Below are 55,331 nucleotides of genomic sequence, written 5' to 3' on the forward strand. Positions count from 1 at the left end.
ACCCCGTGCCGGCGCCGGGCCTCGGCCCCGGGCGCGCGCAGCAGAACCGGGCCGTCGAGGATGTCCGCGCCGTAGCGCTGGCGGACCCGGTCGCCGAGCCCGCCGGCGGGGATGGTCTCCCCGGAGAATGAACCCGCGGCCGCGCAGAGCAGGCCGAGGCCGAAGATCGCGCCGCGATGGGTGTTCACGCCCCCGGTCGCCGCGCGCATCGCCGCCTCCGCCGCGATCCCGATGCGCCGAAGCTCGGGCATCGTCGTACCCTGGGCGCCGGCGGCGGCGAGGTCGGCGAGGTAGGGCTCGATCGCCGCCGTGCTCGCCGCGAAGGTGGCGGCGTCCATGTCGGCATGGCTGCCGCTGTCGATGCGGCTGACGAGGCCGGGCTTCGGGTAGGTGTCGAGTTCGCGCCGCAGGGCCGAGGCCGCGGCCGCCGCGATGCGCCTGGCGCGCTCGGCGTCCCGCAGGGGCAGGCTCGGGGCTCGGGAACGGGCGGCTGTCGTCATGGCCTCTCGGATGCGGCGACGGGTTCGGGACGGAAGACCGCCGGTGCCGCTCCATATCGCCGCCGCGCCCGCATCCGGCAACCGGCGCGGCGAAACACGCGGATGAACCTTGGCCCCGGCCGATGGTTGCCGGTCCGATCCTGTCCCGCCTTCTGAGGTACCCCGCGATGCCCGACTCGAACAGAACCCCGGATGCCAAGACGTCCGGCGCCCCGAAGAAAGCCCTCGACGCCAAGGGGATCGTCGACGCCCTGGTCAAGGCGCGCGGCGGCGCGCTCGCCGGCGCAGCGCTCGGCGGCCTCGCCCTGATCGGCGGCCTTGCCTACCGGTCGCTACGCGGCGGCAAGGCGGACGCGGCCGAGACGGCGGCCTTCCAGGACGTGCCGGAGGACGAGGCGCGCCTGATGCTGCGGGCGATGGTGGCCGCGACGGTCGCAGACGGCGTGGTCGACGCGGCCGAGCGCCGCCGTCTCGACGAGGCGGTGGCGGCCGCCGGCATCGACCGCGACGGGCGCGCCTGGCTCGAGCGCGAGCTCGGCAACCCGGCCGAGATCGACGAGATCGCCGACGCGGTGGACGATGCCGAAGCCGCCGCCCGGATCTACGCCGCGGCGGCGCTGGCGATCGACCTCGACACGATGCAGGAGCGCCAGTTCCTCAAGATGCTGGCGGAGGCCCTCGACGTGCCGCCCGAGGCCGCCGCCCGCGTCGAGCGTGAACTCTCGGCCTGATCGTCTCGCCGTTGCACCCTCCGGTTGATGCCGGCGGGTGCGACGGTGCTAGGCTCCGGGTCGCGGCGCAGGAAGACGGCGTCGCGGAAAAGCCCGGGAAGCGCATGTCCGAGGAAACCTCAAAGCCGCTTCGCCGGCAGCTCGCCGCCGTCGCCCTCGCGGGCGGCCTGATGACCGGGGCGGCGGCCGCCGAGCCCTTGGGGCCGCTCACCATCGCCCGGCAGGGCAGCTTCTTCGTCGGCGGCCGCAGCGTCGCCTCGGACACGCTCTCGACGCTGCCGGCCTACGCGCCCTCGGGCACGATCGCCGTCGACCAGGTCTACGTGCGCTACCAAATCCCGGTGGAGGCCAAGCGTCCGGCGGTCGTCCTGATCCACGGCTGCTGCCTTACCGGCAAGACCTGGGAGACGACGCCGGACGGGCGCATGGGCTGGGACGAGTTCTTCGTCCGCGCCGGCTTTCCCACCTACGTGATCGACCAGGCCGGCCGCGGCCGCTCTGCGGTCGACCCGTCCGCGATCAATGCGGTGAAGACCGGCAAGGCCGCGCCGGAGACGCTGCCGCCGGTGGTCTCGGCCGGCCAGGAACCGGCCTGGGCGATCTTCCGCTTCGGCCCGAAATACCCGGAGGTTTTCCCCGGGATGCAGTTCCCGCTGGAGGCGCAGGGCGAGTTCTGGAAGCAGATGGTCGCCGACTGGGCCGCGACCCTGCCGACCCCGAACCCGACCGTCCCCGCCCTGTCCGAGTTGGCGAAGACGTTGGACGGCGCGATCCTGATCAGCCACTCGCAATCGGGCATCTACCCGTTCCAGACCGCGGCGCTCGACCGCGCCGGCATCCGCGGCCTCGTGGCGATCGAGCCGGCGGCCTGCCCCGATCCGGCCAAGGACGACATGGCGCCCTACAGGGACCTGCCGATCCTCGTGCTGTGGGGCGACTACGTCGAGCTGGCGCCGCGCTGGGCGCCGCGGCTCAAGCTCTGCCGCGCCTTCGTCGAGGCCGCCAACAAGGCCGGCGGCAAGGCCGAGCTGGTGCTGCTGGCCGACGTCGGCCTGACGGGCAACTCGCACATGCTGATGCAGGACCGGAACAGCCTCGACGTCGCCGCCTGGCTAACCGCCTGGCTCGACGCGCACGTGCCGCCGCGGAAGCCGTGAAGGCGCAGCGGCGCCCTCAGCCGGCCGCCTCCTCCTTCAGCGCCTGCAGCCCCTCCCGGTAGGTGGGGTAGGCGAGTTCGACGCCGAGTTCCTCGCGGATCAGGCGGTTCCGCACGCGCTTGTTCTCGCCGTAGAAGCTGCGCGCCATCGGCGAGAGGTCGGCGGTCTCGAAGTCGACCTCCGGCGGTAGGGGAAGGCCGGTGAGCCTGGCTGCGTATTCCGTCACGGTCTGGGGCGCGGCCGGCTCGTCGTCGGTGACGTTGTAGACCGCGCCGTTGCGCGGGCGGTCGAGGGAGGCCAGCAGCGTCGCGGCGATGTCGTCGATGTGGATGCGGTTGAAGACCTGTCCCGCTTTCACGATGCGCTGGGACCGGCCGTCCCGCAGCTTCACGATCGGGTTGCGGCTGGGGCCGTAGATGCCCGACAGCCGGAACACCTGCACGGCCTTGCCGGTCTCGGCCCCGAGCGCGAGCCACGCGTTCTCGACGGCGAGCCGCCCCTGCGAACGCGCGCTCTTCGGGGTGGCCGGCGTCGCCTCGTCGATCCAGGCGCCGTCGTGGTCGCCGTAGACGCCGATGGTCGAGAGGTAGCCGATCCAGCCGATCCGGCTCCGGGCGATGTCGTCGCGGAAACGGCGCAGCACCGGATCGCCGTCGCGGTCGGGCGGGACGGAGACGAGGAGCGCGTCGGCCGCCGCGAGGTCGGCGGGGATGCGCGGGTCGTCGGCCTCGGGGCCGAAGGCGCGCATCGACAGCCCGGTCTCGGCCTCGAGCGCCCGCGCCTTGTCCGCGTCGGTCACGGTGGCGCAGATCTGCGGGAAGCGGTCGCGGGCGGCCTCCGCGAAGCGCCGGGCGGAAAAGCCGAGGCCGAACACGAAGAGGGTCATCGATCAGGTCTCCTCCGGCGGGTCCAAGAGAGCGCGCCATTCGGCCAGCACGTCCGGGTCGGTCTCGCCGAGCCCATGACGCTCGTAAAGGGGGCGGCAGGCCGCGGGACCGAGCAGCGCGCCGCAGGCCCAGACCGCCATGCCGCGCACGATCGCCGACGCGTCGCCCAAGTTTCGCACGGCGGAGGCGGCCAGCGCGGGATCGCCCGAGTTGCCCACCGCGATCAGGACGTTGCGCAGGAAGCGGTCGCGGCCGGTGCGCTTCACCGGCGTGCCGGCGAACCGCGTGCGGAAGGCGGCGTCGTCGAGGTCGGCGAGTTCGGCGAGCGGCGGCGCGTCGAAGGCGGGGTCGGCCGCCATGCGCGCGTCGCGCGCCGCGTGCGCGAACTTGTTCCAGGGGCAGATCGCGAGGCAGTCGTCGCAGCCGAACACCCGGTTGCCGATCGCCCTGCGGAACTCCGGCGCGATCGGGCCGGCATGCTCGATCGTCAGGTAGGAGATGCAACGCCGCGCATCCAAGCGGTAGGGGGCCGGGAAGGCGTTCGTCGGGCAGACGTCGAGGCAGGCGCGGCAGGAGCCGCACCGGTCGGGTTCGGGCGCATCTGGCTCCAGCTCGGCGGAGGTGTAGATCGCACCGAGCAGCAGCCAGTTGCCGTGGCGGCGCGACAGCAGCACCGTGTGCTTGCCCTGCCAGCCGAGGCCGGCGGCGGCGGCCAGCGGCTTCTCCATCACGGGTGCGGTGTCGCAGAACACCTTCACCCGCACGTCGCCCTTGGCCGAGAGGTAGCCGCCGAGTTCCTTCAGCCGCCCCTTCACCACGTCGTGATAGTCGCGGCGCTGGGCGTAGGCCGCGATCGCCCCGCGATCCTTCCTCGCCAGAAGGTCGAGCGGATCGGTTTCGGGGCCGTAATTCGTGGCCAGCACGATGATGCTGCGCACCCCCGGCCACAAGGTCTTGGGTGAGGCGCGCTGGTCGGCGCGGTCCTGCATCCAGTCCATCGTGCCGTGGGCGCCCTCGCCCAGCCACGCGGCGAGGCGGCCGGGCAACTCCGGCACCGCCTCCGGGCGGGTGACCTGCACGTCGCAGAAGCCGAGGTGGCGGGCGCGGGCCTCGACGAGGCGGCGCAGCTCGGCGCCGGCGAAGGTGCGGCGGTCGCTCAGAAATCCAGGTCCGCGTAATGCCCGGCCGGCGGCATGCCCGCGACCCGGTCGGCCAGCAGCGCCCGGAAGGAGGGCCGCGACTTCACTCGCGCGTACCAGTCCCGCGCCGTCTCGTCCTCGTCCCACGGCACGTCGCCGAGGTAGTCGACGCAGCTCAGGTGCGCGGCCGCCGCAAGGTCGGCGTAGGTCAGGTGGTCGCCGGCGATCCAGCGGCGGCGGGCCATGAGGTAGCCGATGTATTTGAGGTGGTAGCGCACGTTGGTGCGGGCGGCGCGGATCGCGTTCATGTCCGGCGGGCCGCCGCCGGTGGCGCTGGTCATGAAGCGCTTGGCGATCTTCTCGGTCACGAGGTAGCCGGTCACCTCGGCGTCGAACTTGACCAGGAACCAGTCCATCAGCCGGCGCACCTCGACGCGCTCGGCCGGGTGGTCCGGCATCAAGCGGCGGCCGGTGAGCCCGAGGCCGCGGGTCTCGTCGAGGTATTCCGCGATGATGCCGCCGCCGGGCACGACGAGGCCGCCCTGCTCCATCAGCACCGGCGTGGTGCCGGCCGGATTGATCAGCAGGAACGCGTCGCGCCTGTCCCAGGGCCGCTCCTCGACGAGGCTCGGCTCCAGGCCCATCTCGGCCAGGACGAGGCGGATGAAGCGGGAGTTGGCGCAGAAGGGAAAGTGATAGAGCGTCGCCATCGAGGCCGTTGTCGGACGAGGGGGGCTGCCGGCGGGACGCGCCGCACGGGATACCCCGCGGGACCGGGCTTGGATGCATCGTTATTGCCCGATCGTTGCCGCCTCATTAACACGCCGCACCGGTCGCGGTAACCGCCCGTTCACCCTGATCGGCGAACCGTGGGCGCGCCGCCGCACCGGGCGGCGATTCCAACCCACCAGGCCGGTCGCCTTCGCGCGCGGCCGAGGCGAGCGATGATGCGAGATCTGCGATGATGGATGCGATGAGCATCGCGAAGGCGGTCGTGCTCGCGGTCGTGGAGGGCGCGACCGAGTTCATCCCGGTCTCCTCCACCGGCCACCAGCTGCTGGTCGGGCACTTCATCGGGTTCCACTCGCCCAACAACACCTTCGAGGTGCTGATCCAGCTCGGCGCGATCCTGGCGATCCTGGCGGTGTACTTCCGCCGGCTCCTGGGCATCGCCTTCGCCCTGCCGAACGACCCGAAGGCGCGCCGGTTCGTCCTCGGCATCCTCGTCGCCTTCCTGCCGGCGGCGATCGTCGGCGGCCTGTTCTCGAAGGTGATCAAGGCCTACCTGTTCAATCCGTGGATCGTCTGCGCGACGCTGGTCGCGGGCGGGCTCGTGCTGCTCGTCCTCGACGACACCGAGCTCGAGGTGAAGAAGACCGACGTCTACGACTTCACCCTGCCGATGGACCTGAAGATCGGCATTTTCCAGTGCCTGGCGATGATCCCGGGCGTGTCGCGCTCCGGCGCCACCATCGTCGGCGCGATGCTGATGGGCGCCGACAAGCGTTCGGCCACCGAGTTCTCGTTCTACCTCGCGATGCCGACCATGGCCGGCGCCTTCGCCAAGGACCTGCTCGACAACTACAGGAACCTCGGCAGCGACGACGTCGGCCTGATCGCCATCGGCTTCGTGGTGGCCTTCGTCTCGGCGCTGGTCGTCGTGCGGACGGTGCTCGACTACGTCTCCCGCCATGGGTTCTGGCTGTTCGCGTGGTGGCGCATCGTCGTCGGCTCGGCGGGTTTCGCCGGCCTGATCATCTTTGGATAGAAAATACGCGCATCCCGGTCGATTGCCTCGCCAGCGGGGCCGTGCGAGGGCAGACGGATGGGGAGATCGGGCGAAAGACCCGCATCCCGGCACCGTTTGAAGGCCCGCTGCGATGGAAGACAGACCGCTTGCCGACCTCTTCGAGCCCGCGACCCGCGCGCGCTGGCTCGGCCTCGTCGAGGGCGTTCTGAAGGGCGCCGACTTCGAGAAGCGCCTCGTCTTCAAGACCGCGGACGGCCTGCGCATCGAACCGCTCTACGAGGCGGCCGAGCCGGCGCTGCAGCCGGTCCGCGCCCCCGGACCGTGGCGGATCGCCCAGCGCGTCGATCACCCTGAGATCGAGCAGGCGAACCGGCAGGTGTTGGCCGACCTCGAAGGCGGCGCCGACGCGCTGACCCTGGTGTTCTCCGGCGCGCCCGCCGCCCACGGCTACGGCCTCACCGCCCGCACCGTGGAGGAGTTGGAGGCGGCGCTCTCCGGCGTCATGCTGCCGCTGATCGGCTTGCGGGTCGACGCCGGCCCGCTCGGGCTGGAGGCCGCCCGCCTCGTCCTCGACCTCGCCAAGGCGCGCGGCGAGGACCTGTCGGCCTGCGACATCGACCTCGGCATCGATCCCGTCGGCACCCTCGCCGCCTCCGGCACCCTCGGGGCGGTGTGGTCCGAGATCGCGCCCAAGCTCGGGCAGGCGATGAAGGACTTCGACGCAGCCGGCTTTGCCGGGCGCGCGCTCCTGGCCGACGGACGACCCTACCACGAGGCCGGCGCTGGCGAGGCGGCCGAGCTCGGCGCGGTGCTCGCGACGGCGGTGGCCTACCTCCGGGCGCTGGAGGCGGAAGGGATTACGCTCGAACGCGCCCGCGACGCGGTCGGCATCCTGCTCGTGACCGATGCCGACGAGTTCCTCACCATCGCGAAGTTCCGGGCGATGCGCCGGCTCTGGGCCCGCATCGAGCAGGCCTGCGGCCTCGACCCGAAGCCGCTGCGGCTCCACGCCGAGACCGCATGGCGGATGATGACCCGGCGCGACCCCTTCGTGAACATCCTGCGGACCGCGATGGCCGCGACCGGCGCCGGCCTCGGAGGCGCGGACGCCGTCACCGCCCTGCCCTACACCCAGGCGCTCGGCCTCCCCGACGCCTTCGCCCGGCGGGTGGCGCGCAACAGCCAGATCGTCCTGATCGAGGAATCGAACCTCGCCCGCGTCGCCGACCCTGCGGCGGGCGCCGGCGGCTTCGAGAGCCTGACCGCGCAGCTGGCCGAGGCCGGCTGGGAAGCGTTCCAGGCGATCGAGCGCGAGGGCGGCATCGTCGCCTCGCTCAGCGTCGGCAAGCTCCAGCGCCGGATCGAGGCCACCCGCGAGACCCGCGCGAAGAACGTCGCGACCCGGCGCGAGGCGCTGACAGGCGCCACCGAGTTCCCGTACCTCGCCGAGAAGCCGGTGGCGGTGCTCGACGTGGCGCCCGTGCCGCCAGCGCCGGCCGCGAGCTTCGGCACCGGGGCCGCGGTCGCCTGCGACGCGCTTCCGTCGCAGCGGCTGGCCGAGCCCTACGAGGCGTTGCGCGACGCCTCCGACGGCCTCCTCGCCAAGGGCGGCAAGCGCCCGCAGGTGTTCCTGGCCAACCTCGGGCCGGTGGCGGTGTTCAACGCCCGCTCGACGTTTGCCGCCAACGCCTTCGCCGCCGGCGGAATCGAGGCCCTGAGCAACGACGGGTTCGCCGACGAGGCGAGCCTCGCCGAGGCGTTCACGGCGTCCGGCGCCGCGCTCGCCTGCCTGTGCTCCTCGGACAAGGTCTACGAGGCGCGCGCGGTCGCCGCGGCGACCGCCCTCAAGGCGGCCGGCGCCGGGACGACCTACCTCGCCGGCAAGCCGGCGGCGGAGCTGGCCGAGCCGCTGCAGGCGGCGGGCGTCCACGGCTTCCTGCATGCCGGCGGCGACCTCCTGGCCCTGCTCAACGACGCCCTGCGGCGGGCCGCCCGCGCCTGAGTTTGGAAATCGGCAACCGATCCGGCCGTCGCGTGTTTCGATGCGGACAGGCCCGCACGCCCGAACGGCGCGTGCGGGCCTCGCGACACGCGCGCTCGACCGGGATCCGATGAAAGCACTGACGCTGGCCGCCGCCCTCCTCATCCTCGCAGCCGGCGGCCTCAGCCCCGCCGACGCGGCGCGGAAGAAGGTCCAGATCCCGAACCGCTACGACGGCAACTGGAGCATCGAGGTCATCACCGAATCCGGCATCTGCGACCGGGCCTACCGCTACGGGGTGCGCATCGAGCGCGGTCAGGCCAGCTATCCCGGCGGCGACTTCTCGATCAGCGGGCGCGTGGCGAGCAACGGCGCCGTGCGCGCCGCGATCTCCAACGGGTCGGCGACCGCCAACGTCGTCGGCCGCCTCGGCCGCCAGGGCACCGGAACCGGCACGTGGTCGACCGACGGCGCCCCCGGCTGCAGCGGCCGCTGGAACGCCGAACGGCGCGGCTAACGCGTCCTTCGCGGGCGAACGCGCGTCCGTCCCGGCGACCTCGTCTGTGACTCGGAAGCGACGGTGATCCATGATCGCTGCGCGCGGTCGCGTCGCAGCGTGGATGGCCCTGTTCCCGACACGATCCCTGGGGAATACTCCGCTCGATCGATCCCTCGTTCGAGGCTTCCCGCGCGATGAAGACCCCGCTGCTCGGTGTGCTCGCATTCCTTCTCGCCCTCGCGCCCGCCACGGCGCGCGAACGCCAAAAGCCCGACGCCGACGCGGCGATGGCGCCGCTGCAGCAGGCCGCGACCGATTGCTTCGCCGAGACGGTGATGGCCAACCCCGGCGCGCTGAACCACGCCCGCGCCGGCCGCTGGTTTCAGGCCGCGGGGGTGATCGGCTTCCTCTGCCGCCCCGAGGTCGACGCGATGATCGCGACGCACGACCGCCTCTTCGGCCGCGGCACCGGCGCCAAGTACTTCAAGGGCGCTTACGCGCACCATCTCGACCAGCAGCTCGCCCTTCGCCTCCAGCCGATGCTGGAGCGCAAGACCGTCGCCAGCGCCGAGCCCCCAGCCGACAAGGCCGCCGCGGACGAGGCGCCGGGCGAGTGACCGGTCTCGCGTAGCGCTTCCGCGATGGCCTACGAACTCTACTACTGGCCGATGCTGCAGGGGCGCGGCGAATTCGTGCGCCTCGCCCTCGAAGAGGCCGGCGCGGCTTACGTCGACGTCGCCCGCGAGCCAGAGACCGACGGACTCGGCCTGCCGGCGCTGACGCGGATCCTCGAGGATCTCGACGAGCCGCGCCCGGCCTTCGCCCCGCCCTTCCTGCGCGACGGCGACCGGGTCGTCGGGCAGACGGCGGCGATCCTGCTCTATCTCGGACCTCGGCTCGACCTCGTCGGCGCGAGCGAGGACGAGCGGATCTGGACCCACCAGATCCAGCTCACCATCGCCGACATGGTGGCCGAGGCGCACGACACCCACCATCCGGTCGCGGTCGGCCTCGCCTACGAGGACCAGAAGGCGGAAGCCGCCCGCCGCGCCGCGCATTTCCGCGCCGACCGCATCCCCGAGTTCCTGGCCTGGTTCGAGCACGTGCTGTCCCGCAACGGCGGCACCCATCTCGTCGGCGATTGCCTGAGCTACGCCGACCTGTCGCTGTTCCAGCTCGTCGACGGCCTGCGCTACGCCTTCCCGAAGGCCATGGCCGCGCAGCTCCGCGACCACCCGCGCGTGGCCGCGCTTCACGCTGCGGTCGCCCGACGCCCGCGGATCGCGGCCTATCTCGCGAGCCCACGGCGCATCCCGTTCAATGAACAGGGCATCTTCCGGCGCTACGCCGAACTCGACGGTTAGGCCTCACGACGCCGGCTTCTCCGCCCGCCCGCGATAGGACAGCGCCTCCGCCAAGTGCAGGCGGCGGACCGTCGGCTCGCCGTCGAGGTCGGCGAGGGTGCGGGCGACGCGCAAGGTCCGGTGGAAGCCGCGGGCGGTGAGGCGCATGCTCTCGGCCGCCGTGCGGATCAGCGCGGCGCCGTCCGCGTCCGGCGCGGCGACCCGCTCGATCAGGCTAGCCGGGCAGGTCGCGTTGGTGGTGCCCGCGGCCAAGCCCTCGGCGTCGTAGCGGGCGGTCTGGCGCCCGCGCGCGGCGGCCACCCGAAGGGCGGTCTCGCGCGAGCCTTCGGCCGGCGGCGGCAGGATCAGGTCGGCGGCGGTGACGGCGGCGACCTCGATGCGCAGATCGATCCGATCGAGCAGCGGCCCCGAGATGCGGGCGCCGTACTGCGCCATGCAGCGCTCGTTCGGCCCGCGCCGGCAGGCGTAGCCCGGCTCCAGCGCCTGCCCGCAGCGGCAGGGGTTCATCGCGGCGACGAGCTGGAAGCGGGCCGGATAGGTGATGCGGTGGTTGGCCCGCGCGATCATGATCTCGCCGGTCTCCATCGGCTGGCGCAGCGAATCGAGCACCTGCGGCGTGAACTCCGGTATCATGGCGCAAACGCCACAAGCGTTCTCAGCGACTTAGCTCCACGTCTCCGACGAGTCATTCGGTTGGAGGACGTGTTGTGATGGGCGCGTGGTTCGCTTTTGCCGGCGTGAGCGCGGCGCTAATTGGCGTAGTCCCGATTGAAGCGGCTTCTCCGCAGCCGCAACTCGTCCGACGGGATATCACCCTTGCTGGGAACGATAGCTGTCTCGCGGAAAACGCCTTCGATCGGCGCCGGATCATATTTGTCTACTCGTCTGACGGTGAAGGCAAACCCTGTCTGATGCCGTCTATCGTCAAAAACGGTTCCATAGTCGACTACGCCTATAAGGACTGGCAGAATGTATTCAGCGTTTCTCTTGAGGGCGTCCAATCTAGTTTGAATAATTTCGAGTTTGTTATTGAAGACATACTTACTTCCGGGAAAGACGGTTGCGGAGTGATATGACGTATGAGCACTTATTCCGCCGATCATCTCTCTGAAGCGGGCGTCGAGGTCAAAACCGTCTTCACCTCCAGGGGAAGGGGAGGCTATTTCGCAGCTAATTACGACGTTGGTTCCTGGGGATTGGCCGACATTTTCCACGGTAACATCGAATTCGGCGTACATGCCCATGTTGAACGTCAGCGGGCCAATGATTTCAGCGTCAACTTTAATCCAAGGTCGCTGCGCGAAGTGGAAGGTTTCCCGGTTGAGCTGATTGGCCTCGTGAGCCGCGGCAGCAGCTTCGCCGGTGGCTATCGCTGCCTGTGCTGTAACAGCGATAGACTCTTTCATGTCGTGGGACTGCTGCTCAGCGAAGTCTCGCAAATCTCGCGTGGATGTCCGCAGACCATCCGTGGAGACGTAGAGACGCTTCGTATAAAAAACGAGGAACAAGGTGAATATGGAAAGCAATACGTCAGTAATTTTTACTTCATAAAAGAAGCTCTTCCACCAATTATGATGTTCTTCCTTGCCATCGCCGGGATTGATTTTGGCGGGAATGTTATGGTCAAGGGAGATGGGTTGACCGGATGGCGCCGAGCCGCGCTCTGGGGCCTCAGCGGTATTATTGGGCTGGGGTCTTTTCTGGGCTTGTTCCTCGGTATGCGGCTGCTCAGCACGCTGTAGCGGCCCAGCTGAACGCGGGGCTGGCTCAACTTGTGCTAGGACACTCGTCACTGACAGGCAGAGCGCCCACGCGACCGCAACGAACTTCATAGATGACCCTAACCCGCTTAAGCGAAGCCGCATTGCAGCCGATTGCGGATATTGGGACAAGAGGGTCGTTAGAGTTCGGCCAGTTCGGCAAGCTGCACGCCTTCTAATTCAAGCGCCGCGAGACAAGCGAGCAGGAACGTCGCGGCGAACGTCCCGCGCTTAAGCTTCATCGTGATTGAGGCTTCGGTTTCCTCGAAGCCGTGGGCCTTCAGCCGCTCCCGAAGCGCGGCGTAGGTCACGCCCTTTTCCTTCATTTTCGCCTTGAGAAAGGCGCTAGCACGGGCCTGCCACTCGGCTTCTGTCTTCGCGATCTGCATGAGCGCACCTATCGTTTTTGCGAGCTATCAAAAACGATAGAATTTGCTTGACCCGTCGTCAAACCTCTCATATTCGTTAGCTATCGAATTCGATAGGTAGCGACCGTGGCTCAGCACTTCCTTCTCTCCGCCCGCGCCAAGACCCTGAGCCTCGCTCAGGTCATGCGGATGACGGACGACCAGGCCGAGGCGACGTTCCGCATGGTCCGTTGGCCCGAGACGAGCGGCGCCCCGGTGTGCTGCCACTGCGGCGGGCTCGACGCCTACGATTGCCGCCGTCCGAACGGCGCTCCCCGCTTCCGCTGCCGCGCCTGCCGCAAGGACTTCTCGATCACCTCCGGCACGCTGTTCGCCTCGCACAAGCTGCCCCTGCGCGGCTACCTCGCGGCCATCGCCATCTTCGTCAACGAGGTGAAGGGCAAGAGCGCCTTGGCCCTCACGCGCGACCTGGGAGTCTCCTACAAGTGCGCCTTCGTGCTCTGCCACAAGCTGCGCGAGGCGATGGCCGTTGAGATGAAGGGCCGGGTCGTCGGCGGCGAGGGCAAGACCGTGGAAGTCGATGGCGGCTACTTCGGCGGGTACATCAAGCCCGCCAACCACAAGGCCAACCGCGTCGATCGCCGGCTCGCTCGCAACCAGAACGGCAAGCGCGAGTGCGTCGTCATCGTGCGCGAGCGCGGCGGTAACTCGGTCCCAGCCGTGTTCCGCACCGAGGGCGCGGCCCTTTCCTTCATCAAGGCGCGCGTCGCCAATGGCACCGTCGTTCACGCCGACGAGGCGTCATCCTGGGATGCGCTCCACGCTCAGTACGAGGTCAAGCGCATCAATCACCAGCAGGCCTACAGCGACGCTGGCGCCTGCACGAACATGGCCGAGGAGTATTTCAGCCGCCTTCGTCGCGCCGAGGCCGGGCACCACCACCATATCGCGGGCGTCTACCTCCTCCGCTATGCGCAGGAAGCAAGCTGGCGCGAGGATCACCGCCGCGAGGCGAATGGCGCTCAGTACGAGCGCGTTGCCGGGCTGGCGATGAAGCGCGGACCGTCAGTCGATTTCTGCGGCTACTGGCAGCGGCACTTGAAAGCCGCATGACGCTAAGACGTCGCGTGAATGACTCGGCGCCTCACCATTGATTGAGCTCGCGCTTCAATCCAGCGCCGGCGTTGACATTGACGCCTTGAGCTCGCAAAAGAGATGGGTGCCGATTCGTTGGTGATGCAATGACCGCCGAAGAACTGAAAATTAGTGCCTTGCAATCCGTGACCGCTGCTATTGACGCGGCGTACTCGCGCGGCTTCGCTGAGGGCGGCGCTAATATGCGCGACAATATTTTGAAGGCCGTGAACGTCTCGGCTAGCCAAATCGCTCCCGAAGTCCAAACGGTTGTGAAGGCCAGTATCGAAGGGCGGCCGAGACCTGCGAGAAACCAAATCCCGCAGTTCCTAAAAAGCAACGTACGCGCTCGTCGTGGGCTAGTCAGAACACTCACAAAGAGTTTTTTAGAAGTACACCCCGGTGCGCCGTGGCGCGAAATTGCTGACGCCGTCGTTAAACAGGATGGGTCGGTCTCTGCGTCTTCGGTCGGGACTGAACTTCGTCGCGGTCTTGAAGCCGGTCGCTACCGGCACGAAGGCGCGCTGTATTTCCTCGCCAGCAACGTGGCCGGCGAAGAAACGGCGGAGCATCCTCAGAAGGATGACTCCGCCGATCTGCTCTCGAACGGAAGGGAGGTGAGTACGACGGAACCGCCTTAGCCACTCATCTTCCGGGTTGCATTCGGGTGATCAAGACCCGATGCAGTTCGCAGGCCCGTAGGGGACCATTCCAAGAACGGCGTCGGCGGGAAACTGCCGACGCCACTCCTGTATGTATATGTATCGCAGTGATTCCGGTCAAATTCCCGGCATAGTAGCCGGGTGACGGTCAACCGTTTCTGACCCACCCCTTTAAGTCGCCACCGATCGGCACCTCTCGGGCATGCTCGCCCTGCTTGAGCTTCCACAGGCAGGCGCCGACCCGCTTCCGAATCATCTGTAACATGGTCGGATCGTCGGGGTTGAGCCCGCGCGCCGTCATCACAGTTCGGGCAATGTCTCGGGAGGTCACGGGGCCTTTCGCGAGCCGTAGCGCCCCCATGACGTGCCGCATCATCTCACCTCGGAAGGCAGCATGACGGGGCGGGTACTGACGGTTTGGGATGGCTCCTGTGTCCGCGTCGGGGTCGAAGATGCGGATAGCCGCGTCGATCGCGTCTAGGTCCGTGACGAGCCTCCGTAGCTCGGCCTGCGTGTGTTCGATCTGGCCAGCGATCTCGGCCCGCTTGCGGACTAAGCCGCTCAGCACATGTTCGTTTTTCATGGCCCCGAGATGGGGCTGGACCCGTTAGGCCGCTTGTGGCGTTTGCGCCCTGATACCGGTGAACTCGGGCAGCTCGTCGAGGAACAGCACGCCGCCATGCGCCAGCGAAGCCTCGCCGGGCCGGGCGTTGATGCCGCCGCCGACCAAAGCCGCCATCGAGGCCGAGTGGTGCGGCTGCCGGAACGGACGCCGGTCGGACAGCCGCCCCTCCTTCAGCTCGCCGGCCACCGACTGGATCATCGAGACCGCAAGCAGCTCGCGCGGCGTCAGCGGCGGCAGGATCGAGGGGAGTCGCGCGGCGAGCATCGACTTGCCGGAGCCGGGTGGCCCATTGAACAGCATGTCGTGTCCCATTAAACGCGGGGATCGCACGCTTTCAGTTAGGCGCTGCCGTCACCAAACAGTTCCAGTTCGGCACGACCCCGATATCGTCGACCTCGCGGGACATGGATTGAAGAGAGCACTGGGCTTCTCATTCAGAGTCGCCGATAGCCCTCAGTCCCTATCGAACGTCCGATCTGAAAAGGCCTCCGTGTCACGGCTATGGCAGCGCAACGATATCGCCCCAAGCGGGCCACGCTGATTTTCCCCTTGATGCTGGGGCAAACAGTGAAAAAAAAGCGTCGAGGAATTCTGTCGGCGCCTGTGATTGTTTTGAAACTTCTCTTCGTAGAAGGCCGTAGCGAGCGATGACCCCGCATGACGGGGTCGGAACTCGGAGATACGCATGACTCGCATGTTCAAGGTCGCAAGCCTCACCGTCGCCATGGCGCTCACGGGCGTCGGCGCGTTTGGCTCAGCGGCCCAGGCGGCGGAAGAGAAGACGGTGATGGTCGGTGGGGCGCCGATGTACCCGTCGAAGACCATCGTCGAGAACGCGGTCAACTCGAAGGACCACACCACCCTGGTCGCAGCCGTCAAGGCTGCCGGCCTCGTTGACACGCTCTCCGGCAAGGGTCCGTTCACCGTGTTCGCGCCGACCAACGCCGCCTTCGCCAAGCTCCCGGCCGGCACGGTCGACACGCTGGTTAAGCCGGAGAACAAGGCCACGCTGACCAAGATCCTGACCTACCACGTGGTGGCCGGCACGATGACGGCGGCCGATCTCCAGAAGGCGATCAAGGCCGGCGGTGGAAAGGCCATGCTGAAGACGGTCGAGGGCGGCAGCCTCACCGCCGAGGAGAAGGGCGGTAAGATCGAGCTCATCGATGGCAAGGGTGGCATGTCCACTGTCACCATCGCGGACGTGATCCAGTCGAACGGCGTTATCCACGTCGTCGACACCGTCCTGATGCCGAAGTAGCTTTTCGTAAGGCCACGCCAGGCTGCCCGGACCTCGTCCGGGCAGCCTCCTCAACCGCACTACTGCCTGCGCCGTCGAAACGCCGGCACGCCTATGCCGACAAATTGCTTCTTCCAACAGTAAAACGTCGGCTCGGACGCGCCCATCTTCCGGTCAACCTCGTCCACCGTCTGACTGTTCTCCGCATGCCGCAGGGCAAATGCGATCTGGTCGTTCCTGCAGCGTTTGCGAGGCATGGCGTCCACCCTCCTCCAGGGCTCAGGATGCCTAAAAAAATTGCACTTAGTGCGGACCAGTTTGCTGGGTCAGGGTTACCGCCGCGTCGCTGCCGGCCATCAGCGCGGCCAGAGCATCAAAGGAAATCTCGGTCAGTTCATCCTGAACCACCATCGCTCACAAGGCAGCGATGCCTCCCGCCTGTTGCGGCCTCCGATTGAGCAACCTGACGATATGGCTGCTATTGTCGAGGATGCGCGTAAGCCGGCGGCCGACCTTTCCTTAGCCTCCGACTATGAAGACGTTCGGCAAGGGCTTCGGCGGCGCCTACTTCAATGTTGCCAGGTAGGCGATGACATCCGCGACCTTCTTGTCGTCCTTTAAGCCTTGATAGACCATCTTGGTGCCCTTGACTTTGTTAGCGGCAGGCCCCGTCAGCCATTCTTTAAGATTGGCCTCATCCCACGTAATGCCCGACTCTTTCAGGGCGGTGGAATAGTTGTAGCCTTCGTAGGAAGCGGCCTTGCGTCCGACGACCCCGACAAGGTTTGGCCCGACAGAGTTCTTCCCGAGGGCATGGCAAGCCTTGCAGGCCGTGAAGACCTTCTCACCGGCAGCCGCATCCTGGGCGTGCGCGGAGAAGGTGGGGAGGATGATTGCAAAGGCGACTGCCAGAAGGTGAGTACGCATCGGTATGGATCTCCAAGTGCGGCAGTCGACGTTCGCTCGTGACCGGCTGGGCACACCGCAGAACTTGATCCGCCAAACACACCTAGGACGGATCTGGTCACGACTGGAGAAAAGCGCATGCGGCCAATAGAAGCCAGGCCGCTGCGAATAAAATCTAACCTACCGGCTTATGAGGAGCTGTAGGCGCTAGCGGCGAGATCCAGCTCCAAGGCCTCGGTGTCGGCCACGTGCGGTGGTAAGGCGCATCGTCAACGCAGTTCGGCTTCACAGATAGCGTTGATGCAACCTAGAACGAGGTTCGCTGCCCAGGGCGGTCCACGGCAAGTCACGTCAGCTTACAAGCGGGTGCTAGCGGAAAACGCGATTGGCACTTGGATTACCGCCGCTGTGATTTTTAGCAACGCCTTTCAAATGGACATGAAAAAAATAAACGTTGAATATTCTATTAACACCTTGATTGGGAGATATTCAAGATGCCAGTTCGCTTTTTACTGATTTTGATACTGGCATCGATTGCGACGCCAGCCTTGGCCTTGCAACAGCAGGATACCCTGCGCGATTGGAGTGCCGCAACGGGGGCGGATAGAGACCGCCTACTGCAGCAACTGGAGAAGTCCAGCGAAGGAAGTGCTCCGCGCAAGAATGTGCTGTCTTGTATCAATGACGCTGCAGGCATGAGTGCGCATGCCGACTTGGCGATCAGCGATGTGTTCATGGCCTGTACGAAACAGAAACCGGAAGACTCGATCTGAGCGCCGGTCAACCCTTTACCTCGTCCGCGGAGCGGAGAAGCGTTTCACGACGAAGCGAAGGGTGTTGCGGCCGGGCGAACCGAATGCCGCCCAAGAGGGCGAGTTGAAGTTATTGAGGTTTGGAACGATGCTTTCGCAAGCGGCTATCCTTGTATCGGCCCTCCTGTTCGGCGGGATGGTCCTGTACTCGTTCGGATTTGCATCGTTCCTGTTCAGCGCGCTACCAGCCGACGCGGCAGGCCCCCTCCTGCGCCGCGCCTTCCCGCATTTCTACCTCTTCGTCATAGCGTGCGCCCTTGGCGGCGCGGCGCTGACAGCTGCCATAGATACCGCGTCCGCACTCATACTGGGATTGATCGCTCTCACGGCACTGCTCGCGCGCCAAGTCCTCATGCCGGCGATCAATGGGGCGACCGACGTCGGCAATCGCACACGCTTCAAGGTCCTTCATACAGGGTCCGTCCTGGTAACCCTGGCGCACATCGTCGGGTCGTCCGCCGTGATCCTGAGACTTTCCACCTAGCCGCGTTCGGTCAGCGGTCTTCTGTAACGCCTGGTGGCATGCCAGCGAGATCTCGGGATTGCAGAACAGCTTGGCCATTGAATCGTAGACCAGCCCGTCAAGCGACCGCATGGTGCATCGGCGGTTGATCGGGTCTTGTCGCGCAACCCGCCATCCAGGAAACGACCATGGCCCACGTCCTCGTCATCGGCGCCAGCAAGGGTATCGGCCTGGAGACCGTGAAAGCGTCGCTCGCGGCGGGACACCGCGTCCGGGCCTTCGCGCGTTCGGCCACGACCATGACCCTGTCCGGCGCGGGCCTGGAGCGTTTTACGGGCGACGCGCTGAAGGCTAGCGATGTCGCCGCCGCCCTCGACGGCGTTGATGTCGTCGTCCAGGCGCTTGGGGTGCCGGTCAAGGACCTGCTCGGCCCGGTGACGCTGTTCTCGGACGCGACCAACGTGCTGGTGCCGGCCATGGAGAAAGCCGGGGTCAAGCGCCTCCTGGCCGTCACCGGCTTCGGCACTGGCGACAGCCGGGATGCCATCGGCCTGCTTCAGCGCGTCCCATTCCGTCTCGTCTTCGGCCGCGCCTACGACGACAAGGATGCGCAGGAGATACGCATCCGCAAGAGCGGCCTCGACTGGACGTTCGTTCGGCCGGGCGTTCTCACGCCCGGATCGGCGACCGGCCGCTACAAGGTTCTCACCGAACCCTCGTCGTGGCGGAACGGTCTGATCGCGCGGGCCGACGTCGCCCACTTCATCGTCGGACAGGTCGATCAGCCAACCCACGTGCGAAAGGCCGTCGTCCTGATCGGCTGATCGACCTCGGCCGGTTTCAGGCATCCCAAAATTCGTAACCCGTGGCAGTCCGGTTTCATCGACCTCGGGGCGGTATTCGAGCCCGTCACGTCGGGACCTAGACAGGCCAAAGCCGCTTATGCCCGCGTAACTGCGGTTCACGGCTGCATTTCGAGATCGTTGCCGAGGTGCTGGTGATCACGGCCAAACTGAAGAAGCATGCCCGGGAACACGGGGATCAAGAGGCGGTCTTGCCACCCTTGAGCCGCTGCAGGGTACGAGCGCTTTCCTGGTCGAACTGCGCCTCTGTAAGGTCGCCGGCATCGACGCGTCGGGCCAGCTGCGTGCGATATTCCATCGCCGCCTCCTGTTCGGGGCTGAGGGGCACGGAGGAGCGCGCAGCCGCCCGGGTCCTCTCGGCCCACTCGGTGTAGGAGATGCGACGGGCATCCCGGTCGGCCTTGAGCCGGGTCAGGTCCTCCTGCATCGCGGCGGTAGGCTGAGACGTGGTCGCGGTTCCCTGGCAGGCACCGAAACCCACGGAAATCATCAGGACGACGGCGGCGACTCTGGTCATTTGAAAAATCCTCTCGCCTCGGAGGTGGGAGAGATTTTCGCGATACGTCGATGCCATAACCGCCACACTTCGGCGTGTTGCCAAAACTTCCCACATGAGGATGCCGGTCGATCCCGCTCAATGGTAGCGCCCTGATGGCAGGGTCAGGCGGCGACGTTCGCGTTGTTTAGGCCGCTAAGCCCGAGCGTCTGGGATAGATAGGCCCGTGCCCGGCTGACCCGGCTCTTCACCGTTCCGACTGCGCATTGGAGACGCTCGGCGGCCTCCTCGTAGATGTAGCCCTCCGCACCCACCAGCAGCAGCGCCGAACGTTGCGCTTCCGGAATACGGTCGAGCGTTTCACGAAGCCTTCGAAGGTTCACGACGCCTCCCTGATCGGGAAGCGCCGTGAGCTTGCCGGCGTGATTGCCATCGGCGTCCTCGACCTCGCGCTTCGCCTTGCGCATTTCGGTGTAGAACTGGTTGCGCAGGATCGTGAAAAGCCAGGCGTTCATGTTGGTGCCCTGCATGAAACGCTTGCGACTGCTCCAGGCCTTCACAAGCGTCTCCTGCACGAGGTCGTCCGCCCGGGTCGCATCGCCGATGAGCGAAAAGGCAAAGCCCCTCAGTGCCGGTACGGCCTGGATCAGGTCATCGTCCAACCAGTCACCGCCGCCGACACCAGTCGATGCCACGGCCGCCTCCAGTCGCTCGACGAGGTGGGCAAGGCGCGGCGGAAGCCCGCCATCACGGGTAACCACATAGTAAGCCTGCAACTCGCTGCCCAAGTGCCGGCGAACGTGGCTGGGAATGTCGACGTTGGCAGGGATCGACGAGGAGTCGGGACCGAGGCTGGACATGCTCATGCGTCGTTGGGGCTCCGGGGGTGGATCTTCCTTAGAGTCGCTCAAAACTGAACATCAGTGAAACGAAATCGCGGCTTATGGTTCATCATCCCATGGGCTGGGGGGAGGCAGTCCGAGGTCAGTACACGGTCTGTCCCGACAGTCACAGTCGGTTTGGTGCGACCACAAAAACAGACTTGGTAGTAGTGCCTGCACCGTCGATACCGCATCCTAATCTTACGAAGTCTTTATCCGGCGGTTAGTCGCTTGCTTATGTCCCTCCAAATTCTGATCGATTAACCGAAACGGATCTTACACCCACATCAAACGCAACTCCTAGTAGTTATCATCGTTGAGATCGTCCATAGGTTGTGTCACCCCAACGGGGCGCTTCACGTCGCCAAGGAGTGGATCAAGTGAGCGGAACTCCCTGGTCAGTCATCTTAGATCCCGATCGCCTGAACGATCTTAGAAGCCTGAATATATTGGATACAACACCGGAGCAGTCGTACGACGACCTTGCTGAACTTGCACGTATCATCTGCGATACTCCAGTTGCGAACATTACCCTCGTGGCGGCTGATCGGCAGTGGTTCAAGTCACGGCTCGGCAGCGAAGTCGATGAGACGCCGGTCGAACTTTCCGTTTGTGCGTATGCGCTCGCGGAACCCGAAGCACTCGTCATCAATGATATGACAAGCGATGTTAGGACCCGTGATAACGCATTGGTGACCGGCGATAAATCACTCCGCTTTTATGCCGGAGTACCATTACGTTTGGATGCGAGCTACGGGGTCGGCACCTTATGCGTTCTCGATACGAAGCCGCACGCCAAAGGCCTTACGAAAACTCAAGTCGCAGGCCTGCAAGCTTTAGGGCGACAGGCCACAATACTTTTCAACATCCGTAAATTTATGGCGCGCCAGCATCCTGACGTGCAAGGCGGCGCGAATGAGTATGAAATGCTCTTTGAGGCGGCGGATAACTTGATGTCTGCCCATAAAATAGCAAAGGGCATCCGCGACGAGATCCTCGAAAAGCTGCTTTCCAAGGGCCTGATGCATGTAGGTCGTCGCATAGCAGACGAACAAAAGGGCCAGAGCATCTACCTAAACTAATAGTAGGCTACTATTGCCACATCGCGGTCAATTCTAAGTCTAAAATCGCCGATAGTTCCATAATCGCTAAGACGGAGCGAGAAATATGCACGTATCTCGAAGCCGATCAGAACATCTACTTCAGCGTATCGCCGAGACGTTTCATACGGATGTGTCAGGCTTGCTCGACAGCACGGATAGAATGCAGAGCCTGAGCCAAGCGGCTGAAATGCTGCACGCCTTTCGAGCTATTATTCTTCCTCAGGATCGACTTGCCTGCATCGAATTCGCGCAATCCTTCTCCTCTACCAAGCTATCGGGCAAGTGAGAAGCCGCTGAAATTCCTAGAAATGGTTTCAAGGCCCTTCTTTGCCGAAGGGTCTCTTGGTCTCGATGGATGCGAACTGAGTTCGATACGGTGATGAGCGTTCATCGCCGCCCGCTTCTCACGACCACCGGCCGACGTCCAAAAGCGTAGCATCACACCTGCGAGACCGTCGCAGGTGACCCTGCCATCCTCGCCTTGATCTCATCCAGGGTGACTGGGCGCCAATCCCAGCAATCCACGCCGACGTCAAGGCTGGTCCGGGTAGCCGGCAAGCTGCCGTGGGAATGGCCGTAGACATGAAGGTCGCCGTGCCAGGCATTGGGCCACGTCACATGCTCGCAGTGGCTGGCCCAAAGGGCGACACGCTCGGGCATGCCCGGATCCTGGACGAATATCCTCTGGACGTCGACGACGGGTCCGGCCCATATGAGCCGATCTCCCAGGCCGTGGTCGTGGTTGCCCCGAACGAGGTGGATGCGTCCGTGGAGGCGAACCTGGATAGAGCCGGCGTAGTCCCGATGCGTTCCGGCATCGATTGGCGGCCCGAAGCATGAGCACGAGCCACAGGCAGGTCACCATCATGACGTCTTCGTTCGATAGCCGCGCAGATCACCTTTTTTGAAGTGGTTTGGTCGGGCCCCGTAAGTCCCTTCTACGGCCGGCTTGGGTGGATTTGAGACTGTCTGCTTTTAATTGGAATGGCATCGAAGCGGACGTTCCTGCCTGACTCCGCTGTGTTCCGTATTGATGCGCGGACCTTCGTCCCGCGTTAGCCTATCCGGTTGTTGAATGGCATCCGCGTATTCTTCGATCGGTCGTGGCTTCCCAAACAGGTAGCCCTGCATCTCTCCACAGGCCTCTTCCGCCAGGAACCGCATCTGCATTTGCGTTTCCACGCCTTCTGCAACGATGCCCATGCCAAGACTTCTGCCAAGGCTTAGGACTGCCCGCACGATGACGGCGGCTTGCGGCCCCGTCCCGAGTTGAGAGACGAAAGAGCGGTCGATCTTCAGTTTGTCGAACGGGAAGGCTTGTAGGGTTGCAAGCGATGCGTAGCCGGTTCCAAAATCGTCCAGGCTAATATGGATGCCAAAGCTCTTCAGGCGACGAAGAATACAGACAGCCTGCTCCACGTTGTTGATGATAATGCTTTCCGTAACTTCCAGCTCAAGGCGGCTCGGTGACAAGCCGGTCTCGGACAGGATGCCCAAGATTACCTCTGGCAGATCTGCCTTATGGAATTGCCGAGGCGAGAGATTAACGGCGACCTTGAGGGGCTTCGACCAGAGGGCTGCTTCCGTACAAGCCCTCCGTAAGACCCACTCACCGAGCGACACGATGACCCCAGTCTCTTCTGCAAGAGGTATGAAGACACTTGGTGCAATGTTGCCACGGACCGGGTGCGTCCAACGTAAAAGAGCTTCGAAGCCGACGAGTTTTCCTGTAAGACCATCCACTTGCGGCTGATAATGCAGGCTGAGTGTATCGTTGCTCATTGCATCGCGTAGGTCGCGTTCGAGCCCTCGGCGCTCCTCGGCTTCCTCGTCCATCATCGGCGTGAAGATGCGGAATGTCCCTCGACCTTCGGCTTTCGCTCGATACAGAGCGAGATCGGCACGGCGATAAAGGCACTCGGCGTCGATGCTATGCTCCGGCGCGAGTGCGATGCCGACGCTCAGGCCAACTTTGATCCGACTCCCGTGCACCTCGAACGGTGTGTCGAAGGCGGCGATCATCCGCGAGGCCACGGCGCTCGCTTCCGGCCGGCCACCGGTGAGTAGTACCGCGAACTCATCGCCTCCAAGCCGTGCAGCCGACCCGCCGCCAACTGTAGAGGTCAGGAGGTTCGACACCATTCGTAGAAGCTGATCGCCAGCGAGATGCCCGAGCGTATCGTTCACCCCCTTGAAGCCGTCGAGATCGAGATAGAGTACAGCGCAGGAGCCCCCCTGCGTTACCAACTCGTTCAAGTGCTTTTCTAAACGGTCGTGGAAGAGGGCTCGGTTCGGGAGCCCGGTGAGAACGTCATGGTGCGCCAGGCGCGCCACTTCAGCCTCGGTCGCCTTCCGCTTCGTAATGTCCGTAAACGTCCGAACGAACCCTCCATCGAGTAACGGAACGGTGCGGACTTCGAGAATGACGCCGTTCGATCCCCTACTTTCTTGAACGTGCGCCTGTTGGGGTCCCTCCGTTTGTACCCATTTCCCGGACCGGTCGGAGCGTCTGCGTTCGCGGTGCTGCAGCTGATAACGCAAGACGGATCGGTAAGTCGGCTGCATCTGCATCATCTCGCGCGGAACATTTAAGAGCGCGAGGGCGCGTTCGTTGCACACACGAACCACACCGCCGGCATCCACCATGATGAGGCCCTGATCCATGTTGTCGAGCGTGGCATCGAGGACTACCGTCTTGTTGCGGAGCGATCCTCCTTGCTGGGTCAGCACAGCGTTCATCGTCCGAAGGTGATCCAACATGAGGGTGAGAACTGCAAATGTCAGGATAACCAACATCATCACTGCGATGCCGGCAGCTAGGACGCCACGTGCGAGACCAAGATCGGGGGTCGACAAAGACGGATCTGGAGTAATGTGAACGGCTGCCATCGCCATGAAATGAAGGGCCGCGATGGCAAACGTTAGGATCGTTGCAGCCTGAATGCGCGAACGAGTCCCCGTACGCTGAGTGTGCAGCGCCAAGCCGGCCGCGGACAGCGCACAGCCCGTCGACATAGCCGCGACGACCAACGTCGGGTCCCACGACAAATGACCGGGCAACATCATCCCCGCAATGCCGAGGAAGTGCATGCCCCCGACCCCAAGACCGAAGAGCAGGCCACCAGCGATGCCCGACCACCACACCCGCGTGGCTCTCGCGATGAGCAGCGCGCAGAGGGAAGCAGCGATCGAAACGATCAGGGACAGGAGCGTCGTGAGCGGTTCATAGCCGATGACGACGCCGGGATCGTAGCCGAGCATGCCGATAAAATGGGTGCTCCAGACGCCAGCACCGATCGAGAAACTAGCGGCCAGGAGCCAAACCAGCGCTCGTCCCTTCGGCTGGGTCTGGACCCGCTGTTCGATCTGTAGGCCTGCGTAGCAGGAAATCCAGCAGACGCAGGCTGCTAGTGGCACGACCCAGGCGGTGTGTTCCTCGGTCAGACAAACGAACGCGCGGAACATCGTAACGCCTCACCATGCAGCAACCGCAGGCAGCATGGTGGAATTAAATGAACCAGTGGTTGCATTTGCGGTCCTCAGTTTAGGGACCGCGATGTTTCCGGGCTGAGGTCACGGGTGCGGCCAGCGCCCCAGATGATAACGGCGGTGATCGCATCGCAGAATATGCGGCCAGAAGGGGTGGATTTGTTTTGGGCCGCTTCCGTGCGGTGGAGACGCCAGCGCGCACTGTAGGAATCCGCCCGTTCGAGCGCCACCTCTGCCATTCGAAGCGCGAATTAAGCGACCGACGTTCTACTCGGTCACACTGATCTGCACCCGGTGCCAGCAGGTGCAGAGGTAGCCTTTGTGGTTCCAGATGTCGTCCGGCAGCGCCGGCTGCGTCTGGCCGGCCACGTCCCAAGCGCGAACGGCGAGTTCATGCTCACCTGGAGGCAGATCGAGTTCCACGCTCCAGAACGTCCAGGCGAACGGCGCATACGGCTCGTGCTGCAGATAAGCTTGCATCCAGCTCCGGCCTCCGTTCCCGGAGACATCGACGCGCACGATGGCCCGGTCGCCGGCCACCGCGTAGCCGCGAATGCTGTTCCGTCCGGCCTTGAGGGTAGCTCCGCGTTCCGGCTCGCAGATCGCTGCGTTCAGCGGCATCGTGTCGATTGTGTGCCCCTGGGCCCTGTCCGCCGTCTCTGCGGTCACGTCGGATGGGTACAGCTTGTAATCGTCCGCCTGGATCGGGTTATCGGACGGGTGGTCCTGCACGACGAGGCGCCGGAGCCATTTCGGGCTGCGCACGCCCGCAAAGCCCGGCACGACGGCGCGGACCGGGAAGCCGTGCTCGGGCAGCAAGGCTTCACCGTTCATGGCGTAGGCCAACAGGGTTTCCGGTGCCATCGCCTTGCCGAGGGGGATCGAGGCTCCGTACGGACGGCCTTCCACCATGTCGTGGCTCTCGAAGGCTACGTGGAGATCCGCGGCATCCGCGACACCCGCCTCACGCAGGATGTCGCCGAGGCGAGCCCCGGTCCAAGCGGCCGTCCCGATGGCACCGGCATCCCACGGATCGCCCGATACCGGGGCAACCGCACGCATGTCGGCGCGACGATTGCCGGCACATTGCATCGTTGCCGTGACCATGGCTTTCGGAAAACGGGTCCGCAGGTCGTTCAGCGAAAGTTCCAGCGTGACTCCGGCCCCGCCATCGACGTTTAGGCGCCAGGTTTCCGGGTCGAGGTCCGGTACATCGCCGTGCGAGCGGACATAGAAGTCTTCCGCTGGTGTCCGGTAGGAGGCGCGCAGCCGGCCCAGAGGCGGTTCGGCATTGTAGGGCTGATCGCCATGAACGATCAGGCAAGCCTTTCGCTCGGATAGGCTCAACATCGGGGCTCCCGTTCGGATGAGGGCACGGGGGTGAACGCGCCGATGGCGCTAAGGCTCAATCGATGCACAGAAGACCGCCGGGGCGAAGCTGCCGAACGGTCGATGAACGGCTGCTTCGGACGCGGCGAAGGTGGTCCATCCGGATGGCATGCGTCGAGAGCAGCATGTCTGCTTACGGACGGTTGTGTATAGAAGCCGACGTCGCCCTCAGCCCTGCGAGTGATCCAGTTCAGACTTGGAGCCAAACCTCGCGCGGGTCGGCGTCGAGTGCGAGGCAAGCGCCATACAGGCGACCCTTTGGTAAGCATGTCGTGTCCCATTAGACAGATATCACGAAATAGGCGGCCCCCCATTTTTTGGGGTGGCCTTACGGCCTGCTTCGCAAGCGCAATGCGTTGGGCCACGTGGACCGATAGCTACGGTGGGGTTGCGAGCGCTTAGGGAGCGCTTCCCTCGCGCCGTACCGCCCTAAGGGCGCCAACCCGGCCATTATTGAACTCCGCAGGCGTGACCCGCACGACCGCCTGTCGTCGCTTTCGGTCGCGCGGTTGGAATGCTACCCACCCGCCTCATCACGAGGGGCTATCCAATGACCTTCCCAACCCGTCGCGCCGTGTTCCTGGCCGTCATCATGGGTTGCGTTCCAGCTTTTGCGCAGACCTTGGTCCCGGCCGGTCCGGAAACGGTCGCCTCGCAAGCCGTCATCCGCAAGCTGAACGCCTACGTCGGGCTGTTGAACCGGACGCTCCGCGCCTCGGAGTCGATGGCGCGTTACGGAAGCTGGGTGAACATGAAGACCGGCCCGACAGGTCGTGAGAGCATCGTGTACGGGCTCTACTCACTCTATGATGTACGCGACGAGATCGCGAAGGCGAAGGCGGCCGTGAATGTGGAACCCCGCATGGCGGAGCTCGACGCAGCTATCCCACCGTATGTCGTGGCCTATGAAACGCTCGCCCCGCTGATTGCGCAGGCGAACGGCTATCACGAGCGGGCGGATTACAAGGTCGACAAGATGGCGGAGGGCAAGACGCTGCATGCCAAGCTCGCGCCGGCCGGCAAAGCCTTCCTGGAGGAACGGGCGAAGCTCGAACCGCTCTTTGCGCGGGAGAAGCTCAAGAGCGACGAGGCCGAGCTCGCGCTGATCGAGAAGCGGGAAGGCCGCAAGGCCCGCTGGGTCGTCGTCAACGTCATGCTACGAGCGCGTCCGGTGGTGGAACTGCTCCCGCGCGAAGCTAAGCCCGTCGTTGACCTACCGGCCTTCGACGCCGCACTTGCCACCTATGCCTCGGCCGTCAGGAGCATGGACGAGTTTGCCGCGGCCGAGCCGGGCTCCTTCTCCGGCTTCGAGGGCCGACCGGCGTCCTGGCTCGGCAAGCTACGCGAGTTCCGCGAGAAGCTCGGCCGCGCGAAGGGCGACGCACGCCGCGGCCGTATCGACACGACCTGGATCGTGAACGACTACAACACACTGATTTCGTCCTCGCAGATGGCGACCCGTTTCCCGCGTTAGGCGGTCCTACCGGACGCTGCTGGCGCTGACAGGGCCGTCCCATACGATCCACATTCCATCTCGGCGGCGCGCGCTTCGCCGGGATAACGAGGAAGCCAGATGATGCAGTCCGACACGCCATGTCCCGGAGACGATCCCCTATCGCCCATCGGCGACCCTTCTCCCGGACCTCAGGTGCCTGAGATCGATCCGCCTGCGGAGCCAAGAACCCTGAGCCACTCGGCCCAATCGAAGCTGTCGAAACGCGTGCCGATCCGGTAGCGCAACTCATGACGAGGGAGACTGCAGCCGTAGCGCGACCTCGTTCCGGCGCAGGAAGGGCACGGAGAACGGCGGATCGTAGCCCATGAAGAAGGGCTGCTCCGCCGTCTTCCGCCCAGCAGCTTCCAACGCCGTCGTCAGGATGTGGGCTTGCTCATCCCTTGCCGCAGGCGATGCGGTGCCGGAGAAGCGTAGGACGGCCAATCGTTCCGGCGGGATGCGAACCAGTCTCACACCAGGTTTGGTTGGCTCCGGCGCACCGGCTTCGACGACCGCCCTCGGCAGGTAGAACCGCATCGTTCCCCGGGCGCCCTGCTCGACCGGGACCGTCATCGCGATCAGGCGGCCTTCGCTCTCGACGGGCGTCATCATGGCGATGCGCTGACCGCCGCCATTCGCCCCGGTGATGTAGCGAAAAAGCCGGCCGAACGCCTCCCCATCCTGTTGTGCCCTGGCATCCGTCTCAACAGCAACGCGTCCCTCGTAGGCCCGCACCTCGACCCCACGGTCGAGTTGCTCGACGACCGCATAGCGCGGCTCTTCATAGGTCCCGCGGATGCCTACGACCGAAAGCGCGGACTCAAGCAAAGTCACGAGGTAGTAGAGGAGCTTGTCCATCGTTCAGGCATCCTTTGGTCATGAGGGTACGCAAAGGGTCTGCGGTCGTTTGCAGTCGGGTGTCTAACGTCGGTCATGTAGGCCTACTGGTTGTCCGGCCGAGAAGACCGCGTCGCTGCCGGCCATGAGCGCGGCCAGAGCATCAATGGACATCTCGGTCAGATTACCCTGAACCACCATCGCTCCTAAGGCAGCGAGGCCCTCGGCCTGTTCCGGCTTGCGATGCAGCGACCTGGCGACATGACCGTTATCGCAGAGCATGCGCTCAAGCCGACGGCCGACCTTTCCAGAGTCTCCGACAATGAAGACGTCCAGCGAGGGCTTCGGCAACGCCTACTTCAGTGTTGCCAGGTAGGCGATGACGTCCGCGACCTTCTTGTCGTCCTTGAGGCCCTGATAGACCATCTTGGTGCCCTTGACCTTGTTGGCAGCAGGGCCAATCAGCCACTCTTTGAGATTGGCTTCATCCCACGTGATGCCCGACTCCTTGAGGGCAGTGGAATAGTTGTAGCCTTCGTAGGAAGCAGCCTTGCGTCCGACGACCCCGACAAGGTTTGGCCCGACAGAATTCTTCCCGAGGGCATGGCAAGCCTTGCAGGCCGTAAAGACTTTCTCGCCGGCCGCCGCATCCTGGGCCTGCGCGGAGAAGGTGGGGAGTATGATTGCGAAGGCGGCGGCGAGAAGGTGAGTACGCATCGGTGTGGATCTCCAGGTGCAGCAGTCGACGTCTGCTCGTGACCGATTGGCCACACCGCAGAACTTGAGGCGCTAAAACAAACCTAGGGCGGATCCGGTCACAGCTGGAGGAAAGCGTATGCGGCCAATAGAAGCCAGGCCGCTGCGGATAAAATTCAACCTATCGGCTCCATGAGGATCTGTAGGCGCCAGCGGCGCGATCCAGCGCGAAGGCCCCGGTGCACGTCACGTGCGGTGGTAAGGCGCATCGTCAACGCAGTTCGGTTTCACAGATAGCGTTGGTCCAACCTGGAACGTGGTTCACTGCCCAGGGAGCTCCACGGCAAGTCACGCCTTTCTACCAGTGAGCGCTAGAGGAAAACACGATTGCCGACTTGGATTACCGCCGTTGTGCTCATTCACCAGGCACTTTGAAGCGGTATAATCAAGTAGCGGTTGAATATTCCAGGGCCACCTCGATTGGGGGACATCCAAGATGCCGGTTCGCTCTTTACTGATCTTGATGCTGGCATCGGTTGCGACGCCAGCCTTGGCGTTGCAACCGCAGGACACCCTGCGGGACTGGAGCGCCGCAACGGGTGCGGATAGGGACCGCCTGCTGCAGCAGTTGGAGAAATCCAGCGAAGGAGGTGCTCCGCGCAAGGATGTGCTGTCCTGCCTCAATGACGCTGCGGGCATGAGTGCGCATGCCGACTTGGCGATCAGCGATGTGTTTATGGCCTGTACGAAGCAGAAACCGGAAGACTCGATCTGAGCGCCGGCCATCCTCTTACCTCGGCGTTGAAGCAGAGAAGCGCCTCACGACGAAGGGGACGGCATTGGCGCAGCCAAGCGAACCGAATGCCGCCCACAAGGGCGAGTTAAAGTTATTGAGGTTTGGAACGATGCTCTCGCAAGCGGCTATCCTCGTGACGGCCCTCCTGTTCGGCGGGATGGTCCTGTACTCATTCGGCTTTGCATCGTTCCTGTTCAGCGCGCTGCCCGCTGACGCCGCTGGTCCCCTCCTGCGTCGCGCCTTCCCACATTTCTATCTTTTCGTCATTGCGTGCGCCCTTAGCGGCGCGGCATTGACGGCAACCCTCGATATGCCATCCGCACTCATCCTGGGATTGATCGCTCTCACGGCACTCCTCGCGCGCCAAGGTCTCATGCCGGCGATCAATGGGGCGACCGACATCGGCAATCGTAGACGCTTCAAGGTCCTTCATACAGGATCTGTCCTGGTGACCCTGGCCCACATCGTCGGGTCGTCCGCCGTAATCCTGAGACTTTCCAACTAGCCGCGTTCGACCAGCGGTCTTCTGCAACGCGTGGGGCACACCACCGCGACATCGAGCATCCAGGACAGCTTGGCCATTGAACCATAGACCGGCCGGTCAAGCGACCGCATGGCGCGTTCGCGTTTGATCGGATCTTCTCGCGCAACCCGCCATCCAGGAAACGACCATGGCCCACGTTCTCGTCATCGGCGCCAGCAAGGGTATCGGCCTGGAGACCGTGAAAGCGTCGCTCGCGGCCGGACACCGCGTCCGAGCCTTCGCGCGTTCGGCCACGACCATGACCCTGTCCGGTGCGGGCCTGGAGCGTTTCACGGGCGACGCGCTGAAGGCTGGAGATGTCGCCGCCGCCCTCGATGGCGTTGACGTCGTTGTCCAGGCGCTCGGGGTGCCGGTCAAGGACCTGCTCGGCCCGGTGACGCTGTTCTCGGACGCGACCAACGTGCTGGTGCCGGCCATGGAGAAGGCCGGGGTCAAGCGCCTCCTGGCCGTCACCGGCTTCGGCACGGGCGACAGCCGGGATGCCATCGGCCTGCTTCAGCGCGTCCCGTTCCGGCTCGTCTTCGGTCGCGCCTACGATGATAAGGACGCCCAGGAGATGCGCATCCGCAGGAGCGGCCTCGACTGGACGTTCGTTCGGCCAGGGGTTCTCACGCCCGGATCGGCGACCAACCGCTATAAGGTTCTCACCGAGTCCTCGTCGTGGCGGAACGGTCTGATCTCACGGGCCGACGTCGCCCATTTCATCGTCGGACAGGTCGACCTACCGACCTACGTGCAAAAAGCCGTCGTCCTGATCGGTTGATCGACCTCGGCCGGACTCTGGCATCCCGAAAATCGTAACCCGTAGCGGATGCCGTCACGCGGTATGCGTTACCCTCGGAGTCGCGCAGCTCCCCCAAGACCCAGGTCGACCCGTCATGTTCGCCTCCGTCTATGTGATCCTGCCGGTCTCGGATCTCGCGCCCGCTGAGGCCATCCGAGCCTCGCTGGCGCCCTTCCAGCGCGGCGGCAAGGGCGACGTCCCGGACGACTGGCTGGCCTTCCACGACGAGACCGCCGAAGTACGCACCATCCACTTGACCGAGTTCATCTTCACTCGGGAAGAGGGCCGCGGGACCCGGATCGAGGGCGAGCCGCACTGGCATCTCGACATCGGAGCGATCAACGACGAGATGGCACGCCGCGGCCTTCAGCGCTGGCAAGTGCGCTTCACCGACTTCGAGCCAGACCTTGATGCCTTCGTGAAAGCCTACGTCCGGGACATGGACCGTCACCCTGCGACCGGCGGCTATGGACGCTGGCTCAACCCCCTCGGACGATGGGACTGGTGGGATCTCGGCGGCCGCTTCGACGGGCGCATCATCGGCGAACGCCGCCGGCCGGGCGTGCGGAGGACCGCCTCCGTCTCGTCCGGCCCCGATACCGGCCGCACCATACTCGTGAACGTCACCGGCGTGCTCGCCGATGCCCTCGGGTCCGAACCTCCCGAGGAGGTCGTCGTCGAGGCCGACGCCAACATCGAAATGGTCTCGCGTTTGGCCGAGGACGGCCAGACCGGCGTCACAAGCGCATTCCCCGGCGCGATCCTCCTACCGCCCGGCGCGGTCGATGACCGGCTCCGCTGGCTCCAGGCCTGGCCCCGGATCGAACCGGAAGAGACCATCTCCTGGCTTGGCCTGCCGGACGGAGCCGATTGGGGGGCCATCGTCAGTGCCGCCTACCGACGCTTCCCTGAGCACTGGGCCGCAGGGGTGGCCTACCACCTCTAGCCCTGCCCCGGTCTCGGACCAACGGAGTGGCGGTTCAGTGTCTGCGGACAAACGTCGAATGCGCGAGCCGATATCGGTCACGACCTCGACCCGTGCATGTCTTCGACAGGTCACGCCGGACGCCCGTGGCGCCAACGCTACGGTCGTTCACGACGGACGGTCCGATACCTCCGCTGTCGCTTCCATGTGGCGCCGGCGCTTCGAGGCTGCTTGGCGAAGCATGCGCGACAGCTCCTCGACCGAATAGGGCTTCTGCAGGAGCTCGAAGCCGTGATCGCTCTCCTGTGCAAGGATGTGGCTGTAGCCGCTGGTGAGCAGCACCGGCAGGCCGGGGTAGAGCCGCCTGACCTCGCGTCCGAGCTCGACCCCGTTCATGCCGGGCATCACCACGTCCGAGAACACCACGTCATACCGGCCCGGCTCCTTGACCAGCGCAGCCAGGGCATCGTCAGCGTTCATTACCCAATGGGTACCGTAGCCAAGTTCCTGAAGCGTCTGGGTCGAGAAGGTGCCGACCTCGCGGTTGTCCTCGACCACCAGGACGCAGGTTCCGGTACCATCGACGGCGGCGTCAGCCGGAGACGTCTCCTCGGCTCTGGCGATCCCCTTGTCGGCGCGCGGGAGGTAGAGGGCGAACGTAGTGCCGTGTCCGACCTCGCTCGCAACCACGACCTCGCCGCCCGATTGCTTTGCGAAGCCGAACACTTGGCTGAGTCCGAGGCCAGTGCCCTGACCGACGCCCTTTGTGGTGAAGAACGGCTCGAAAATCCGGTCGATCCGGTCAACCGGGATGCCCGACCCCGTGTCGGACAATGAGATCCGGACAAAGTCCCCGACCAGCGCGGGGTGGGACCGCATGGCGGGCACGGTCGTGGCCGCCTCCACGGCGATGGTGAGACGACCCTCGCCCTCCATCGCGTCGCGGGCGTTGACGGCCATATTGACCAGGGCGGTGTCGAACTGGCTCGGATCGGCGCTGATGAGGCATGGCTCGTCGTCGATGCGGACGACGACCTCGATGCGCGCGCCGGTGAGGGTGCCGACCATTTCTCCGATGGCCTTCACGCTCTGGCCGGCATCGAACACCTCCGGCCGCAGCGCCTGCCGCCGCGCGAAGGCCAGGAGTTGCCCGGTCAGCTTGGCGGCTCGGTCCACGGTGTCGGAGATCGCACCGATGTACCGGGCACGCCGGTCCTCGGCGAGGTCCGGGCGCTTGAGCAGGTCGGTCGAGGACTTGATCACGGTAAGCAGGTTGTTGAAGTCGTGCGCCACGCCCCCGGTCAATTGCCCGACTGCCTCAAGCTTCTGCGACTGCCGCAGCGCCTCCTCGGCCTGGAGCAGGGTCGCGGCACGTTCCTTTTCCAGGGTGACGTCGCGCGAGACGCAGTAGAGCAGTCCTTCAACCGGGACGGCCGTCCAGGACAGCGTGCGGTAGCTGCCGTCGCTGGCCCTGAACCGGTTCTCGAAGGCGAGGGTTAGTCCCCCTGCGGCGAGCCGGGCGACTTCGGACCGAGTCCTCTCGCGGTCATCGGGATGTTCGAGCCATTCGGAGGTCTTCCCGACGATGTCGTGGTACTCCCAGCCCAGGATCTTCTGCCAGGCCGGGTTGATGCTGACCCAGACGCCGCCGGCGTCGGCGACCCCGAGCATGTCCTGGCTCACGTGCCAGATCCGGTCGCGCTCCTTCGTGCGCTCGGCGACCTGGGCCGCGAGCGTCTCGTTCATCGCCCGCAGCGCGCCCTGCGCCCGGACCCGCTCGACGGCATCCCAGATCCGGGCCGAGACCTCCTCGATCAGTGAGACCTCGTCGGCCGTCCACGCCCGCACCTCGTGGTGGTTGACGTAGACGACGGAGCGCAGCCGTCCCTCGTGGACCTGCGGCACGGCAACGATGGCCGCAATGCCGTAGGCGCCCATACCCAAACCGGCGGTGTCGCGGTCGGCCTCAACGTCCGCGTATACCGAGGTCCGGCCCTTCTTGAGGTTGGCGATGTTGCCGGGACCGAATGCGTCGAGTGGGTAGGTGTCGGCAAGCGGCGCCACTCCGTCGACGTACTCGGTCCCGAGCACCGCCGTGACGCCGTCGTTCTCGATCAGCGCGTAGCCGACCCGGCTGACGCCGAGGTAGCGCCCCAGGGCATCGACCGCCACCTGCATCCGGCCGCGCGGGCCACCCTGCTCACGAAGCGTGTCGGCGAGGTCGAGGAGGAAGCGCTGCCGCTCCTCGGCCGCGTGCCGCTCGGCGACGCGTCGTTCCAGTTCAGCGTTCATCTCCCGCAGGCGGCGCTCGTCCAGCCTGCGGCCGGTGACGTCCGAGACGGTGAGCACGGCCCCCACAACCATGCCGTCCTCGACTACCGGGGCGTTAGAGCAGACCACCTCAACCGGCGTACCGTCACGGTGGAAGAAGGTGGCGTCGCGCTGGCGCAGTGTGCGCCCCTCCCGGATGGCCTCGACGAAGCCGCACTCGCAGGCGGGGAACGGGCGCCCGTCCGGGTGGTGGTGGTGCGCGGCCTCATGCAAGTCTTGCCCGACCAGGGTGCCCCCATCCCATCCCAGCAGGGTGTGGGCGGTCCGGTTGGCAAACGTGACGATTCCGTCGAGGTCGAGTTGGAAAACTGCCTCGCTGACGTGGTCGGTGACGGTCTGGAGCAGGTCCGTCTGGCGCTGCAACGTCGCGGCCGCGAGGTGCTGATCGGTGCGATCCCTCAAGATCTTCAGATACCCGACGTGGCTGCCGTCCTCGGCATGAAGCTTCATCATCTCGCCCAGGGCGAAGAAGCGTGAGCCATCCTTGCGCACGTGCCAGCGCTCGTCGGTGCCACGGCCTTCCTCGCGCGCCATCCCCATCTCACGCTCGGGGGCACCGTTCCGCGCGTCCTCGTCGGTGAAGATGATGAGGCCGGACCTGCCGCACATCTCGGCCTCGGACCATCCGAGGATTGCCTCCGCACCGGCGCTCCATCCCGTGACGAGGCCGTCGAGGTCCATAGTCACCATTGCGTAGTCGACAGCGCTGTCGAGGATCTGGCGATGCCGTGTCTCTGCTTCCCGCACCCGAAGGAGCGCGTCGTCGCGGGTGACCATCGAACGGCGCAACTCCATCTGCGCCATGACCTGGCGAGCAAGCGCCTCCAACGCTTCGGCCTGTTCCGGCATAAGCCCGGCCGGCCGTGGCTTGCCGTCGATCACGCACAGAGTCCCGAGCGGCGTACCTTCGGTCGTCTCAAGGCGGGCGCCGGCATAGAACCGAAGGTGGGGCTCACCGGTGACGAGGACGTTGTCCCGGGTCCGCGGGTCGACGGTCAGGTCCGGTATGACCAGCAGGCCCGGTTGCCTCAGGGCGTTCGCGCAGACCGATTGCGACAGCGGGGTCTGGCATGGGTCGAAGCCGACGCGCGCCTTGAACCACTGCCGGTCCCCGGCGACGAGGCTGACCAGGGCGACCGGCGTCCCGCAGGCTCGGGCGGCGAGGAGCACGATGTCGTCGAAGCCCTGCTCGGCCTCCGTGTCGAGGATGGCGTAACCGTAGAGGGCGGCGAGCCTCGCCGGATCGCGTACGGCCTCCGTCACAGCGTCGGCGGGGATGTTCTCAGGCGCGATCATGGATGACCTTAACGGAAGCAGCCTTCACCGCGCCGCTGGAAGCCTTCGCCTCGTTGCGCTCGATCAACATGCGCAGCGCCGCCCTGACGTCCTCGCTGATCGAGGTGTAGTCGCCCTTGGCGACCTGCGCCTGGACGTACGCGATCAGCGGCTCCGTCAGGGCGATGTGTCGTGAATGCTTGGCAGCCATCGGCAGGGCTTATCAGCTCCGACGGAAGGTGTCGCATCGACGCCACCCGATACACGTTGAGGCGTGCATCCCTGGTGTCGCGGCAATATCGAGAAGCCCATGCGTCTCGGTCAGACCGCTTTGTCGATGGCCTCGACGACCCGGGACCGGCTGTAGGGCTTCGAAACAAACAAGCCGTGGTCCGGTCGCGAGCGATATGCCGGCCGGCATGGAAGCGATGCTGATAACGCTGATAGCGCCGGGGCGCATTGGACAGGACACCCAGATCGCGGCGCTTACGGCCCTTCCCAAGCGATTTGGCAGCCGACTTCATCACCGGGGCCGCCTTGACCGCTGATGGCGTTTGCTTGGCTTGATGAAAGAACACGGACTGACCCGTTTGTCGGTCTCGATGTGAACCACCTACGCCGAACAGGAGATCAGTGATGTCAGAGACAGTGTACGCCGCCCAACCAGCCCCGGAGCCCGACTACGACCACCTCTTGCGGGCCAACCTCGAACGCGTCTTCAATGAGCGCGACGCCGACAGGCGGGCCGCTGCACTGGACGAGCTCTACGTGGTCGAACCGGTCATGTTCGAGCCGACTAATGTCGTCGAGGGACGGTCCGCCATCTCGATGGTCGCCGGCAATCTCCTGGAGCAGTTCGGCCCGACCTTCCGGTTCAAGCCCGTCGGCACTGCGGTCGGGCATCACGGGCTGGGTTCGATGCAGTGGCAGGCGGGCCCGGACGGCGGGCCCATCGTAGTCAGCGGTGCAGACGTGGCCGACGTCGTGGATGGCAGGATCGCACGCCTCTGGGTGCTGCTTAACCATCCGGAAGCTTGAGACCGACTTCGGACGGAAGCCACAAGTTCAGCAGGTTGTGTCCCATTAGCGCGCTTCGATCATGGCGATGAGCGCCTGTTTCTACGTCGCGATTGTGGTGACCTTCGTCATCCAGCGGGCGCCATGATCTCGGTTCGCCGCGCCGCTTTAGTAACTTGCTTCAGCGTGTACCCGGCGCGGATGAAGGATGGCTGGGGATGCTATCGCTCGGCGACCGCCATGAGGAACGCCAAGGGGTGCCCACACGAACACCGGGTCGTGCTGTGCCCCCTGCCGAACCGGCTCCAAGGAAGAGCATTTCCTTATCCATGCCCGACTTGGAAGTACGCACCCCGCGGAACAGTCCTGGAAGCATGGCCGTTCCTCAATGCCGCCGGATCCGTACCCGACCCGGTCCAGGCCACCAATAACCCACGAGGAAGCTCCCATGAGGAAGTCCCTGATCGCCGCCGCAGCCTTGGCCGCGCTCGGCGCCATCGGCATCGCCGCTCCCGCCTCGGCCGCACCCGGCATGATCGGCGCCGTCGATGCCACCACCAACATTGTCGACGTTCGCATGGACGGCATGCATGGCCACCGCGGTCATCACATGCGCCATCACCACCACCGCGGCCACATGATGCGTCACCATCATCACCGCGGTCACATGATGCGCCACGGCCATGGTCATCGCCACCACCGCATGTGATCCCAAGAGACCGCTAGGGGCCCCTCTTGGGTCGGAATGACCAAGGACAGGCGACGGGGTGGAATTTGCGGAACGATCCGCGAAATCCCGCCCCCGAGCCGATCAGGCCGTTTCCAATGCAAGTCAGACCGAAAGAATTCCCATCTCGCCCAACGCGAAGAGGCACCGTGTCGGGCCGACCCGATCAGGTAGCGTCGTGGATGGCGTCGACGACTTGATCCACGCTGTACGGCTTGGGCACGAACAGGCCGTGGTCGGGGATATCCCCGTCGGCCAGACGTTGCCGACCCGAGGTCACGACCAGGCGGATGTCAGGCCAGGCATCGTGTACGCGTCCGGCCAGGGTCACTCCGCACATCGAGCCCGGCATGTCGACGTCGGTGAAAAGGGCCCCGATGTCGGAGCGCTTGTGCAGGATGAACCAAGCCTCGTCGGCATGGCGTGCCTCGACGATCTCGAAACCGGCATCCTCCAGCATTTCGACGGCGCAGAGGCGCACGAGGTCGTCGTCCTCTACGACGAGCACGGCAGTGGCTTTCATGGAGCGCTTCGTCGTCATGAGAAAGCAACACAGGTTAGCTCGATAAGTTGCCCTTCTTGAGCATCTCAGTTGATATGTCCTGGCCGATGCGATGAGCGTGCAGGCAGGAAAGCGGCTTTCGCCGACGTGCGCAGTACCGTCGGGATAGACCCTATCGTTCACCCGCTCGTATCCGCGCAGCATGTCGAGGCTTCGGTCCCCACGACAGTGCACCGTGAATCGGCAAGCGACGCCAAAACAAACTTATGTTACCCGGCAACCTCTGGACGAGGTTGGCCTTACCCCTTGATGACCCTGCCTGGCCCTTCCGATGCGCCCTTCGCCCTCGTGGTCGACGACGACGCCCTGATCCTGATGGATGCTACCGATATCCTGGAGGATGCGGGCTTCGCGGTGCTGGAGGCGATGAACGTGGCCCAGGCAATCAGGGTGCTCGACGAGCATCACGGCAAGGTGCAGTTGCTGTTCACGGACGTGCAGATGCCGGGCGATGGTGACGGTTTCGACCTCGCGCGTCGGACCGCCGAGCTGTGGCCGCACATCGCCATCGTTGTGGCGTCCGGCCACGTACGGCCCGAACTCGGAGACCTTCCGGACGGGGCGACGTTCATCGCGAAGCCCTTCAGTCCCTCGGTGGTCCGGCACCACGTTCGCAATACGATGCCATCGGAAAAGCACCCCGAGTCCCTCAAGAAATAGCAGTGGCCTTGGGCGGGCGACGAGAACCACCACTTACGGGGGCGCGGCAGACTTGCCGAACGGCCAGTGCACGATCCGGCCGTCGTGGCCCGAAGTCGTTCTAGAACCTTCAAATACCATTGTGCGGTGAGGCGTTTAACGGCAGACCGCTTTTCGTTCGGCGGCAGGCCGCAACAGCATCGGAAGTCGGCTGGAGGGCCATGGCGGGAGGCAACAAACAGGTCGATGGACTTCGCCTGCACGAACTGGCGAGCTACGACATCCTCGACACGCCCGCCGAGACCGAGTTCGACGACATCGTCAGGGTGGCGTCGGAAACTTGCGGCATGCCCGTGTCGCTGATCTCGCTCCTGGACGGCGAACGCCAATGGTTCAAGGCCGAGACCGGCTTCGGACGGAACGAGACGCCGCTGTCCCAATCGATCTGCGCCTACACCGTGCAGCAGGACGACGTATTCGAGATCGAAGACCTGACCCTCGACGCGCGTACGTCGGACAACCCCCTGGTGACCGGCGGACCCGAAGTCCGCTTCTATGCGGGAGCTCCGCTGCGAACTGCCGACGGCGTCGCCCTCGGGGCGCTGTGCGTGCTCGATACCAAGCCCAACAAGCTGACGCCCTCCCAAGCGTTCGTGCTTCGCACCCTCGCGCATCAGGTCATGACGACCTTGGAGCTACGCCGGTCCCTGCGCCAACGTCGTGAGACCGACCGGCGCAACACGGCGATTCTGGAGAGCGCCCTCGACTACGCCATCGTCTCACTGGATCTCGCCGGCATGGTGACGAGCTGGTCCCCGGGCGCCGAACGTATCCTCGGTTGGGACGAGGCCGAGATGCGTGGCAAGCCCGCCCATGTCTTCTTCACCGACGAGGACGTCGCGAACGGCGTCCCCGAGCAGGAAATGGCCTTGGCCCTGCTGTCCGGGCGGGGCGCCGACGAGCGCTGGCATGTTCGAAAGGACGGCAGCCGGTTCTGGGCCAACGGCGAGATGATGCCGCTCAGGGACGAGCATGACAGGCACGAGGGTTTCCTCAAGATCCTGCGCGACCGCACGGAGCAACGGAACGCCGCGGCCAAGGAGCAGGCGGACGCCGCGTTCATGCGTGGGGTGCTCTCGTCCTCGGCCGATTGCATCAAGGTGCTCGATCCCGACGCACGGCTGACCTTCATGAACGAGGGCGGGCTGGCCGTCATGGAGGCCGACGACTTCAACAAGGTGAAGGGTTGCGACTGGACCGGGTTCTGGAAGGGACGGGCCCAAATGGACGCAAAGGCGGCATTCTGGGCGGCGTTGGCCGGCGGCACCGGCCATTTCCAGGCCCCGGCCGAAACGCTCAAGGGCACGGCGAAGTGGTGGGACGTTCAGGTCACACCGATCCGCGGCGCTGATGGACGGCCGGAGCGGCTTCTGGTGGTGTCGCGCGACGTCACCGCCCAGCGCGCCTCCGAGCAGCGCATCGTCGAAAGCGAGAAGCGCTGGCGCGGCCTGTTCGAGGGCATGCAGGAAGGCTTCTTCAGCGGCGAAATCATCCGCAACGCGAACGGGAAGGCCACGGACTACCGGTTCGTGGAGATCAACCCGGCCTTCGCCGCGCAGTCTGGCCTCCCTGTCGATACCGTGGGCCGGACCGTGCGCGAGGCCATTCCCGACATCCCCGGCTGGCTGATCGAGACTTACGCACGGGTGGTCGACACCGGCACTCCCGAGGTCTTCGAGATTTCGGTGCCGCAGCTCGGGCGCGTGTTCGAGGTTCGCGCATACCGTGAAGCGGAGAATCGTTTCGCCGCGATGTTCATCGACGTCTCGGACCGCAAGCAGGCCGAGACCCGGCGTGCGGCCCTGGCGGAGCTCGGCGACCGCTTACGCAATTCGGAGGATGCGGGGGAGATCGCCTGCGTGGCTGCGGAGATCCTTGGTCGCACCCTCGGGCTATCCCATGCCGGGTACGGGGCGGTGGACCACGACCGGGAAACCATCGCCGTCGGTGACGGCTGGACCGCTCCGGGCATTCCGGGCATCGGCGGGGTGCATTCGTTCCGGGATTACGGCTCGTACATCGAGAACCTGAAGTCCGGCCATGCCGTGATCATCGACGACGTCGCAAACGACGCTCGGACGGCGAATGATGCGGAAGCCCTCGCGGCCATCCACGTGTGTTCGCTTTTGAACTTGCCGCTCATGGAGCACGGTCGGTTCGTCGCACTGCTGTTCGCGTTGAAGGCCAAGCCATACGCCTGGACGGGCGAGGAGATCAGTTTCGCCAACAATATCGCGGATCGGACCCGCGCGGCCTTGGCACGGATCGAGGCGGAGGAACGTCAGCGAACCCTGAACCTCGAACTGAGCCACCGCATGAAGAACATGCTGGCGATGGTCCAGTCCATCGCCACCCAGACCATGCGCACGGCAACCGACCTGAATGCGGCCAAGGATGTCCTCGCCGGTCGGCTGATCGCGCTCAACAAGTCGCACGATCTCCTGCTTGGCGGAGAGATCGGGTCGGCACCTATCGAGACCTTGATCGAGAGCGCCTTGCAGACGCACCGGGACAATCCGGGGCGGTTCGTCCTCAAAGGACCCACCTTCACCATCGGGTCGAAGGCCGCGATGTCCCTCTCGCTGATGCTGCATGAGCTCGCGACCAACGCGGCCAAGTATGGGGCCCTTTCGACCGCCCAGGGCAAGGTCTCGGTCGAGTGGACGCTTCGCGAGGGTGGCGGCGAGCCACACTGCGCCCTGCGATGGTTGGAGCAAGGTGGTCCCGTCGTGAAGGCGCCGACACGGAGCGGCTTCGGTTCTAGGCTGATCGGGCGCGGACTTGCCGGCAATTTCGGCGGCGAGGTGGATCTCTCCTATCCGGCGACAGGTGTCATGTGCACCATCGACGCTCCCCTTAGAGGCCTGCAAGCGGAGGATGCACCGGCAACCAGTCGATAGCGGCAGCGCCCGTAGTCGGGGACCCGGCGTCGAGGGCACCCAGTCCCGAGAAGGGCGTTGGATGTGCCATTTGCCCTCGGTAGCATCCTACCCTTCGCCGTCCTTCAGGTCGTAGTTCCGGGCCGGAGGTGCCTACTTCGTGACCGGTGAATGCCAGCGGCACCGGCAACGAACCTGGGCGGTTCACGTTGTCGACGACCTTGGAGTGGACTGCCGCGCGCCGATGTCGAAGACTGAAGGCCCCGCGTTCCTGATCCCACTCGACGATGCCCAGACGCCACCGGTCCCCAGGGATGAGGTCGCCCGGAGGTACCTCGGGCGGCTGATAGCCCTCTTCCACCGCGAAAAGTCCGAGCCTTTCATCGCGGACGACAAGCTGCACCGCGCGACGCTGAAGCGTCTCGACGAGATCGTTGCTCCCCCCGCCTGCGGCCCGGTCCTCGCCGAGATCGGGGCGACCGTGGGCAGGTGGCTGGATCGCCAGCCCGGCGCGTCGCACATCCTGACGGTGGTGCTGCCGCCCTGCGACGAGAACGCGGTCATCGAGACCTGGGCATCGGAGGCGGGACACCAGGTCCTCGTGCCGCCCTCGCGGCAATCGCTCATCGCGGCCGAGCAGCCCATCCTGCCGGACATGACCGGGTCGGGGATCCTGGTCATCTCCAGGCTGGAGGACTGGTTCCTGCGGCATCGGGAAGGCCTGAGGGCCGTGCGCGCGCTCCTCGCGGCCATCGACGGACTGGATCGACCGGTGGTCGTCGGCTGCAACGCCTGGGCCCGGTCGTTCCTCGCCAAGGCGGCCGGCGCCGACGCCCTCCTGCCCGATGCCGTGACGATCAAGCCGTTCGACGCCGTCCGCCTGCATGGCTGGTTCGTCCAGCTCTCGACCTCCGAGGCCACCGGGGCGATGCGGTTCCGCCTGCCCGCCGACGGCGAGGACGTGCTCGCGGTCGACGAGGCGGGTACGCTTCGCAACGACTACCTGCGCAAGTTGGCCGGGCGCAGCCTCGGCATACCCTGGGTCGCCTGGCACCTCTGGCGGCGCAGCCTGCGTACGGGTGACGACGCTGACGTCGCCGAGGACGCGAAGGCCGCGATGTCGGATGGCGATGCCAGCGAGCAGACCCTCTGGGTGGCCGCCCTCGACGAGTACCTTCTCCCAGGTACGGACGACGGCACCGCCCTCCATGCCTTGCACGCGCTGCTGATACACGGGCCGTTGACCCGCGAGGAACTGCTGCTTGTCCTCCCAGGCGTGGAGGACCCGAACGTCGTGCCCGTCCTGCTCAGGGCGGGCTTCCTGGAACGTAAGGGCGACCGGTTCGGCTGCCGGGCGGCGGCCTACCCGGCGATCCGGGACGGCCTCGAAGCGGCAGGATTTCCCGTGGGACGGGTTTGAACGACATGGCCACCGCACAGGACGTCCAGGACGGCGGCGTACAGCTCGTCCACAGCCTCCAGGACATCCGATTCTGGGAGATCGGGCTCATCGTCGTCGGCACATGGGCGGCGATCTGGCTGGTGCGCAGCACCTTCCCCTACCTCGCCGAACGCGGCCCGAGCCGATTGAGGCTCTACCTCCTGGCGGCCGTGCCCATCGCCCGGCTGGTCCTGATGGTGCTCGCCATCGTCTGGATCGTGCCCATCGTCTTCAACATCACGCTGCAGAACTTCCTCGTCATCGCCGGTGCGGCCAGCGTCGCCATCGGCTTCGCCTTCAAGGATTACGTCAGCAGCCTGATCGCCGGGGTTGTGGCCCTGGTCGAGCGGCCCTACCGGCCGGGAGATTGGGTCAAGGTCGGCTCCGACTACGGCGAGGTGCGCAACGTCGGGCTGCGCGCGATCCTGCTCCAGACACCTGACGACAACGCGGTCACGGTTCCGCACTCGACGATCTGGACCGACCGGATCACCAACGCGAACGACGGCGCCGGGACCCTGCAGTGCGTCGCCGACTTCTACCTACTGCCCCGGCATGACGGAGCCCTCGTGCGCGCCTTGCTGACGGACGTGGCGTTGACCAGCCCGTACCTGAACTACGGCAAATCGATCCGCGTGGTGCTGCACGAAGAGCCCTGGGGCACGCACTACAAGCTGCGCGCCTACCCGTTCGACATGCGCGACCAGTTCGCCTTCGTCAGCGACCTGACCGTACGCGGCAAGCTGGCCATCGCCGACGCCGGTGCCATGGAGGCGGTCGCGCTGACGCCGTCTCCGACAAGCTGATCGGCCGACGACACCCACCCATCCGTAGACCGGACTTCGCGATGGCGGTCCGTCACATTCAGGCTCGGACGCGACCGCGTCCTAGACCACACGAAGGACCAACGCGTGCATTTCCTCGGAATCGACTGGGTCGGCGTGAATGCCGAAAACGGGCGGAAGCTCTTGCTCTCCCTGATATTCATCGCCGTGATCGTCGGTGGGAGCGTCGGACTGCGCGCCATCGTCGGGCTGGTCCTGAACCGCACCGACCATTCCACGCTCCAGACCAAGTTCTGGACGCGCCAGGGCATCAGCCTCCTGGCGGCGGTGCTGTTGGTCCTCGGCCTGCTCTCGATCTGGTTCAACGACCCCGCCCGCCTCGCCACGGCGTTCGGCCTGCTCTCGGCCGGTCTCGCGTTCGCGCTTCAGCAGGTCATCACCTCGCTGGCAGGCTACTTCGTGATCCTGCGCGGCTCAACCTTCACGGTGGGCGACCGCATCACCATGGGTGGCGTGCGCGGCGACGTGCTCCGCCTCGGCTTCATCCAGACCACGATCATGGAGATGGGCCAGCCGCCGGCGGTGCAGGGCAGCAGCCCGGCCATGTGGGTGCGCAGCCGCCAGTTCACCGGTCGCATCGTCACGGTGAGCAACGCGCAGATCTTCTCCGAACCGGTGTTCAACTACACCCGCGACTTCCCGTTCATCTGGGAGGAGATGTCCATTCCGATCACCTACGAGGCCGACCGGGCAAAGGTCGAGGCGATCATGCTCGCGGCGGCGAAGCGGCATGCCCTGGATACGAACGCCATGACCGACGAGGCCAAGGCGAACCTGCAGAACCGCTTCGGGGTCGAGCCCATCGACCTGGAGCCGCGCGTGTTCTTCCGGATCACCGACAACTGGCTGGAGCTGACCGTCCGCTTCATCCTCGGCACCCACCAGATCCGAGGCGCCAAGGACGCCATGAGCCGCGAGATGCTGGTGGGCCTCGACACCGCCGGCATCGGCATCGCCTCGGCCACCTACGACATCGTAGGCCTGCCGCCCGTCGAGCTCGCCGGCCGGCGACGCGCCGGACGGAGCCCCGCCCCGGCCCCGGAGGCTGCCGAATGACGGACCCGAGGGCGCATGCGTCGCCGAGGCCCTCCCCGGGCGATCCGGTCCCGGTCTGGGCCCCCGACACTCGGCGTTTCCGTCACATGGCTGGAGGGGCGCTCGCGTTATCGAACCCGCCGCAGCCAGGACGGACTTTGTCCGCCGCCTGGGGCACCGGGCCGGCCGAGACAGGCGCGGTCGTCGTGCGATGGGATCCTCCGGTGGATCCCTTGATGCGGATCACCGACGCGGGTGGACAAGGGCGCCGAGGACGCGAAAAGACGTGCCCTACATGTTCGACCGCGAGCGGACGCCGGTGAGCCACCAAACAAGGGAAACGCCATGACAGACGCCGTGGCGCCGACGCCGACCGCTCCTGACGCGTCCGACTTCCGCAACCTCGCCGACACCCTGCCCCAGATGGCCTGGATCGCGGACGCGAACGGCGACATCTTCTGGTACAATCAGCGTTGGTACGATTACACGGGCACGACCATCGATTCCATGAAGGGCTGGGGCTGGAAGGCCGTCCACCATCCCGACCATGTCGAACGGGTCGTCGAGCGGATCTCACACGCCTTCAAGGTCGGCGAGCCCTGGAACGACACCTTCCCCCTGCGTAGCGCTACGGGCGAGTACCGCTGGTTCCTCTCGCTCGCCAACCCGTTTCGCGATGCGGAGGGGCGCGTCATCCGCTGGTACGGGACCAACACCGACATCACCGATCGCAAGCGCATGGAGGGACGGCTCGCCCGTCATGCGGTCGACCTGCGACGAACCAACGAGGAACTGGAGCAGTTCGCCTACGTCGCATCGCACGACCTCAAGGCGCCGCTCCGCGGCATCGAGAACCTCGTCGGCTGGATCGAGGAGGATCTCGATGGCGCGCTGAACGGCGACGTCCAGACCAACATGGATCTCCTGAAGAGCCGGGTCCGGCGCCTGGAGAGCCTGCTGGACGACCTGCTGGCCTACTCGCGCGCCGGCCGCGCGGACGTGGCCTTCACGCCGGTTGACACCAAGGCCCTCGTCGACGAGCTCGCCGTGCTGGTGAGTCCACCCGACGGGTTCGAGATCGTCGCCGCCGACGACCTGCCGACGCTTAACGCGGCGAAGGCCCCGCTCACCCAGGCGCTCCAGAACCTGATCGGCAACGCGATCAAGCATCACGACCATCCGGGCGACGGTCGCGTCCGCGTCGATGCGCACCCGCGGGGCGATATGGTAGAGTTCGTGGTCTCGGACGACGGTGCCGGCATCCCGGAGCAGTTCCGCGAGCGTGTGTTCGGCATGTTCCAGACCCTGAGGCCCCGCGACGAGGTCGAGGGCAGCGGCATGGGTCTCGCCATCGTCAGGAAACTCGTCGAGCGCCAGGGTGGCAAGGTCTGGCTGAACGAAGGCCGGGAGGGGCGCGGCCTCTCGGTGCATTTCACGTGGCCGAAGGACGGCGCGAAGGGGGGGACTGATGGGTTCGACGGTTAACCTGCTGCTGGTCGACGATGACGAGGTCGACGTCCAGGGCCTCAAGCGCGCCTTCAAGAAGAGCAAGATCGGCAACCCGATCACCGTCGCCCGCGACGGCATCGAGGCGCTGGAGTACCTGCGGGGCCAGAACGGCAAGGAGAAGCTGCCGAAGCCCCACCTCATCCTGCTCGACCTCAACATGCCGCGCATGAACGGCATCGAGTTCCTGGAGGAGATCCGGGCCGACGAGGACCTGCGCACCGCCGTGGTGTTCATGATCACCACCTCGAAGGCGGACGAGGATCGCATGCGGGCCTACGGGCACAACGTGGCCGGCTACATCGTCAAGCGCGATCCGGCCAACACCTTCATGGAGGCGGTCTCCATGCTGGAGCACTTCTGGAAGGTGGTCGAGTTCCCGCAATAGGGCTCGGCAGACACGTGGAATCCCCCACCCGCATCCTGCTGATCGACGACGACGCCGTCGACCGGACGTCCGTGCGCCGCGCCCTGAAGAAGTCGCGGCTGAAGCACGACCTGACCGAGGCGCCCGACGGCACGACCGGGCTGCGGCTGGCGCGGGAGGGCGCGTTCGATTGCATCCTGCTCGACTACCGCCTGCCGGACGTCGACACCTTCGACTTGCTGGCCTCCCTCCTCGCCCTGCCGGGCGAGGGCCATGCCGTCTTGATGCTGACCGGCGAGGCGGACGAGGACCTCGCGTTCCGGCTGATGCGGGCCGGCGCCCTCGACTACCTCGCCAAGGCGGAGGCGACCCCGTCGAGCCTGGCTCGGGCGATCCGCTATGCGGAGGCGCGCCGCGGCTTCCAGGCGAAGCTCGACGAGGCTCGGCGCGAGGCCGAGGCGAAGTCGCTGGAGCTCGATACCCTCAACCGGCAGAAGACCCTGCTGTTCTCGATCATCGCCCACGACCTGCGCAATCCGTTCCAGTCTCTCCTCGGCCTGTCGGAGGTCCTGGGGAAGGCGGTGGCGATGCGGGACCACGCCTCCATCGAGCGTCGTGCCAAGGGCATCAACGACGCCGCCACGCAAGCCTACGCCCTGCTGGAGAGCCTGTTCTCCTGGGCGAGCCTGCAGATGGACACGATGGCCGTCACCATCACCGACGTCGCCCTGGGCACGGTGGCGGCAGAGGTCATGCAGGGTGCCGCCGAGGCGGCCGCCGATAAGGGCCTGACGCTGGCCATCGACTGCCGGGGGACCACGGTCCGCGCGCAGCGGGACATGCTGGCTACTGTCCTGCGCAACCTCGTGAGCAACGCGGTCAAGTTCACCCTGCCGGGAGGGACGATCACGGTCGCCGGCAGGCCGACCGGGAGAGGCGTCGAAATCACGGTCTCCGATACCGGTGTCGGCATGCCCGCCGGCAAGGTGGCCGACCTGTTCCGACTCGACCGACGCAGCACGACGAACGGAACGGCGGGCGAACGCGGGAGCGGGCTGGGCCTCCTGCTCTGCCGCGACCTCGTGGAGCGCCAAGGCGGCGAATTGACCGTCGTGAGTTCTCCCGACCAGGGCACCACCTTCCGCTTCACCCTTCCGGAAGCGGCCGGCGCCCCATGTCCCTGACGACCCGCATCCTGCTCCTCGTGCTGCTTGCCCTCGCGCCCGCATTGGCGATCCAGGGCTACAACGAGCACGCCCTTCGCGCCTCGCGCGACGAGGTCGTGCGCGCCGATACGATGGCAACGGCCCGGACCGTCGCCGAGGATCTATCGCAGGTCGCGGAGTCGGCCCGCCAAGCCCTGAACTTCCTCGCTCAGGACCCCGCGGTCCGAACGCTGGAGCCCTCGGGCTGCACCGAGTACCTCCGCCGGGCCGTGCGCGACAATCCGCAATTCGCGGTGTTCGCGCTGACCCGGCCGGACGGGACCGTCGTGTGCAACAGCCTCGGGTCCGCGCCCGGCTCCTACGCCGTGCCCGACCGGGTCTACCAGCGCCGCGCGGTCACCGAGGGCACGTTCGTAATGGGGACCTACGCCCGCGGCAACGCCTCCCGCAGGGACTCGCTGCACTTCGCCCAAGCGCTGCCCGACGCGGAGGGGCGCACGGTCGGCGTGCTCGCCGTCGCCGTCGACCTCGGCTGGCTCGACGGTTACCTCAGGCGCAACCTGAGACTTCCCAGCACGTCCGTGACGGTGGCGGACCAGGACGGCATCATCCTGGTCCGCTATCCCGACGGGACTGGTTGGGTCGGAAAACCGGTGCCGCCGGATCGACAGCGCATCGTGATGAGTCGTGGCGAGGGTGTCCGCATCGACTTCGGCATCGACGGACGCGAACGCATCCTCGCCAATGCTAAGCCTGGCGGCGCGGCGTCTTCCGCCTGGGTGACGGTCGGCCGCGACCGGCAGATTGCCTTCGCGGACGTGGACGCCGCCACCCGCAGGGGCGTGGTGCTGATCGCGCTGGGTGCGGTTCTGGCCGTCGCCGCCGCGTTCCTGGCAGGGCGAGCTTTCATTCGGCGCCCCTTCGACCGCCTGCTCCAGACGGCATCGAAATGGCAGGCCGGAGACCTCGCGGCCCGGACCGGGTTGGACGGCGCCGACGAGTTCGGCCGCCTCGGCAGTAAGCTCGACGCGATGGCCGGAAGCCTTCAACGCAATGAGGCCGACCTTCGCGACGAGGTCCGCAATGGCCGCGCGATGCAGGAGCGTCAGGTGACGATGCTGCACGAGTTGAACCATCGCGTGAAGAACACCCTTGCGACGGTCTAGGCCCTGGCACGGCAATCGACGCGCGGCGGCGAGGCGCCAGGCGAGCGGCTTGAGGCGCGCATCCTCGCCCTGTCGAAGACCCATGACCTCCTGACGCGGGACGACTGGTCGGGCGCCCCCTTGCGCGCAGTGCTGGAGAACGAACTCGGCCCCTACCGGGGCGGAGACGCGACCTTCGTCGTGGACGGTCCCGACGTGGACTTGCCGCCGCGCCACGTCCTCTCCCTCGGGATGACGTTGCACGAGCTCGTCACCAACGCCGCCAAGCACGGAGCCCTCTCGGTGCCGGACGGCGAGATCCGCGTGACCTGGCGCGTGGTCAGGACCGAAGGCGGTGCGAGGCGATTGCGGCTGGACTGGGCCGAGGACGGGGGTCCGCCGTCGCCGCCGCCGACGAGACGCGGTTTCGGCACCCGGCTCATCGCGGTGAGCATCGAGCGGGAGCTCGACGGAAAGCTCGACCTCGACTTCGCATCTGAAGGGTTGCGCTGCTCCGTCGACGTGCCGCTCCCGAGCCCAACGGTGGCCACCATGAGCCCGTTCACTCCGCTGCAGTAGGGTCGCGCGTGCGAGACGCCCGTGGCGCTCAGAGCGGGCCCATGGCGAGCCTATGCTTGAGGTCGTCGAGCCACGCCTTCTGATGGTTCCCCCTCAACGCCAGGCCGGGAAGATGCCCGATGTCGGCCAGGAGCCCCCCAAGGCTCACGAGGTGGTCCCGCTTCCAGGACGTTGTGGCCGCCGGCCGCGGCGATCTCGAGCGCGCGCTTGGCGCCCTCCTGGCCCTTGATGTCGCGGAGGTCCGGCAGGGGCGGGCCCGGGGCGGCGACCGCGGGGACCGGCCGGGCCATGACCTGCGTGCCCTTGAAGTGGTTGGCGAGCTGGATGAGCGAGCGCGGGGCCAGCACGTCGAGGTCGCCGCCGGCCCAGGCCGCCTCCGGCCCGGTCGCGGCGGGGCAGATCAGCCCGAGGCCGCGTGCACTCGCCGCCATCGCCGCCGGCAGCACGCCGTTGACCGGGGTGATCGTGCCGTCGAGCGCGAGCTCGCCCAGCACGCAGTACCCGGCGAGCGCGTCGGCCGGCAGCGCGCCGATCGCCGCCATGACGCCGAGCGCGATCGGCAGGTCGTAGTGCGAGCCCTCCTTCGGCAGGTCGGCAGGCGCGAGGTTCACGGTGATGCGCTTGGCCGGCATCGCCAGCCCGGAGGCGATCAGCGCGCCGCGCACCCGCTCGCGCGACTCGCCCACCGCCTTGTCGGCCAGGCCGACCACATTGAAGTGGACCGCGCCGGGGATGATCTGCACCTGGACGTCGACGGCACGCGCCTCGATGCCCTCGAAGGCGACGGTGGCGACGCGGGTGACCATGCGGGAGGGGGCCTTCGGCTCGACGGAAACTAAGCCTAGGCGGCCATCCCTAGCCTGACAACCTCAGGAACCGGTTCAGGAACCGGCTCCTTGCGCGGCTGTTCTCTGCCGGTCGACAACCACAAACGGAAACCGCCATGCGCCTGACATCCACCGCCCTCGCCCTCGTCTTCGCCGCCGGCCTGACCGGTGCCGCTCAGGCCGACGAGAAGCTGCCGCCGGACCAGCAGGCCAAGGTCGAGGCCATGCTCCGCCAAGAAGGCTTCACCAAGTGGAAGGAGATCGAGCTCGACGACGGCATGATCGAGGTCGACGACGCCGTCGACGGATCGGGCAAGCAGTTCGACCTCAAGCTCGATCCGAAGACGATGGCCATCGTCAAGCGCAAGGCCGAGTAGCGCAAGGCCGAGTAACGGGAGGGACGAAGCGGGCGCCGTGCGGCTCTGCCGACCGACGCCCGATAGGCGAAAATCCGACGCTTGATACCCATAGCCAAACGTCCGACAACGATGGCGACCGGACCCTGCCTTTCGCCTCGAAGCGGACGTTTCGGCTTCGACCCTCAGCAGCCCTCCAGACCCCTTCGATCGACGACCGCATTCGGCGACACAGCGGTCGTTCGAAGTCCCGATGACGGCAGACGCCGGTCGGAGGGGCTCGACCAGCGCACCAACCTGGAATGGCGATGGTCGATCAGGCCCGGTCGTCCAACTCCGGCACACCGCTCTGACGGTCGGCATAGGCGGCGAGGAAGGTCGGCCGCTGCTGCCAGCGCTTCCAGAATGCGTCGATGTGCTCGAAGCGCTCGTCCAGCGGCGTAGCGTTCACGGGGAATTTCGAGAAGGCGATCGCGGTCGCCATCGTGATGTCCGAGAAAGTCGGCGCTTCGCCGCCGAGCAGCCATTCGCGCCCGTCCGACAGGTGCTGGTTCACCAAGCTCGCATGGGCCAGCGCTTCCTTGCGGCAATGCTCGCCCCAGGCCGGGTTGCTGGTGAGTTCGAGCTTTGGCCCCAGCCCCTGATGCAGGACGTGGAACGCGGTCACGATCCGGTAGAGGATGTGGACCCAGATTCGGTTGTCCCACATGGTGTCGAGGCCCTGCTCAAGTGGGCTATCACCCATGATCCGCCGACCGGGGAAGGCCTGATCGAGGTACCGGACGATGGCCGCCGTCTCCGAGATGACGCTTCCGTCCTCGAGTTTCAGCGTCGGCGTCTCGCCCCACGGGTTCATCTTCAGATGCCGCCACTGCCGCTGCTCGCCGACCGGCGACATGTCGTAGACGCGCTCGTCGAACCGATCCGCGATGCCCTTCTCGTGCAGGAAGATGCGCAAGCGCTGTGGGTTGGGGAACGCCGAGGGCGAGGTGAAAAGCTGGAGCTTGGAGGCGGTTTGGCTGGTCATCTGACTCTCTCTGTCTGCCAGTAGGCAGGCAGAGTGTTAGGCCTTCCTTTCCGAGCGGTCAACGCCTATCTGCCAACAGGCAGGTTATTTTCTTGCGGAGGATGGGCGCGATGAGTTCGGGGTATAAGGAAGCGATCCTTGCCGCTGCGAAGCGAACCGCCATGGCGCACGGCTACAGCGGACTGAATTTCCGCGACTTGGCAGCCGAGGTCGGGATCAAGGCCGCAAGCGTCTACTATCACTTCCCCGGCAAGGCCGAACTCGGAGCGGCGGTCGCGAAGCGTTATTGGGAAGACATCGCCACCGATCTCGAAGCCATCTCCGACGAAGCGGCCGACCCACTAGACGGACTGCGTCGGTATCCTGAGATTTTCCGGATATCTTTGCAGAACGACAACCGCATGTGCTTGTCCAGTTTCATGACGGCGGAATACGATGATCTACCCGATACCGTGAAACACGAGGTGCGCGCATTCGCCGACGTCAACGTCGCGTGGTTGAGCAAGTTGTTGACGGCGGCGAGTGTCGTGAAGGCGGCGGACAGCGAAGGCCGGGCTCGCGCCATCTACGCGGCGGTCGCGGGTGCTCAACTCATGGCGCGGGGCCGCGCCGATCTCCCGCTGTTCGACACCCTGATCGCCAACTATCGCGCGGCCGGCCTCTTGCCTGCGTAGTTGTCCATCCATTCTCGAAGAAAGCCCGCTCTGGATCGCGAAATAGGCGTTCAATGCTTAGTCTCTGAGTTACCGCTTTCCACTCAAATCCCGTCGTAAGCCCTCATCCACCAGACGGGCTCGGGGCAGACCTCCCGATCTTCTGCAATGGGCCGAAGACGAACCCGCGGTGTCGCTCCCCCCGTCAGAGTGTGACCTTCACCGAACGGGCGCCGCCCGGCGTTCGGCGAAGGCCTCGGCGACGGCGCGGATCACCTCGGCCGCGCGTTCCGCCCCGGCGCGATCCACGTCGAGGTGGGTGGTGACGCGGATCTGGCTGCCGATGGCGCGGATGCGGACGTCGTGCGCGAGGCAGGCCTCGGCGAAGGCCGGGGCGGTGACGCCGAGGCCGGAGACGCCGAAGCACAGGATGTTCGATTGCCCCGCGCTCGGGTCGAAGCTCAAGCCCGGCGCGTCGGCGATCGCGTCGTGGATCAGCCGGATGTGCGCGTTGTCGGTGCTCAACTGCGCGACGTGGTGGTCGAGGGCGTAGAGGCCGGCGGCGGCGATCACGCCGGATTGGCGCATGGCGCCGCCGAGCCGGTACTTCCAGCGCCAGGCCTCGACGACGAAGTCGCGGGAGCCGCACAGAACCGCGCCGACCGGGCAGCCGAGGCCCTTGCTGAGGTCGAGCCAGACGCTGTCGAACCCTTGCGCGTAGTCCTTCGCCGCGATTCCGGTGGCGGCCACCGCGTTGAGCAGGCGGGCGCCGTCGATATGCGCCTTCAGGCCGTGGGCGCGGGCGATGTCGCGGATCGCCCGCATGTCGGCCAGCGCCCAGACCGAGCCGCCCGAGAAGCTGGTGGTCTGCTCGATGGAAACGAGGGCGGTGCGCGGCGCCGTGCGGGCCGGCGGCCGGATCGCCGCCGCGAACGCCTCGGGCGTGTAGAGTCCCGCCGGCGTCGGCAGCGCCTTCACCGACACGCCGCCGATCGCGGCCGAGCCTGCGGCCTCGGTGTTGTAGATGTGGGACTGGTCGTCGACCACGATCTCGTCGCCGGCCCGGGTCTGAACCAGGATCGAGACGAGGTTGCACATCGTGCCGGACGGCATGAACACCCCGTCCTCCTGGCCGAGCAGGGCGGCGACCCGGTCGCAGAGCGCCCGCGTCGTCGGGTCGGAATCGGACTGCTCGTCGCCGACCACCGCGCGCGCCATCGCCTCGCGCATGCCCGGCGTCGGCCGCGTCTGGGTGTCGCTGTAGAGATCGATCGTCACGGGCAGGCTTGCCTCCGGTCGGCGTTGCGGCGCCATAGTGCATGGTCGCGCGGTCCCGCGAAAGCGCGGCGGGCACGCTTTCCATCAAAATGAATTTTGAATACGTTTAGCGGAGGCGACCGGAATCGGGCGTCGGGAGGGCTGAGCAGGTGGCGGTCGAGACGGCGCCCCAGGGTGCGAGACAGGACGCGCGGCAAGAGACGCGGCAAGGCGAACGGCAAGGCGCACGGCAAGGCGCGCGCGTCGCCGGGCGGAACGGCGCCGGCCTGGCGCGGCGGCTGGCGGAGGCGTTGCAGGGCGAGGCCCGATTCGACGCCTTCACGCGCGGGCGCTACGCGACGGACGCCTCGATCTACCAGATCATGCCGGCCGGCGTGGTGCTGCCGAAGAGCGCCGCCGACATCGCCGCGACCCTGACGATCGCCGCCGAGCATGGGGTGCCGGTGATCATGCGGGGCGGCGGCACCTCGCAGAACGGGCAGCCGATCGGCTCGGGGCTGGTGGTCGACTGCTCGCGCCACTTTAACGGCATCCGCGCCTACGACGCGCAGGCCGGCACCGTCACCGTCGAGCCGGGCATGGTGCTGGAGCGCCTGAACACCCGCGTGAAGGCCGACGGCTGGTTCTTCCCGGTGGAGCCCTCGACGGCGACCCGCTGCACCATCGGCGGCATGGCCGGCAACAATTCCTGCGGCGCCCGCTCCCTGCGCTTCGGCAAGATGAGCGACAACGTGCTCGGCCTGGAGGCGCTGTTCCACGATGCGGAAGCCTTCGGCTTCGGGCTAACGGGCAACGAATCCGGCGGCGTCACCGGCTCGGCCCGCGCCGAAGACCTCGCGCGCCGCATGATGGCGCTCGCCGAGTCGGAGCGCGCGGAAATCCTGGCGAAGTATCCGAAGGTCCAGCGCCGGGTCGGCGGCTACAACCTCGACGCGCTGATCGAGGCGCGGCCGAACCTCGCCCACCTGCTGGTCGGCTCGGAGGGGACGCTGGCGGCGACGACCTCGGTGACGCTGCAGCTGTCCCGGCTGCCGGCGCACCGGGTGATGGGGGTGTGCCACTTCCCGTCGTTCCGCTCCGCGATGGAGACCACGCGCCACATCGTCGACCTCGACCCGGTGGCGGTGGAGCTCGTCGACAACAACGTGCTGGTGCTCGGCGCCGACATCCCGCTGTTTCGCGCGACGCTGGCCGACATCACCCGCGGCACGCCGAACTGCCTGCTGCTCGCCGAATTCGCCGGCGAGGACCTCGCCGCGCTCGAGCGCGACCTCAAGCGCCTCGACGCCTGCATGGCCGACCACGGCTTCCCCGACGCGGTGGTCGAGATCCACGAGCCG

The 55,331-nt window shown here is 66.0% G+C and carries 55 protein-coding genes and 4 pseudogenes (1 of these 59 running past the window's edge); 37 read left to right on the forward strand and 22 right to left on the reverse strand.

Annotated features, from left to right (window positions below):
• Positions 1-500 (reverse strand): triphosphoribosyl-dephospho-CoA synthase (locus FV229_RS02300; protein WP_187275037.1); only part of this gene is annotated, 500 nt, incomplete at its 3' end.
• Between the two features lie 167 nt (positions 501-667).
• Here FV229_RS02300 and FV229_RS02305 point away from each other — a divergent pair.
• Positions 668-1,231: a DUF533 domain-containing protein gene (locus tag FV229_RS02305; RefSeq protein WP_147750393.1), complete on the forward strand. Its 564-nt coding sequence runs from the start codon at positions 668-670 to the stop codon at positions 1,229-1,231.
• A 104-nt stretch (positions 1,232-1,335) separates the two neighbouring features.
• The gene (locus FV229_RS02310) at positions 1,336-2,388 is read left to right on the forward strand and encodes an esterase (protein ID WP_147750394.1); all 1,053 of its coding nucleotides are present in this window, start codon (positions 1,336-1,338) and stop codon (positions 2,386-2,388) included.
• Positions 2,389-2,404: 16 nt separating this feature from the next.
• On the opposite strand, the gene FV229_RS02315 is transcribed toward FV229_RS02310, so the two are convergent.
• Genes FV229_RS02315 through FV229_RS02325 form a run of 3 tightly spaced genes read right to left on the reverse strand, consistent with a single transcriptional unit; the run spans position 2,405 to position 5,124 of the window.
• Positions 2,405-3,274, reverse strand: coding sequence for an SDR family oxidoreductase (locus FV229_RS02315; RefSeq protein ID WP_147750395.1), 870 nt, complete (start codon positions 3,272-3,274; stop codon positions 2,405-2,407).
• Positions 3,275-3,277: 3 nt separating this feature from the next.
• A complete protein-coding gene (gene queG, locus FV229_RS02320) occupies positions 3,278-4,402 on the reverse strand; it encodes a tRNA epoxyqueuosine(34) reductase QueG (RefSeq protein ID WP_147750449.1) in 1,125 nt (374 codons plus the stop codon).
• A gap of 29 nt (positions 4,403-4,431) precedes the next feature.
• The gene (locus FV229_RS02325) at positions 4,432-5,124 is read right to left on the reverse strand and encodes a glutathione S-transferase family protein (protein WP_147750396.1); all 693 of its coding nucleotides are present in this window, start codon (positions 5,122-5,124) and stop codon (positions 4,432-4,434) included.
• 254 nt (positions 5,125-5,378) lie between these two features.
• Here FV229_RS02325 and FV229_RS02330 point away from each other — a divergent pair, with 254 nt between their 5' ends.
• From FV229_RS02330 to FV229_RS02350, 5 genes are all read left to right on the forward strand, one after another.
• Positions 5,379-6,182, forward strand: a complete 804-nt coding sequence (locus tag FV229_RS02330; RefSeq protein ID WP_147750450.1) for an undecaprenyl-diphosphate phosphatase — start codon at positions 5,379-5,381, stop codon at positions 6,180-6,182.
• A gap of 112 nt (positions 6,183-6,294) precedes the next feature.
• Entirely contained in the window at positions 6,295-8,166 is a 1,872-nt protein-coding gene (locus tag FV229_RS02335; RefSeq protein WP_147750397.1) for a methylmalonyl-CoA mutase subunit beta, read from the forward strand.
• Positions 8,167-8,275: 109 nt separating this feature from the next.
• Positions 8,276-8,662, forward strand: a complete 387-nt coding sequence (locus FV229_RS02340) for a hypothetical protein (RefSeq protein ID WP_147750398.1) — start codon at positions 8,276-8,278, stop codon at positions 8,660-8,662.
• A gap of 176 nt (positions 8,663-8,838) precedes the next feature.
• A complete protein-coding gene (locus tag FV229_RS02345; RefSeq protein ID WP_147750399.1) occupies positions 8,839-9,261 on the forward strand; it encodes a hypothetical protein in 423 nt (140 codons plus the stop codon).
• A 24-nt stretch (positions 9,262-9,285) separates the two neighbouring features.
• A complete protein-coding gene (locus FV229_RS02350; RefSeq protein ID WP_147750400.1) occupies positions 9,286-10,008 on the forward strand; it encodes a glutathione S-transferase in 723 nt (240 codons plus the stop codon).
• Positions 10,009-10,011: 3 nt separating this feature from the next.
• Here the strand turns inward: FV229_RS02350 and FV229_RS02355 are convergent.
• Positions 10,012-10,638 (reverse strand): annotated as a pseudogene (locus FV229_RS02355) (ATP-binding protein); the annotation flags it as partial.
• Between the two features lie 80 nt (positions 10,639-10,718).
• Here FV229_RS02355 and FV229_RS02360 point away from each other — a divergent pair.
• Together FV229_RS02360 and FV229_RS02365 are read left to right on the forward strand one after the other, a co-directional pair.
• Positions 10,719-11,084, forward strand: coding sequence for a hypothetical protein (locus FV229_RS02360; RefSeq protein ID WP_147750401.1), 366 nt, complete (start codon positions 10,719-10,721; stop codon positions 11,082-11,084).
• Between the two features lie 3 nt (positions 11,085-11,087).
• Positions 11,088-11,750: a hypothetical protein gene (locus FV229_RS02365; RefSeq protein ID WP_147750402.1), complete on the forward strand. Its 663-nt coding sequence runs from the start codon at positions 11,088-11,090 to the stop codon at positions 11,748-11,750.
• Between the two features lie 158 nt (positions 11,751-11,908).
• On the opposite strand, the gene FV229_RS02370 is transcribed toward FV229_RS02365, so the two are convergent.
• Positions 11,909-12,157: a DUF6471 domain-containing protein gene (locus tag FV229_RS02370; protein WP_147750403.1), complete on the reverse strand. Its 249-nt coding sequence runs from the start codon at positions 12,155-12,157 to the stop codon at positions 11,909-11,911.
• Between the two features lie 105 nt (positions 12,158-12,262).
• Here FV229_RS02370 and FV229_RS02375 point away from each other — a divergent pair, with 105 nt between their 5' ends.
• Together FV229_RS02375 and FV229_RS02380 are read left to right on the forward strand one after the other, a co-directional pair.
• Complete coding sequence (locus FV229_RS02375) at positions 12,263-13,249, forward strand: IS1595 family transposase (RefSeq protein ID WP_147750404.1); 987 nt, start codon at positions 12,263-12,265, stop codon at positions 13,247-13,249.
• 128 nt (positions 13,250-13,377) lie between these two features.
• On the forward strand, positions 13,378-13,911 hold the full coding sequence (locus tag FV229_RS02380; protein ID WP_147750405.1) for a hypothetical protein: 534 nt from the start codon (positions 13,378-13,380) through the stop codon (positions 13,909-13,911).
• Positions 13,912-14,080: 169 nt separating this feature from the next.
• Here FV229_RS02380 and FV229_RS02385 read toward each other — a convergent pair whose 3' ends face one another.
• Together FV229_RS02385 and FV229_RS02390 are read right to left on the reverse strand one after the other, a co-directional pair.
• The gene (locus FV229_RS02385; RefSeq protein ID WP_147750406.1) at positions 14,081-14,515 is read right to left on the reverse strand and encodes a hypothetical protein; all 435 of its coding nucleotides are present in this window, start codon (positions 14,513-14,515) and stop codon (positions 14,081-14,083) included.
• A gap of 60 nt (positions 14,516-14,575) precedes the next feature.
• Positions 14,576-14,866 (reverse strand): annotated as a pseudogene (locus FV229_RS02390) (ATP-binding protein); the annotation flags it as partial.
• A 376-nt stretch (positions 14,867-15,242) separates the two neighbouring features.
• On the opposite strand from FV229_RS02390, the gene FV229_RS02395 reads away from it, so the two are divergent.
• A complete protein-coding gene (locus FV229_RS02395) occupies positions 15,243-15,818 on the forward strand; it encodes a fasciclin domain-containing protein (protein ID WP_210246576.1) in 576 nt (191 codons plus the stop codon).
• Between the two features lie 62 nt (positions 15,819-15,880).
• Here the strand turns inward: FV229_RS02395 and FV229_RS02400 are convergent.
• Positions 15,881-16,054: pseudogene (locus FV229_RS02400) on the reverse strand (transposase); the annotation flags it as partial.
• A gap of 307 nt (positions 16,055-16,361) precedes the next feature.
• A complete protein-coding gene (locus FV229_RS02405) occupies positions 16,362-16,724 on the reverse strand; it encodes a cytochrome c family protein (RefSeq protein ID WP_147750407.1) in 363 nt (120 codons plus the stop codon).
• A gap of 473 nt (positions 16,725-17,197) precedes the next feature.
• Between FV229_RS02405 and FV229_RS02410 the strand changes: the two genes are divergently transcribed.
• The 3 genes from FV229_RS02410 (at position 17,198) to FV229_RS02420 (ending at position 18,802) form a co-directional block, all read left to right on the forward strand.
• A complete protein-coding gene (locus tag FV229_RS02410; protein WP_147750408.1) occupies positions 17,198-17,476 on the forward strand; it encodes a hypothetical protein in 279 nt (92 codons plus the stop codon).
• Between the two features lie 64 nt (positions 17,477-17,540).
• On the forward strand, positions 17,541-17,999 hold the full coding sequence (locus FV229_RS02415) for a DUF4149 domain-containing protein (protein ID WP_246688020.1): 459 nt from the start codon (positions 17,541-17,543) through the stop codon (positions 17,997-17,999).
• Positions 18,000-18,166: 167 nt separating this feature from the next.
• Positions 18,167-18,802 carry an NAD(P)H-binding protein gene (locus tag FV229_RS02420; protein ID WP_147750409.1) on the forward strand — a complete coding sequence of 212 codons (636 nt, stop codon included), beginning with the start codon at positions 18,167-18,169 and terminating at the stop codon, positions 18,800-18,802.
• A gap of 217 nt (positions 18,803-19,019) precedes the next feature.
• Here the strand turns inward: FV229_RS02420 and FV229_RS02425 are convergent, their stop codons facing one another.
• Both FV229_RS02425 and FV229_RS02430 read right to left on the reverse strand, forming a co-directional pair.
• The gene (locus FV229_RS02425; RefSeq protein WP_147750410.1) at positions 19,020-19,358 is read right to left on the reverse strand and encodes a hypothetical protein; all 339 of its coding nucleotides are present in this window, start codon (positions 19,356-19,358) and stop codon (positions 19,020-19,022) included.
• A gap of 143 nt (positions 19,359-19,501) precedes the next feature.
• Positions 19,502-20,203, reverse strand: coding sequence for a sigma-70 family RNA polymerase sigma factor (locus FV229_RS02430; protein ID WP_147750411.1), 702 nt, complete (start codon positions 20,201-20,203; stop codon positions 19,502-19,504).
• A gap of 395 nt (positions 20,204-20,598) precedes the next feature.
• On the opposite strand from FV229_RS02430, the gene FV229_RS02435 reads away from it, so the two are divergent.
• Entirely contained in the window at positions 20,599-21,300 is a 702-nt protein-coding gene (locus FV229_RS02435) for a GAF domain-containing protein (RefSeq protein WP_187275038.1), read from the forward strand.
• Positions 21,301-21,903: 603 nt separating this feature from the next.
• Entirely contained in the window at positions 21,904-22,161 is a 258-nt protein-coding gene (locus FV229_RS27205) for a hypothetical protein (protein ID WP_187275040.1), read from the forward strand.
• 135 nt (positions 22,162-22,296) lie between these two features.
• Here the strand turns inward: FV229_RS27205 and FV229_RS02445 are convergent, their stop codons facing one another.
• Positions 22,297-24,786 carry an EAL domain-containing protein gene (locus tag FV229_RS02445; RefSeq protein ID WP_147750413.1) on the reverse strand — a complete coding sequence of 830 codons (2,490 nt, stop codon included), beginning with the start codon at positions 24,784-24,786 and terminating at the stop codon, positions 22,297-22,299.
• A gap of 291 nt (positions 24,787-25,077) precedes the next feature.
• Positions 25,078-26,160 carry a molybdopterin-dependent oxidoreductase gene (locus FV229_RS02450; protein WP_147750414.1) on the reverse strand — a complete coding sequence of 361 codons (1,083 nt, stop codon included), beginning with the start codon at positions 26,158-26,160 and terminating at the stop codon, positions 25,078-25,080.
• A 589-nt stretch (positions 26,161-26,749) separates the two neighbouring features.
• Between FV229_RS02450 and FV229_RS02455 the strand changes: the two genes are divergently transcribed.
• The gene (locus FV229_RS02455) at positions 26,750-27,673 is read left to right on the forward strand and encodes a YiiG family protein (protein WP_147750415.1); all 924 of its coding nucleotides are present in this window, start codon (positions 26,750-26,752) and stop codon (positions 27,671-27,673) included.
• 267 nt (positions 27,674-27,940) lie between these two features.
• Here FV229_RS02455 and FV229_RS02460 read toward each other — a convergent pair whose 3' ends face one another.
• Positions 27,941-28,552 (reverse strand): heme-binding protein, encoded by a 612-nt coding sequence (locus FV229_RS02460; RefSeq protein WP_147750416.1) that lies wholly within the window; start codon positions 28,550-28,552, stop codon positions 27,941-27,943.
• Positions 28,553-28,885: 333 nt separating this feature from the next.
• Complete coding sequence (locus FV229_RS02470) at positions 28,886-29,248, reverse strand: cytochrome c family protein (protein WP_147750417.1); 363 nt, start codon at positions 29,246-29,248, stop codon at positions 28,886-28,888.
• A gap of 475 nt (positions 29,249-29,723) precedes the next feature.
• On the opposite strand from FV229_RS02470, the gene FV229_RS02475 reads away from it, so the two are divergent.
• The 4 genes from FV229_RS02475 to FV229_RS02490 all read left to right on the forward strand — a co-directional run bounded on the left by FV229_RS02475 (position 29,724) and on the right by FV229_RS02490 (position 32,297).
• Complete coding sequence (locus FV229_RS02475) at positions 29,724-30,002, forward strand: hypothetical protein (protein WP_147750418.1); 279 nt, start codon at positions 29,724-29,726, stop codon at positions 30,000-30,002.
• 130 nt (positions 30,003-30,132) lie between these two features.
• Entirely contained in the window at positions 30,133-30,528 is a 396-nt protein-coding gene (locus FV229_RS02480) for a DUF4149 domain-containing protein (RefSeq protein ID WP_147750454.1), read from the forward strand.
• 166 nt (positions 30,529-30,694) lie between these two features.
• The gene (locus tag FV229_RS02485; RefSeq protein ID WP_147750419.1) at positions 30,695-31,330 is read left to right on the forward strand and encodes an NAD(P)H-binding protein; all 636 of its coding nucleotides are present in this window, start codon (positions 30,695-30,697) and stop codon (positions 31,328-31,330) included.
• Between the two features lie 115 nt (positions 31,331-31,445).
• The gene (locus FV229_RS02490; RefSeq protein WP_147750420.1) at positions 31,446-32,297 is read left to right on the forward strand and encodes a hypothetical protein; all 852 of its coding nucleotides are present in this window, start codon (positions 31,446-31,448) and stop codon (positions 32,295-32,297) included.
• A 147-nt stretch (positions 32,298-32,444) separates the two neighbouring features.
• Here FV229_RS02490 and FV229_RS02495 read toward each other — a convergent pair whose 3' ends face one another.
• Together FV229_RS02495 and FV229_RS02500 are read right to left on the reverse strand one after the other, a co-directional pair.
• The gene (locus tag FV229_RS02495) at positions 32,445-35,903 is read right to left on the reverse strand and encodes a PAS domain S-box protein (RefSeq protein WP_147750421.1); all 3,459 of its coding nucleotides are present in this window, start codon (positions 35,901-35,903) and stop codon (positions 32,445-32,447) included.
• Positions 35,890-36,093 (reverse strand): type II toxin-antitoxin system ParD family antitoxin, encoded by a 204-nt coding sequence (locus FV229_RS02500; protein ID WP_147750422.1) that lies wholly within the window; start codon positions 36,091-36,093, stop codon positions 35,890-35,892. Before FV229_RS02500 ends, FV229_RS02495 begins: the two co-directional genes overlap by 14 nt.
• 425 nt (positions 36,094-36,518) lie before the next feature.
• On the opposite strand from FV229_RS02500, the gene FV229_RS02505 reads away from it, so the two are divergent.
• Positions 36,519-36,920 (forward strand): nuclear transport factor 2 family protein, encoded by a 402-nt coding sequence (locus tag FV229_RS02505; protein ID WP_147750423.1) that lies wholly within the window; start codon positions 36,519-36,521, stop codon positions 36,918-36,920.
• Between the two features lie 427 nt (positions 36,921-37,347).
• A complete protein-coding gene (locus FV229_RS02510; protein WP_147750424.1) occupies positions 37,348-37,608 on the forward strand; it encodes a hypothetical protein in 261 nt (86 codons plus the stop codon).
• Positions 37,609-37,792: 184 nt separating this feature from the next.
• Here the strand turns inward: FV229_RS02510 and FV229_RS02515 are convergent, their stop codons facing one another.
• Positions 37,793-38,167, reverse strand: coding sequence for a response regulator (locus FV229_RS02515; protein ID WP_147750425.1), 375 nt, complete (start codon positions 38,165-38,167; stop codon positions 37,793-37,795).
• A 270-nt stretch (positions 38,168-38,437) separates the two neighbouring features.
• Between FV229_RS02515 and FV229_RS02520 the strand changes: the two genes are divergently transcribed.
• The 10 genes from FV229_RS02520 to FV229_RS27890 all read left to right on the forward strand — a co-directional run bounded on the left by FV229_RS02520 (position 38,438) and on the right by FV229_RS27890 (position 49,850).
• A complete protein-coding gene (locus FV229_RS02520) occupies positions 38,438-38,848 on the forward strand; it encodes a response regulator (RefSeq protein WP_056203367.1) in 411 nt (136 codons plus the stop codon).
• Positions 38,849-39,048: 200 nt separating this feature from the next.
• Positions 39,049-41,787, forward strand: coding sequence for a PAS domain-containing protein (locus FV229_RS02525; protein WP_147750426.1), 2,739 nt, complete (start codon positions 39,049-39,051; stop codon positions 41,785-41,787).
• A 223-nt stretch (positions 41,788-42,010) separates the two neighbouring features.
• A complete protein-coding gene (locus tag FV229_RS02530) occupies positions 42,011-43,186 on the forward strand; it encodes a hypothetical protein (RefSeq protein WP_147750427.1) in 1,176 nt (391 codons plus the stop codon).
• 5 nt (positions 43,187-43,191) lie between these two features.
• The gene (locus FV229_RS02535; protein WP_246688021.1) at positions 43,192-44,013 is read left to right on the forward strand and encodes a mechanosensitive ion channel domain-containing protein; all 822 of its coding nucleotides are present in this window, start codon (positions 43,192-43,194) and stop codon (positions 44,011-44,013) included.
• 105 nt (positions 44,014-44,118) lie between these two features.
• Entirely contained in the window at positions 44,119-45,108 is a 990-nt protein-coding gene (locus FV229_RS02540; protein ID WP_147750429.1) for a mechanosensitive ion channel domain-containing protein, read from the forward strand.
• A gap of 324 nt (positions 45,109-45,432) precedes the next feature.
• Positions 45,433-46,572 carry a PAS domain-containing sensor histidine kinase gene (locus FV229_RS02545; protein ID WP_147750430.1) on the forward strand — a complete coding sequence of 380 codons (1,140 nt, stop codon included), beginning with the start codon at positions 45,433-45,435 and terminating at the stop codon, positions 46,570-46,572.
• Positions 46,556-46,981 carry a response regulator gene (locus tag FV229_RS02550; protein ID WP_018042937.1) on the forward strand — a complete coding sequence of 142 codons (426 nt, stop codon included), beginning with the start codon at positions 46,556-46,558 and terminating at the stop codon, positions 46,979-46,981. The genes FV229_RS02545 and FV229_RS02550 overlap by 17 nt, the downstream gene beginning before the upstream one ends.
• Before the next feature lie 14 nt (positions 46,982-46,995).
• A complete protein-coding gene (locus tag FV229_RS02555; RefSeq protein WP_147750431.1) occupies positions 46,996-48,144 on the forward strand; it encodes a hybrid sensor histidine kinase/response regulator in 1,149 nt (382 codons plus the stop codon).
• Positions 48,135-49,292: a cache domain-containing protein gene (locus tag FV229_RS02560; RefSeq protein WP_246688022.1), complete on the forward strand. Its 1,158-nt coding sequence runs from the start codon at positions 48,135-48,137 to the stop codon at positions 49,290-49,292. Before FV229_RS02555 ends, FV229_RS02560 begins: the two co-directional genes overlap by 10 nt.
• Before the next feature lie 3 nt (positions 49,293-49,295).
• Positions 49,296-49,850, forward strand: coding sequence for a sensor histidine kinase (locus FV229_RS27890; protein WP_281406696.1), 555 nt, complete (start codon positions 49,296-49,298; stop codon positions 49,848-49,850).
• 149 nt (positions 49,851-49,999) lie between these two features.
• Here FV229_RS27890 and FV229_RS02565 read toward each other — a convergent pair.
• A pseudogene (locus FV229_RS02565) lies at positions 50,000-50,656 on the reverse strand (magnesium chelatase domain-containing protein); the annotation flags it as partial.
• 137 nt (positions 50,657-50,793) lie between these two features.
• Here FV229_RS02565 and FV229_RS02570 point away from each other — a divergent pair.
• Positions 50,794-51,054 (forward strand): PepSY domain-containing protein, encoded by a 261-nt coding sequence (locus tag FV229_RS02570; protein ID WP_147750432.1) that lies wholly within the window; start codon positions 50,794-50,796, stop codon positions 51,052-51,054.
• A 295-nt stretch (positions 51,055-51,349) separates the two neighbouring features.
• On the opposite strand, the gene FV229_RS02575 is transcribed toward FV229_RS02570, so the two are convergent.
• Complete coding sequence (locus tag FV229_RS02575; RefSeq protein WP_147750433.1) at positions 51,350-52,060, reverse strand: glutathione S-transferase N-terminal domain-containing protein; 711 nt, start codon at positions 52,058-52,060, stop codon at positions 51,350-51,352.
• A gap of 110 nt (positions 52,061-52,170) precedes the next feature.
• Here FV229_RS02575 and FV229_RS02580 point away from each other — a divergent pair, with 110 nt between their 5' ends.
• A complete protein-coding gene (locus FV229_RS02580) occupies positions 52,171-52,734 on the forward strand; it encodes a TetR/AcrR family transcriptional regulator (RefSeq protein ID WP_147750434.1) in 564 nt (187 codons plus the stop codon).
• Positions 52,735-52,932: 198 nt separating this feature from the next.
• Here the strand turns inward: FV229_RS02580 and FV229_RS02585 are convergent, their stop codons facing one another.
• A complete protein-coding gene (locus FV229_RS02585; RefSeq protein WP_147750435.1) occupies positions 52,933-54,027 on the reverse strand; it encodes a threonine aldolase family protein in 1,095 nt (364 codons plus the stop codon).
• A 230-nt stretch (positions 54,028-54,257) separates the two neighbouring features.
• Here FV229_RS02585 and FV229_RS02590 point away from each other — a divergent pair, with 230 nt between their 5' ends.
• Positions 54,258-55,331: the start of an FAD-binding and (Fe-S)-binding domain-containing protein gene (locus tag FV229_RS02590; protein ID WP_187275041.1), read on the forward strand. The gene runs 1,815 nt beyond the window's last position; only the first 1,074 of its 2,889 coding nucleotides appear in the window; it begins with the start codon at positions 54,258-54,260; its stop codon lies off the right edge, out of view.

Origin of the sequence: Methylobacterium sp. WL120 (assembly GCF_008039465.1) — a bacterium.
Classification (GTDB): domain Bacteria; phylum Pseudomonadota; class Alphaproteobacteria; order Rhizobiales; family Beijerinckiaceae; genus Methylobacterium; species Methylobacterium cerastii.

What these genes read in the sequence shown, in the direction of transcription:
- FV229_RS02325 (WP_147750396.1), bottom strand. Translation starts at nt 5,124, where the DNA reads ATGGCGACGCTCTATCACTTTCCCTTCTGCGCCAACTCCCGCTTCATC.
- FV229_RS02560 (WP_246688022.1), top strand. Translation starts at nt 48,135, where the DNA reads ATGTCCCTGACGACCCGCATCCTGCTCCTCGTGCTGCTTGCCCTCGCG.
- FV229_RS02395 (WP_210246576.1), top strand. Translation starts at nt 15,243, where the DNA reads ATGACTCGCATGTTCAAGGTCGCAAGCCTCACCGTCGCCATGGCGCTC.
- FV229_RS02580 (WP_147750434.1), top strand. Translation starts at nt 52,171, where the DNA reads ATGAGTTCGGGGTATAAGGAAGCGATCCTTGCCGCTGCGAAGCGAACC.
- FV229_RS02455 (WP_147750415.1), top strand. Translation starts at nt 26,750, where the DNA reads ATGACCTTCCCAACCCGTCGCGCCGTGTTCCTGGCCGTCATCATGGGT.
- FV229_RS02575 (WP_147750433.1), bottom strand. Translation starts at nt 52,060, where the DNA reads ATGACCAGCCAAACCGCCTCCAAGCTCCAGCTTTTCACCTCGCCCTCG.
- FV229_RS02360 (WP_147750401.1), top strand. Translation starts at nt 10,719, where the DNA reads ATGGGCGCGTGGTTCGCTTTTGCCGGCGTGAGCGCGGCGCTAATTGGC.
- FV229_RS02310 (WP_147750394.1), top strand. Translation starts at nt 1,336, where the DNA reads ATGTCCGAGGAAACCTCAAAGCCGCTTCGCCGGCAGCTCGCCGCCGTC.
- FV229_RS02510 (WP_147750424.1), top strand. Translation starts at nt 37,348, where the DNA reads ATGAGGAAGTCCCTGATCGCCGCCGCAGCCTTGGCCGCGCTCGGCGCC.
- FV229_RS02495 (WP_147750421.1), bottom strand. Translation starts at nt 35,903, where the DNA reads ATGATCGCGCCTGAGAACATCCCCGCCGACGCTGTGACGGAGGCCGTA.
- FV229_RS02460 (WP_147750416.1), bottom strand. Translation starts at nt 28,552, where the DNA reads ATGGACAAGCTCCTCTACTACCTCGTGACTTTGCTTGAGTCCGCGCTT.
- FV229_RS02405 (WP_147750407.1), bottom strand. Translation starts at nt 16,724, where the DNA reads ATGCGTACTCACCTTCTGGCAGTCGCCTTTGCAATCATCCTCCCCACC.
- FV229_RS02410 (WP_147750408.1), top strand. Translation starts at nt 17,198, where the DNA reads ATGCCAGTTCGCTTTTTACTGATTTTGATACTGGCATCGATTGCGACG.
- FV229_RS02515 (WP_147750425.1), bottom strand. Translation starts at nt 38,167, where the DNA reads ATGACGACGAAGCGCTCCATGAAAGCCACTGCCGTGCTCGTCGTAGAG.
- FV229_RS27205 (WP_187275040.1), top strand. Translation starts at nt 21,904, where the DNA reads ATGAAGGTCGCCGTGCCAGGCATTGGGCCACGTCACATGCTCGCAGTG.
- FV229_RS02345 (WP_147750399.1), top strand. Translation starts at nt 8,839, where the DNA reads ATGAAGACCCCGCTGCTCGGTGTGCTCGCATTCCTTCTCGCCCTCGCG.
- FV229_RS02380 (WP_147750405.1), top strand. Translation starts at nt 13,378, where the DNA reads ATGACCGCCGAAGAACTGAAAATTAGTGCCTTGCAATCCGTGACCGCT.
- FV229_RS02315 (WP_147750395.1), bottom strand. Translation starts at nt 3,274, where the DNA reads ATGACCCTCTTCGTGTTCGGCCTCGGCTTTTCCGCCCGGCGCTTCGCG.
- FV229_RS02585 (WP_147750435.1), bottom strand. Translation starts at nt 54,027, where the DNA reads ATGGCGCCGCAACGCCGACCGGAGGCAAGCCTGCCCGTGACGATCGAT.
- FV229_RS02485 (WP_147750419.1), top strand. Translation starts at nt 30,695, where the DNA reads ATGGCCCACGTTCTCGTCATCGGCGCCAGCAAGGGTATCGGCCTGGAG.
- FV229_RS02470 (WP_147750417.1), bottom strand. Translation starts at nt 29,248, where the DNA reads ATGCGTACTCACCTTCTCGCCGCCGCCTTCGCAATCATACTCCCCACC.
- FV229_RS02425 (WP_147750410.1), bottom strand. Translation starts at nt 19,358, where the DNA reads ATGACCAGAGTCGCCGCCGTCGTCCTGATGATTTCCGTGGGTTTCGGT.
- FV229_RS02480 (WP_147750454.1), top strand. Translation starts at nt 30,133, where the DNA reads ATGCTCTCGCAAGCGGCTATCCTCGTGACGGCCCTCCTGTTCGGCGGG.
- FV229_RS02340 (WP_147750398.1), top strand. Translation starts at nt 8,276, where the DNA reads ATGAAAGCACTGACGCTGGCCGCCGCCCTCCTCATCCTCGCAGCCGGC.
- FV229_RS02525 (WP_147750426.1), top strand. Translation starts at nt 39,049, where the DNA reads ATGGCGGGAGGCAACAAACAGGTCGATGGACTTCGCCTGCACGAACTG.
- FV229_RS02570 (WP_147750432.1), top strand. Translation starts at nt 50,794, where the DNA reads ATGCGCCTGACATCCACCGCCCTCGCCCTCGTCTTCGCCGCCGGCCTG.
- FV229_RS02500 (WP_147750422.1), bottom strand. Translation starts at nt 36,093, where the DNA reads ATGGCTGCCAAGCATTCACGACACATCGCCCTGACGGAGCCGCTGATC.
- FV229_RS02385 (WP_147750406.1), bottom strand. Translation starts at nt 14,515, where the DNA reads ATGAAAAACGAACATGTGCTGAGCGGCTTAGTCCGCAAGCGGGCCGAG.
- FV229_RS02520 (WP_056203367.1), top strand. Translation starts at nt 38,438, where the DNA reads ATGACCCTGCCTGGCCCTTCCGATGCGCCCTTCGCCCTCGTGGTCGAC.
- FV229_RS02530 (WP_147750427.1), top strand. Translation starts at nt 42,011, where the DNA reads ATGTCGAAGACTGAAGGCCCCGCGTTCCTGATCCCACTCGACGATGCC.
- FV229_RS02305 (WP_147750393.1), top strand. Translation starts at nt 668, where the DNA reads ATGCCCGACTCGAACAGAACCCCGGATGCCAAGACGTCCGGCGCCCCG.
- FV229_RS02450 (WP_147750414.1), bottom strand. Translation starts at nt 26,160, where the DNA reads ATGTTGAGCCTATCCGAGCGAAAGGCTTGCCTGATCGTTCATGGCGAT.
- FV229_RS02445 (WP_147750413.1), bottom strand. Translation starts at nt 24,786, where the DNA reads ATGTTCCGCGCGTTCGTTTGTCTGACCGAGGAACACACCGCCTGGGTC.
- FV229_RS02350 (WP_147750400.1), top strand. Translation starts at nt 9,286, where the DNA reads ATGGCCTACGAACTCTACTACTGGCCGATGCTGCAGGGGCGCGGCGAA.
- FV229_RS02490 (WP_147750420.1), top strand. Translation starts at nt 31,446, where the DNA reads ATGTTCGCCTCCGTCTATGTGATCCTGCCGGTCTCGGATCTCGCGCCC.
- FV229_RS02475 (WP_147750418.1), top strand. Translation starts at nt 29,724, where the DNA reads ATGCCGGTTCGCTCTTTACTGATCTTGATGCTGGCATCGGTTGCGACG.
- FV229_RS02550 (WP_018042937.1), top strand. Translation starts at nt 46,556, where the DNA reads ATGGGTTCGACGGTTAACCTGCTGCTGGTCGACGATGACGAGGTCGAC.
- FV229_RS02330 (WP_147750450.1), top strand. Translation starts at nt 5,379, where the DNA reads ATGGATGCGATGAGCATCGCGAAGGCGGTCGTGCTCGCGGTCGTGGAG.
- FV229_RS02335 (WP_147750397.1), top strand. Translation starts at nt 6,295, where the DNA reads ATGGAAGACAGACCGCTTGCCGACCTCTTCGAGCCCGCGACCCGCGCG.
- FV229_RS02430 (WP_147750411.1), bottom strand. Translation starts at nt 20,203, where the DNA reads ATGAGCATGTCCAGCCTCGGTCCCGACTCCTCGTCGATCCCTGCCAAC.
- FV229_RS02370 (WP_147750403.1), bottom strand. Translation starts at nt 12,157, where the DNA reads ATGCAGATCGCGAAGACAGAAGCCGAGTGGCAGGCCCGTGCTAGCGCC.
- FV229_RS02505 (WP_147750423.1), top strand. Translation starts at nt 36,519, where the DNA reads ATGTCAGAGACAGTGTACGCCGCCCAACCAGCCCCGGAGCCCGACTAC.
- FV229_RS02545 (WP_147750430.1), top strand. Translation starts at nt 45,433, where the DNA reads ATGACAGACGCCGTGGCGCCGACGCCGACCGCTCCTGACGCGTCCGAC.
- FV229_RS02535 (WP_246688021.1), top strand. Translation starts at nt 43,192, where the DNA reads ATGGCCACCGCACAGGACGTCCAGGACGGCGGCGTACAGCTCGTCCAC.
- FV229_RS02420 (WP_147750409.1), top strand. Translation starts at nt 18,167, where the DNA reads ATGGCCCACGTCCTCGTCATCGGCGCCAGCAAGGGTATCGGCCTGGAG.
- FV229_RS02365 (WP_147750402.1), top strand. Translation starts at nt 11,088, where the DNA reads ATGAGCACTTATTCCGCCGATCATCTCTCTGAAGCGGGCGTCGAGGTC.